The following is a 57671-nucleotide window of genomic DNA, read 5'->3' as shown; positions in this document are numbered from 1 at the left end:
CCTCAAACTAACAACACCTGATGAATTGTCACTGGCCTTTGTGGGGCAATTGCAGGCGGCACATATCGCTAAGTATAGTTTCAATAGTTTGGCGGTATTGCTTGGTGAAGAGGTGTCTCTTGATCTAACCAATGTCTATGAAAAAATTGTGCTGCATGGCTTGGGGGGGTATTGCTTTGAACATAATAAGTTGGCGTTTGAATTATTGAAAAGCCTTGGTTATTCCGTTCGTTTGGTGATGGCTCGAGTATTAAATGGACAAGAAGTGGATCGTCCTCGTACACATCGCGTTACGCTGGTTAATATTGATGGCAAGAGGTATCTCCTTGATGTCGGCTTTGGTGCGGACTGTCCTATTGCGCCCTTGTTGTTGCAATCAGATTTGGAACAAAAAATTGGTCATGATAATTATCGTATTGTGCTACGAGATGGTGAATATGATTTGCAGATTCAAAGATCGGATAATTTTTATACCTTGTATCGTTTTGATCTAGCCGAATACACAGATGCAGACTGCATGATGGGGAATTTTTTCTCGTCTAAGTACCCTAAAGCGGTGTTCGTAAACAATTTGGTGGCGAGTATTAAAGACGTCAATCAAACCTCAGGCATACGTAATCATGTGTTTTTTACCCGTCAACATGGCATCGAACAGGAAAATCTAATCGACTCCGCGCCAGCTTTACATTCCTTGTTGGCTGAAGTGTTTCATGTGCATGTGGAAATGGTCATTGCGGAGCATTTATTTGACCGATTTATTGCCCCCAATTTGGCAGAATTATCGAGCCCTAATACTGCTCAACAATCATAATCGAGACAAGGAAGTTTGTTATGAATCCTCTTATCACATTATTTGTGTGGGCTTTATTAATGGCGTCGTCTTTTGTGGTGTCTGGCAATATGGTGGACTACGCCAGCCCCATCGCCACGGCATTTTTTCGTTTCGTGCTGGCTTTGTTGCTGATGACGGGCATTTGGTTTATCAAAATACAGCTAACAAGATCGACCAGTAAAGGGCAACAGCTAGCCCAGCTTAAAGTGCTTTTTTCTGGGAAAAAGGTTTGGCAATACGCTTTGATTAGCGGTGCTTTAGTCGGCTTTTTTATCGGTTTGTTTGTCGCTTTAGAGTCTACTACGCCTTTGCATACGTCTGTGCTTTATACCTTAGTGCCGCTGATGGGGGTGTTGATTGCTAAATTTTGGTTAGGTGAGTCAGCGTCGTTACTCAAGGTGTTTGGTTTTGTGCTGGGTTCTTTGGGGGCTGTTTTGGTGTTATTGGCGACTCAAGGCAATGGGCCTTTTGTCTGGCATAAAGGGGATTATATCTTTCTTGGAGCCTCTGTTTTATTGGCCTTTCATGTGGTGTCAGTACAAAAATGGGGGCAATCCGTTGGGGCGTTTGAAGGGGCCTTTTTGATCATGCTGTTTGGCTCTCTGTGGTTGTTGCCTATCGCCTTGATGTGGGGAGACTTAACCAAAGTGGCTTGGGACAATTTTGGGTTTTGGTTGAACGGTTTGTATTTGACCGTGTTTACCACGCTTTTTACCTTTATGCTGCAACAAACCTTAGTGCGTTCTGTGGGCGCTAACCGTATTTTAGCGGCTTCCTATACCATTCCCGTTTGGGTCGCGCTGTATCTAGCGTTGTCGTCATGGCAGTGGTTATTGTTGTTCAATATGGGATTTGCATTAGGATTGGTATGCTTGCTGGTGGCTTTGTATTTGATCGATCAGCAGAATAGGTTTAGACCTGTTGTCGGTGGGTAAGCTTTCGTTAAACGCATTTAGTTAAAGGCATCTGGATACAGCATGGACAAGGCGCAATTAGAGATTGAATTTCAACACCACTTTGCAGAGCAGGGTTACGATATTGATTGGCAAAAACTGTCTTTGTCGATGAGTTTTCATGCTGTGGCGAAAGGTGATTTTTTGTTTCGCCAAGGAGAGTATGCTCAGCGCCTCTTCTTTCTTCACAAAGGCCTGGTTCGTTACGTGAATATTTCCTCAGAGGGCAAAGAGTTCACAAAGACCTTCGTTCGAGCGCCAAAAATCATCGGCTCCACTCGTGCCATGGTGGAAAACTCCGCTACCTTGTTTGGCATTCAGGCTTTACAGGATTGCGTGATTAGCTCTTACGATTGGCAAGATTTTTATGCTCAGATGCATCAGGACTTAGGTTTTTTGACCTATTACAGCCGTTTCATGGAGCAAATTTTTCTGACGAAAGACGCACGGGAAAGTGCGTTCGTTGAGCATTCTGCAGAACGTCGTTATTTGGACTTTTGTGTGGATTACCCCGATTTGAAAGATGCCATTCCACAGCAACAAATTGCTTCTTATTTAGGCATTACACCAGTGGCGTTGAGCCGCATTCGTCAAAAAATCAGGTTAAAGTCGAAAGGTTGATTCTCTGACATCATCAAATCAACCTTATGTTTATTGTGACGCTTGAAAGATGACTGAAGACAGACGTTATTCGGCTTCTTTGGCCATGATCTCTTCCAGCGCGCTTTTAAAGACTTCTGCTGGCTGTCCGCCTGAAATCGCATATTTATTATTGATGATGACGGTCGGAACGGAACTGATGCCATTTTGCTGCCAAAATGCTTCTTGTTCTCGAACCTCATCAGCATAATGCTGGCCTTCTAATATGGCTTTTGCTTCGGCTAAATCTAAATCCACACTGGCGGCTAGGTTGGCGAGCACCGAATAGTCACTGACGTCTTGGTTATGAGTAAAGTGAGCTTTGAACAAGGATGCCTTTAATTCAGCCTGCTTATCTTGAGTGGCCGCCCAATGCAGAAGACGATGCGCATCAAAGGAATTTCGCATACGGCTGTCATCGGTGAAGTTGAAGTCAAAGTCGACCTCCTTACCACGGGATTGAATCATGGCGCGGTTTTGATCGGATTCTTGCTCAGTGATGCCATATTTTTCGATGATGTGTTCACGAAAACCTTGCCCTTCCGCTGGCATGTTGGGGTTCAATTCAAAAGGCTGAAACGTTAAATCGACTGTGACAGAGTCATCTAATTGGTCAAGGGCTTTGTTTAAATTCCCCAGACCGACGACGCACCAAGGGCACATGATGTCTGAAACAAATTGAATAGTAAGAGAGGTGCTCATAATGTGATACCTAATAAAGAATGATTAGGAACTTGTTATGGGCATTCCAAACAAATTAAAGGTATTTAGCTGAAATAACCTGCAAGATGCGCAAATTTTGCATCTTGTTTGAATAAAAAACACAGCCCACATAAGCATGAGAGCTGTGTTTTCTTTGGCATTGTTGTTTAGGTCTTTTATACAATGCCAGCATCAATGATGAAGTTTTGTCCAGCACAGGCTCGGCTGTCATTGGACCCTAGAAAGAGTGCCATGGCGACAATGTCATCGGGCTGAATGCGGAACTTCAGTGATTGAATGTCAATAAACTGCTGATCGAGTTCCGGTGTAAGCCAAAGAGCTTTTTGACGTTCTGTCACAACGGCGCCAGGCACTATCGAGTTGACTCGAATGCCTTTGGGGCCTAACTCTCGTGCCATAGTTCGTGTCATTGAATGAATGGCCCCTTTTGATGTTGTGTAGCCCACCATGCCATCTCGACCTCGCATCCAACTGATGGAACCCATGTTGATGATGCTGCTGCCTTCTGACATGTATTTTGCTGCGGCTTGCATACCAAAAAAATGTGGGCGCATATTGATGTTTAAACAGTTATCCCAATAGTCGGGGGTCACCTCTTCCATTTTATGACGATCGTCTTTCCCTGCATTGTTAATTAACACGTCTAAACGACCACATTCACTTGCCGCATCCGCAATGGCCGTTTGCAGTGCGTCTATGTCACGTACGTCGACTTGTCGAAACCAAGGCGTCGCTTGGTATGTATCGGTCAACCTTTGGTTTAGTGCTTGCGAGGCCGACTCATCAATATCAATATAAGCTACTTGTGCGCCTTGGCGGACAAAGTGTTCGACTAAGCATTCGCCGATACCTGATCCACCGCCAGTAATAAAAACCACCTTACTTTTAAGGGAGGGGTATTGGTTTGTTAATGTTGCCATGTATTATTCTCCAAGCTCGACCAAGTTATTTGTTCAATCCAGCAATACACACATATTTTGTGTTGATGTAGTCGTCGATACCGTATTTGGAACCCTCGCGACCTAGCCCTGATTCTTTATAACCGCCAAACGGCGCGACTTCAGTGGCAATAACTCCAGCATTTACGCCAACTAATCCACTTTCCAGAGCTTCAGCGACGCGGAAGATACGACCAATGTCGCGTGAGTAGAAATAAGACGCTAAGCCATATTCGGTATCATTGGCCATGGCAATGACATCTTCTTCACTTTCAAATGAGAAAACTGGGGCAAGCGGGCCAAAGGTTTCTTCTTTTGCGAACAGCATGTCTTGTGTGGCGTTAGCAATGACGGTTGGTTGGTAAAAATTCTCGCCTAAATCGTGACGTTGACCGCCCGTGACCAGTTTGGCTCCTTTTGCCAAAGCGTCTTGTACATGTTCGTCGACTTTATCTACGGCTGCTTTATTAATTAGAGGACCTTGTTCGACACCGTCTTCGGTGCCTTTGCCTACTTTCATTGCGGCAACTTGTGCGGCAAATTTTTGTACGAATTCGTCATAGACACCGGCTTGAACATAGATGCGGTTGGCACAGACACAGGTTTGACCAGCATTGCGGTATTTAGACAGCATAGCGCCGGCCACGGCTTCATCAATGTCAGCATCATTAAAGACGACAAAAGGTGCGTTACCGCCTAATTCCAAGGACACCTTTTTCATGGTGTCAGCGCAGTCTTTCATTAGTAATTTGCCGATTGGCGTCGACCCGGTAAAGGTAAGCTTTCGTACCACAGACGAATCCGTCAATGTTTTTGCGATGTTGCGCGCAGGACCGGTAACGACGTTAATGACACCCGCAGGGATCCCTGCTTCTAACGCCAGCACGCCCATAGCTAATGCACTTAATGGGGTTTCTGAGGCTGGCTTAATGATCATGGTACAACCTGCTGCCAAAGCGGGTCCGGCTTTTCGTGTAATCATAGCGGCAGGAAAGTTCCAAGGCGTAATCGCAGCACACACACCGACGGGTTCTTTCATTACCAATACTCGGCGATCTGGCGCATAAGTCGGAATCATGTCACCGTAGATTCGCTTACCTTCTTCTGCAAACCATTCTATAAACGAAGCCGCATAGCCGATTTCACCACGGGACTCTGCAATGGGTTTGCCTTGTTCCGCTGTCATTAATTTAGCCAAATCTTCTTGGTTGGCCATTAATAGGTCATGCCAACGACGTAACAGTGCGGCGCGTTCTTTTGCGGTTTTTTGTTTCCAGATTTTTTGTGCCGCATTGGCGGCTTCAATGGCGGCTTGAGTTTCTGTCTCACCAACGCTGGCAATACGAGTGATGAGTTCTCCTGTGGCTGGATTAAAGACATCAAGAGTGTCTCCCGAGTTAGCATCAACCCACTCACCGTTAATTAAACATTTCGTTTGCAGTAGGGCTTTATTTTTCAATTCAAGCATTGTGTTACCTCGGTATTTGTCTGGATCGGAATATTATGTTTATTAGTCAGACTAAGGATAGTTCTTGACTTGTCTTATGTCTTATATAAGATTTATACCACAAGAACGAAGAAGCCGTAAACATCCGCCACCGGAAAGACGGCAAATGAATAAGAATAAAGATGATCAGCTAACAGGGCAGCAACATGGTTAAACGTATCGAAGACTTACGCAGTCAGCGTTGGTTTGCGCCGGATAATATGCGCGCATTTGCACACCGCCAGCGTACTCAGCAAACTGGCTATAAGCGCAGCGATTTTATGAATCGTCCTGTCATCGGCATTATTAATACTTGGAGTGATATTAGTACATGCCACACGCATTTGAGAGAACGTGCTCAGTTTGTCAAAGAAGGCATCATTCGAGCGGGCGGGTATCCTCTAGAATTGCCTGCCATGTCTCTTGGCGAAGTCATGGTGAAGCCAACGACCATGATGTACCGAAATTTTCTGGCAATGGAAACAGAAGAGTTATTACGCAGTCATCCTATTGATGGCGCCATCTTGATGGGCGGTTGTGATAAGACCACGCCAGGGTTGTTGATGGGCGCCATCAGTATGAACATCCCAGCCATTTATATTCCTGCTGGTGCCAGCTTAAATGGCAACTTTAAAGGGCAGAAAATCGGCACAGGGACGCATACCCGTAAGTATTGGGATGAAAAGCGTGCGGGTAATTTGAGCGATGAAGATTGGTTAGAATTAGAAGCCAAAATGACTCGCTCTGTCGGCACCTGTAATACCATGGGAACCGCTTCCTCTCTAACGTCCATGGCCGAAGTATTGGGCTTTTGTTTGCCAGGATCGGCCACCATTCCCGCGGCCGACTCGGCACATCAACGATTGTGTTCGCTTGCAGGTGAGCGCATCACCCAAATGGTATTTGAAGAGTTAACTCCGAAAAAATTGGCCACCAAAGAAGCGTTCGAAAACGCCATTATCACCTATGTCGCTTTGGGTGGCTCAACCAATGGCATTATTCATTTAATCGCGATGGCTGGTCGTGCTGGTATCGACTTGCCCATGTCGACCTTTGATGAATGGGCGCGGAAAGTTCCAGTGATCGCCAATTTAATGCCGGCGGGCGAATATTTAATGGAAGATCTTTTCTATGCTGGTGGTCTGCCTGCATTGCTCACTCGTCTTACCGATCATCTTCATCTTGATCAACACAATGTTAATGGTCGTACCTTGGGTGAAAATTTAGCGGGTGTTGAAATCTTTAATGAAGATGTGATTCGACCCTTAAACAACCCAGTTACCGCGCATGGCACCATTGGCGTGATTAAAGGTAACTTGTGTCCTGACGGCGCGGTTTGTAAACCTTCTGCGGCCTCACCTCATTTATTAAATCATCGTGGTAAAGCGTTAGTCTTTGAAAATCATGCACAGATGAATGCACAGATTGATGATCCTGATTTGGAGGTAGATGAAAATACCGTATTGGTCTTAAAAAATGCGGGGCCGATTGGTGGACCAGGTATGCCTGAATGGGGAGGGTTACCCATTCCGAAAAAACTGTTGCAAAAAGGCGTTCGTGACATGGTGCGTATCTCGGATGCGCGTATGAGTGGAACGCATTATGGCACGTGTATTTTGCACGTTGCGCCAGAGTCATATGTCGGTGGGCCATTGGCGTTTGTTCAAACCGGTGATTGGATCGCGTTAGACATGGAAAACCGTTCCTTGAATCTGGAAATCAGTGAAGAAGAAATGGCGTCAAGGAAGGCCGCTTGGGCACCGCCACCACCAAAATTTGCTCGAGGTTATGGGGCAATGTTCAGTACTCATGTAACTCAGGCCAATGAAGGGTGTGATTTTGATTTTTTACAAGGTGACGCTGTCATCGATGAACCGGAGATTTTTTAAATGAGTAACACAACAAATCCATTTAAGCAGCGTTTGCTAGACGGCCAGAAACTGATTGGTGGTTGGACATTGTCTGGAAGCCCAACCGTGGCCGAAGCAATGGCGTTTTTAAATTATGATTATTTGGTGGTGGATTTAGAGCACAGTCCCGCCAGTATTCATGATACTACGCCTATTTTGCGTGCTGTTGAGCAAACGCCAACGGCAGCGGTGATTCGTATGCCGAGCCATGATCCCATTGCCATTAAGCAAGTGCTAGATCAAGGTGGAATGACGCTGTATTTTCCCTTTGTTGAGTCTGTTGCAGAAGCCAAAGCGATTGTTCAAGCGAGTTTGTACCCACCATTGGGCAAGCGTGGTTTTGCCAAAATGCATCGTGCCGCACGTTACACCACCTTAGAAGATTACCCAACAGCAGCCAATGAACAAGTCTGTTTGATTCCTCAACTGGAAACGCCTGAAGCCTTGTTGTTGGCGGTGGAAATCGGTCAGTTAGAGGGCGTCAGTGCGGTCTTTATTGGCCCAGGTGATCTGTCTATGTCGATGGGGCTGCCGGGTCAGGTCAATCATCCTGATGTTAGAGCCAAGATCGTGGCATGTGTGCAAGCCTGTCGTCAGGCTGGCATTCCTGTTGGAACGGTAATGCCGACGCCAGAAGATGCAAAATGGGCATTAGAAACGGGTTTTAGCTTTGTCTCCATAGCGAATGATCTGGCCAATATGTTAGGTCAGTGTAAAGCTCATCTTGCGCAAATGAAATAACCATAAAAGGTATCTCTAATGCTTTTTTTAACAAGAATAATAACCTGGCTCGGACGGCTAAATTTAGCGGTGATTTGGGTCTTTAAATACCTTGCCATTACGGCGGTAGCGGTCATGACGAGTATTATTTTGATACAAGTCTTTTGTCGTTATGTGTTGAATGACTCATTACCTTGGTCAGAAGAATTGGCCCGCTATTTAATGGTGTGGATGACATTTTTAGCTTTGCCTGTGGTGTCCCGTGCCAAGCAGCATGCCGCGTTGGATATTATCCTTGGGAGCTTACCCAAAAAGCTGGGGCTGGTGTTAGAGCTGATTTTGTATGCCTTGGTCGGCATCGTGCTGTATTACGCTTTTAACAAAAGCTTAGATTTTGCCTTGAAAGGGACACGCATGTTAGCGACGGCGTTGCCCATCACCAAGGCTTGGTCTTATATGGCCATGCCAGTTGGGTTTGGGGTCATGATGTTGGTGTACCTAGAGCTTGTGTTGATCACCATATTACGTCTTGTTACCGGCGCAAATGATAAGTCATTTGAGCTGTCTGAAAGTCACGAGGAATAAGCATGGGCATTTCATTTTTTTGGATCTTGTTATCCGTAATGTTTTTGGGAATGCCAGTTGCATTCGCGCTGTTATTTGCGCCTGGCCTGAGTCTATTTTTAGAAGGCAAGGAGATGTTTTATCTGTTGCTGACTCAGCGTCTTTACAACGGCATTGATAGTTTCCCTTTGATGGCCATCCCCTTCTTTATGTTGGCGGGTGAAGTGATGAACCGTAGTGGTATCACTTTATCTCTTGTGCAAGTAAGCCAAGCTTTTATTGGTCACTTGCGAGGCGGTCTGGCGCAGATAAACATATTGTCTTCCATGTTGTTCGCTGGTTTAAGTGGTTCGGCGGTAGCGGACTGTTCAGCGCTTGGTAAAATGCTTATTCCTGCCATGGAAAAAAATGGCTATTCACGTCGTTTTGCGGCGGCGGTGACCGCGGCTTCTTCTGTCATTGGTCCCATTATTCCGCCCAGCGGTATTATGATTTTATACGCCTTTGTGATGAACGTTTCGGTTGGTGGGCTGTTTGCAGCCGGTCTGATTCCCGGAGTGCTAGTCGGCGGCAGTTTAATGTTAATGACTTGGTATTTGGCCCGTAAACGCGGTTACAAAGTGGCCTCTGAAAAAGCCACTTGGCCTGAACGAGGGACTGCGGTGAAGCAGGCTTTTTGGCCGTTAATGACCCCTGTTATTTTGTTAGGTGGTATCTTGTCAGGGGTTTTCACGCCAACAGAAGCCGCAGCCGTTGCTGCAGCCTATGCGTTATTGGTGAGCTTACTCTCTCGTACAATGAGTGTGTCGAACTTGCCAAGCCTATTTTATGCGACGGCGAAATCGTCGGCAGTGATCTTATTTTTGGTGGGCAGTGCCGTTGCGTTCTCAGCGGTGATTAGTTTGTCTGGTGCGCCACAAAAAGTCGCTGGGGTAATGGTCTCTTTGACAGAGAATCCATTATTGTTATTGCTGATTATTAACCTCTTGTTGTTGTTTGTTGGCATGTTTTTAGATGCTGGGCCAGCCATCTTGATATTAGGGCCTATCTTAGGACCAATTGTGACTCAGTTTGGTATTGACCCTTTGCACTTTGCCATTGTGATGTGCGTTAACTTGACCATTGGTCTCACGACGCCGCCTATGGGCTTGGTACTGTTCGTCGCGTCCAGTGTGAGTGGTGAAAAGGTGGAAACCATTAGTCGAGAAATGTTGCCTTATTTAGCGGTGCATATTCTAGTGATTTTGTTGATTACTTATATTCCAGCATTGACGATGACTTTGCCTCGTTTATTAGGTTTTGCTTCTTGATGGCCTTGTATCGAAAGTCATGGTTAGTGAGCCTTAGGAAGACGGGGATAAGGAGTCAGCATGGACACTGCTAGTCTGTTGTTGCTGCTGTTTATTGCTCTAGGCAGTTATATTCAAGCGACCACTGGGTTTGCTTTCGGCTTGATCGTGGTCAGTGGTGTCTCCGCGCTTGGGTTGGCTCCGATTGAAGTGACGGCTTTTGTCGTAAGTGCTTTGAGTTTGACCAATGCTGCGGTTGGCTTGTATGGCGGCCAGTGGCGCGAGATGAATTTTCGTGCCTTTGGTTGGATGATAGTGTCGTGTCTGCCAACAACGTTATTCGGTGTCTGGTTGTTGGGCTACTTAGGTGACAATGGGGTGAATCTACTGAAATTATGTTTGGGTGGATTTATTGTTGTCAGCAGCTTGGTCATGATGGCGCAGAGTCATCGACGGCGTGCTGCTTCGTCTTCTTTTGCGTTTGCTAGTAGTGGCGTATTAGCGGGCGTGATGGGAGGGATGTTTGCGACGTTCGGTCCGCCATTGACCTTTATGATGTACCGTCAGCCAGATTCGCTAGCGAAAATACGTGCGACCTTACTGTCGATTTTTTGTTGTACTGCGGCCATCAGGGTCATGTTTGTGAGTGCGTCACAGCCCATTGAAATACAGACTTGGTGGTTGTGCTTGATTGGCTTTCCTGTGGTGGTCGTGAGTAGCTTGATGGCTCGACGTTTTCCTTTGCCATTATCTAGTCGTGCTATGCGGTTATTCGCGTTCAGTCTATTGCTGTTTTCTGGTGGTAGTCTAATCTGGCAGGCTGTTTAAACGCCTGTTTTGACAAGATACAAGGGCAGCAATCGACATCCTATATGCTTGCTGCCTTATGTTTTTTAGCGTTGGTTAAGCTCAACTAAATAATGTATGTCTTGACTATTGGCTCGACTAATACGGTATTCGACCAAACGCCCATCTAATGATCGAGCTGTACGAGTGACTTCTAATAAAGGTTGCCCAGCCGGAACCTTGAGCACGGCTTGGTCATCTTTGTTCGCCAAGACGGCTTTTAAGCAATCGGTTGCTTTATGAACCGTGATGTTAAAGTGCTGTTGGTAGTAGTGATACAAAGAGTGTGGCAATTTGGCTTCTTTGTCTAAGTCGACAAAATACCGTGCTGGTAAGTAAATCAATTCACGAATACTGGCATTTCCTTTAATGGAACGTATGCGATGTATTTCGATCACCTGTTCTGTTTCTGGTAGTTCAAAAATGTGGCGAATCTCTTCGTTGGGGGTGATGAGTTGAGTGTCAATCAATTGAGCACTGGGCAGTTCACTGACATCGCCATCGTCGCTTTTAAAGTGGAAAAAGTGGAAGAGCATTTTTTGTAGCGTGTGTTCTGACACAAAGGTTCCTACCCCTTGTCGTCGATACAAAACGTTTTCTTCTGTTAAAGCATTGAGTGCTTTACGGACCGTTCCCTGACTGACCCCCAGTAAATCCGCGAGTTGAAATTCGCTTGGTAAGACTTCTCCGGGTTTCCAAACACCTTCGACAATTCGTTCTGTGATCAGCTGTTGGACCTGTTGATACAGGGGTTTAAAGGTAGGAGCGGGCTTTGATGAATTTAGGGTCATGTTTTGTCCTGTTATGAATCTGTGCTCTAGTTGCTAAATTTAGCAAAAAAAACGCAACTTTTCTTGTAATTGCTATCTTATATAAGATATAAAACATGTCATAACAAGATAATAGTTCATTTTTCTCTGTTTTGCCCTGCGGAAGGTACGAGCAAATCCACTGGTTTCAGTGTGTGGATAGGTTTTTTTATTCGCATCATCTCTAGTTGGGAACGTTAAAATGACGATTAGCTTGTTTCGCAAGTAACGTGATTCAAAAATAAAAAAGCGGAGCCTTCGAAATGAAAAAAAGCAATTTGTTAAAAAAGACCAGCGCAGCATTTATGCCCACTCTGATGGCAGCTGGACTTTCTATGGCGGCCCTGCCTGCATTGGCAGCGGATTATGAATTTAATATTGTTCACTTATCCAATACCAGTGATGAAGATTACGATGGCGCCGTCGTGTTAAAGGACTATGTTGAAGCTCAATCCAATGGTCGCATTCAAGTTAATATCTACTCTGGTGGTCAATTGTGCGGTAATGCAACCGAGTGTATTGAGGCCTTGCAAGCGAACCTAATTCAAGTGTTTAACACCACAACCGGTGGATTATCAAATGTCTTCCCTGAGATTCAGGCCATTGATATCCCGTACACTTTCCCGAGTGACCGTATCGCTGAATGCACACTTAACAGTGAAGAGCTGGTGGGACCGATCCGTAAAGAATTACTCGACCGTACAGGTTCTATGCGTCTGATGACCATAGGTAATACGGGTGGCTGGCGTAACTTTGCAACGACTGACACACAAATCAAATCGCCTGCTGATGTAGAAGGTTTGAAAATCCGTACCATTAACTCCCCAATTCAAATGGAGTTAGTGAAAGCCATGGGAGGAAGTCCAACGGCCGTGCCATGGGCGGAAGTGTACACATCCCTTGCAACGGGTTTGGTTGAAGGCTCGAAAAACGGTATTACGGACATCATGGGAATGAAATTTAATGAACACATTAAATACATGACCTTGGATGGCCATGCCTATATGGCTTCTATGTGGTGGATGAATAATGATTCGCTCAAAGCCATGCCTGCTGACTTACAGCACATTATGATGGATGGTTTTGATGCCCTGCGTTCGGTGACCACTGTGATGCCAAAGCGTCGTCAGATCGAAGCGTATAATGCCTTCAAAGCATCTGGTGGCACTATCTACGCGCCAACGGCTGAAGAGAAAAAGCAGTTCCAGCAAGCGGCTAAGCCTGTTCGTGAGTGGTTCATTAACGAATACGGTGCTAAGTGGGTGGATATCACGGAAAGCGCGGTAAAATCGTGTGAAGCTCAAATCGATAAAGCGTATATGGCGCAACAATAGTGTGTTACTTTAATTAACGTCGGTCTTTCGCTGATCGAGCTAAAAAAATGCCAGTGCTTGCACTGGCATTTTTTTGTTCTGTGGATTGTATGCTTAAGATGCGAACGTTTGCAGATGATGCATAAACCTTGTCATCAGTGGTGTTTGGCCTTTTTTTCGCCAGACGAAATGAATGTCTAGTACAGGAAGCGTGCCTTCAATGGCTCGGTAGGTCAGTCCTTCGCGCTGATCAAATTGAGTGGATTCTGGTACTAGGGCAACCCCAACCCCAGCTGCCACTAAAGTTCGTGTCGTCTGGGTTAATTTAGCAACTTGAACAATGTTGGGTTCAACGCCAGCCTGGTGAAGATGGTGCATCAATTGGTCGTAAAGAGAGGGATGAGCCTGTCGAACAAAAGCGATAAATGGCAGTTGGTGAAGATCAGATAATGGAACTTTTTCTTTTTGGGTTAAAGGGTGATCGTCAGGTAAGGCCAGCAAGTGTGTTTGCGTGTCATAACCTTGATGCTCTAAATCCGATATGTCCATGAGTGGATTAACGAACACCATGGCAATGTCGATCTTCTCTGTTCTCAAGGCATCGAGCGCCTGAGTCGTTGTCATTTCTTCTAAGTTCAAGGTGACACTTGGATTATCTCGTTTGAACTGAGCAATGCCCTTGGAAAAATGTGGGGTACCTGCGGCCCAAACAAATCCTAAAGATAAACTGCCAGCGCTGCCATTAGCGACCAATTTAATGTCGTCTTGAAGTTGTTGCCAACTCTGTAGTAACGCTCTGGCTTTAGGCAGAAATACTTCGCCTGCTGGAGTGAGCTGAACTTTTTGGCTACTGCGCTCGAATAAGGTCGCACCTAATTCATCCTCAATGCTTTTTATTTGTTGTGACAAGGGTGGTTGCGCTATGTGTAAACGAGCGGCGGCCCGGCCAAAGTGCAGTTCTTCCGCAACGGTAACGAAATACTGTAGTTTACGAAATCTCATAATATGTTTTTTATATCAAGCTTGCGACTAACATATATTAGACATAAACGAAGTATTTTCCTATCTTAGCCATACAAAATAATTCTAAGTTAGGTGAGAAACCATGAGCAGAGAAAAAATCGACGGACAACTATTTAGTTACACTGGCCCAGCTTTTCATTACATCAATGAAGAAGAGCGTCACTTTTTTGCTAAGGAACCTGCTCAGTTTCGTGTGAATCTGATTGGTTGCGGCATGATTGGCATGGAGCACATGCGTGTCGCGACTCGTGTTGGTCGTTCTGCGATTCATGGTGTGTTCGATCTAAACGAGCGTAGCGTTAAAGTAGCCAAAGAAGAGTTTGCGAAAATCACCGATGAAGATTTCAAAGTTTACGAAACGCTAGAAGCCGCTTGTAATGATCCAGAGGTGGATGGCATTTTAATTTGTACGCCTAACTTTACTCACCTTGATGTCCTAAAAGTCGCAATTAAGTCAGGCAAACACATCTTCATGGAAAAGCCGATGGCGACTAAGTTAGAAGATGCCTACGAAATCACCAAAATGGCAAAAGAATACGGCGCTGTTTTGCAAATCGGTTTGCAGTATCGTTATAAATCTATCTATTCCGAAGCGATTCATGAAGTGCTAGAGCGCAAAGCGGTTGGTGAAGTGAAGATGATTAACATCATGGAGCACCGTATTCCCTTCCTTGATAAAGTGAACCAGTGGAATAAATTCTCTAAATTCTCTGGCGGTACACTGGTGGAAAAATGCTGTCATTATTTTGATTTGATGAACTTGTTTGCTCAGTCTCGTCCAGTACGTGTGTATGCCAATGGTTCCCAGTCTACTAACTTCCGTGACTTCGAATTCAAAGGCGAAAAATCCGATATTCTGGACAGTGCTTTTGTCACCGTTGAGTATGAAAATGGCGTGCGTGCCGGTTTTAACTTGTGTATGTTCGCGCCCATGTTCCATGAAGAGTTATTAGTCTGTGGTGACGAAGGTCGTGTAAAAGCGGCTGAGATCGAAGACTTCAGTGAAAACGCGCGTTTGCGTACCGAAATGGAAGTCTTCTGCGGTCAAAATCGTCCGTCTAAAACATCACAGCCAAGTTACCCTAAATTGATTGAGGCATCTGGTCATAATGGCGCAACTTGGTTTGAGCATGTGGCTTTTGCAGATCAAATGGCGGGCAAGCTGACGACGAGTGCCACGGTCGAAGAGGGTTTTTGGTCTGTTGTTGTGGGTTGTGCGGCAGAGGAATCGGTTAAAACGGGTCAAATTGTTGAGGTGGCTGAGCTACTGAAAGCGAAAGGCATTGATATCTGAAACAATGAACGAATAAGAAAGGCGACGGATTAAGTCGCCTTTCTTATTTCTGATACGAATTAAATCACGCCCAATTCGACCAAGCGCTCATGCAAATAGCTCTTGGCGGTATAACGGTCTGACAAGACCACTTCTGGTTTTGGGTGCAAAAACAAAGGTAAGGAAATTCGCGACTTAGTTTTGTCCGCGCCTTCAGGGTTGACGACTCGATGTGATGTCGAAGGGAAGTAACCGCCAGAGGCTTCTTGTAACATATCACCAATGTTAATAATCAAGGTGCCAAAATCACAAGGCACATCCATCCAAGAGCCATCTTTGGCTTTGACTTGTAAGCCAGGTTCATTGGCGGATGGTAGAATGGTCAATAAGTTGATGTCCTCGTGTGCGCCAGCACGAATCGCCCCTAGCTCCTCATCACCTTTCAGTGGTGGATAATGCAATACACGCAATAAAGTTTGATCACTGTCTTCTACCATACTGGATAGGGACTGAGAGTAGTGTTGCGCGACCTCTACTGGTGTGTGTGCTTCAACCCAGCCAAGCAGTTCCGCTGCGAGTTCATTCGCTTCCGAATAATATTGCGCCAGTAATGCTTTTTGCTCAAGAGGGCATTGTCCCCAAGGGTAGTAATGGAAGTATTCTTTGATGTCTTTTTTGGAGTGACCTTTGGCTGTCTCGGAGACTTCTGCTGGGAAAAAACCGTCTTGAGTACCTTTATGGTAAAGGTAATTCTGTTTGTCTTCGCCGTCGAAAAAGTGCTGCCATTCTTGATAGATGGCACTGACCAACGATTGCTGAATAGGGTGGTTTTTTAACACGCCAAACCCTGTTTCGTGAAGGGATTTAACAAAGTCTTCTTGAGCTGTTTTGCTTGTATAGTCAATGGCTTGTAATGTCATTACAGTGTCCTTTTTACGCATAAAAGTGTGTCTTGGTCGATGTGATCTACGCCCTTTAAAGCGACGTAGATGGATGAAAACGAGCCAATATCGGTCTAGGAAGACCAACCACTATGGAAAAAGTAGCGTAAATCCACTGTTTCTGCCTGAAAATGCTGTGCCCAATGGGACAAACTCAGTGCTTTTGGACAGACAGCCGCCACGACAGACGTCGTTGTTAGGTGTCCAGCATTGAGTAAATTGAGTGGCATCTTTATGGCCCTATTCCGTAAAAGCGGATTTAATCATTGATGATTTAGCGAATCTTTAGTTTACTAACTGAATGGACAGTTTTGAAGTGATTCCGTAATAAATTGTGAGGATTGGCTAGGTAAATTCTCAGTTTGTCCTATACTGACATTGGCGGCTTTGTTGATTTGGTCGCCTTCTTTGCTCTTCTACATGTATATCTTCTGCCAGGCTGGCACCGTGTTTTTAATCCAGTAATTGCGTTTTTTATTTGATAAAGAGGGCTCTTGTTATGACTGTATTTGATTCTTTTAAAAACCATTTTCTAATTTCAATGCCACACCTCGATGACCCGCATTTCGAACATACTGTGATCTATCTTTGTGAACATACGCCAGCAGGTGCGATGGGAATGATTATTAACCGTCCATCTAATATTGATTTCAGTGAATTGGCTAATCACCTAAGCATGCCAATAGAGCGACCAGACCTGCTAACGGAAACCATTTATACCGGTGGACCGGTTGAAGCTGAGCGCGGTTTTATTCTGCATACTGCGGATAAACAATGGAGCAATACGCTTCCGGTCACCTCTGACGTCTCTTTGTCTGCGTCTTTACAGGCTTTAGAGGACATCGCTCAAGGTCAGGGCCCTAGTGCTTTCCGTATTACACTTGGTTGTGCAGGGTGGGACGATGGACAATTAGAAATGGAAATTGCGAACAATGATTGGCTGGTATGTGAGGCGGATTTAGACGTATTATTCCATACACCAAGTGAGCTACAGTTTACCGCCGCCACTCAAGTCTTGGGCATTGATATGGCGAGACTTTCACCGGACATAGGACATGGTTAATGACAGCAAGTGCGTCACCTGACAACGACACAACAAAACCCAATACGACGCAATCCGTATTGGGTTTTGATTTTGGTACCACTCGAATAGGCCTAGCAATTGGGCAGAGTATAACGGGTACGGCTCAGCCTTTAGAACCGATTAAGGCCAGAGACGGTATTCCTAATTGGGATGAAATTGAAAAAGTGTTTGCAGAATGGCAACCTAATGCCATCGTGGTCGGGCTACCGCTTGACATGGATGGGCAAGAAAATGAAATGTGTCTGCGAGCACGAAAATTCGCCAAACGATTACATGGACGATTTAACCTGCCATACCATATGATGGATGAGCGGTTGTCCTCTTATGAAGCAAAAGGGTTGGTTATCGCTCGTGGCGGTAATCGGAACTTTAAAGACAATTCAGTCGATGGGTTGGCGGCACAGATGATTTTGGAAACATGGTTTGCTGAGCAGTATTAAGATCAGCGTTGTCAGTAAACGATGTGTGATGACAGATTAGAGTTTCAAAACAGGTTAATAACAACATGACATTAGATTTAGAGCCTTCTTTGGCCTTAATGAAGCAGCAATTAGTCGATTACTGTCAGACTAAGCAAATTGAAGACGCGATTGTGGTCGGAATTCACACCGGTGGTGTGTGGGTGGCGGAGCAACTGATGTCTGCTGCGCCAACTAAGGATCCATTAGCGACTCTGGATATTACGTTTTATCGAGACGATTTTACCAAAGCGGGGTTAAACCCCAAGGTGAACCAGACTTCGTTGCCTGCGATTGAAGATCGTCACGTTATTTTGGTGGATGATGTATTGATGTCTGGTCGAACCATTCGCGCTGCGATGAACGAAATTTTTGATTTCGGTCGTCCTGCCAGTATTACCTTAGCCATTTTATACGATCTTGGTCAGCACGAGTTGCCAATCTCGGCTGACATCGTCGGAGAACATTTGACGCTTAATCCTGATCAAAGGGTTAAGTTAACTGGGCCGAAACCACTTGCGGTTTCTGTGATTGAGACGGATTAATCTGCTTTCAAGCCTTTATTTTTTGTTGAACAAGTACGACAATTACGCCTATGGATAAGTTTTATGAAAAAGTAATGAGTCGCACCGAGTTCCATCGAAAAATAGGTGGGCTTGTTACTTGATGTTCTTAATGCCCGGTCACAGTTAGCTGTACCGGGCATTTTCTTATTGACCTATTTTGTTTCAAAGAGAAAGGCGAATTACGCCTTTGTAGCTTGAGGAAAGCAAACCATGATGCGATCCGAACCACGGGCATTACAATTAAACGATGACGGCCAGTTAAAGCATTTTTTAACCTTGGACGGTCTGGATAAAACGATTCTGACAGAGATCTTGGATCGGGCCGATTCCTTCCTAACCATGGGAGAGCAATCAGTGAAGAAAGTCCCTCTTTTACGGGGGAGAACCGTGGTCAATCTGTTTTTTGAAAATTCCACACGTACCCGTACCACTTTCGAGCTGGCGGCCAAGCGCCTATCTGCTGATGTCATAAACCTCAACATTGAAACCTCTGCCACCTCCAAAGGGGAGTCGCTACTGGATACGTTGCAAAACTTGCAAGCCATGCAGAGTGACATGTTCGTGGTACGCCATTCGGACAGTGGCGCGGCACATTTTATTGCTGAACATTGCACGCCCAATGTGGCCATTATCAATGCAGGTGACGGTCGTCATGCTCATCCCACTCAAGCCATGCTCGACATGCTAACCATACGTCGTCACAAAGGGCAGTTTGAAGGCCTTAAAGTCGCCATCGTTGGCGACATTCTGCATTCTCGTGTGGCGCGTTCCCAGTTGCAGGCACTGACCACATTAGGGGTAGACGAAGTGCGCTTGGTCGGACCTAAAACATTAGTCCCGAGCTTTTTTTCTGAAATGGGCGCGAAAATCTGTCATGACTTAGAAGCCGGATTGAAAGACGTGGATGTCGTGGTCATGTTGAGACTGCAAAAAGAACGTATGAAAGGCGCTTTGCTGCCAAGTGAAAGTGAATTTTACCGTTTATATGGTTTGACGGAAGAATCCTTATCTTGGGCTAAGCCTGATGCCATCGTGATGCACCCAGGTCCGATTAACCGGGGCGTGGAAATTTCTTCAGAAGTGGCGGATGGTGAGCATTCTGTGATTTTAAATCAGGTGACGAATGGCATTGCCGTGCGTATGGCGGTGATGTCGATGGCAATGAGCGGCCAATTACAGAAAGCTGAAATGGATCAAGGCAGCGAGGGTGAGAAGTAGTATGAAATTACGAGTTCAAAATGGTCGTTTGATCGACCCGAGTCAAAACCTTGATGCCACCTTAGATCTGTTTATTGAAGATCAAAAAATTGTGGCAATAGGGGATGCGCCTGCAGGCTTTGAAGAAGCGGAAGTGGTGGATGCTACCGGCAAATGGGTACTACCGGGTTTAGTGGATTTGGCGGTGTCATTGCGTGAGCCTGGGCAAACGCAAAAAGGCAGCATCGCGAGCGAAGGTCGTGCTGCCGTCTCGGGTGGTGTGACGACCTTGGTGTGCCCTCCTGATACCAAGCCGATTGTTGACACGCCTGCCGTGGCGGCATTGATTCAAGATAAAGCGGATGAAGCTGGCATGGCCAATGTGTTTCCTATCGGAGCCTTAACTCAAGGTCTGGAAGGGGAGCAACTCAGTAACATGGTGGCGTTGACAGAGGCTGGCTGTGTGGCGGTATCGAATGGTCGTCACGAAATGAAAAATGCCAAAGTCTTGTCTCGAGCATTAGAGTACGCGGCGACGCACGATCTTTTAGTGGTGTTTCACCCAGAAGACAAAAGTCTGTCGGATGGCGGTTGCGCCAATGAAGGCTTGTACTCCACTATGCACGGATTAGCAGGCATACCAGATACAGCGGAAACCGTTGCTCTAATGCGAGACTTATTGTTGGTCGAAAAAACGGGCGTACGAGCGCATTTTGCCCGTCTATCTTGTGCCAAATCAGTCGAAATGGTAGCGGATGCGAAAGCTTCAGGGCTGGACGTTACGGCTGATGTGGCCTTGCATAACGTTCTGCTAAGTGACGATGTGTTAAATCAATTTGATGGGCGTTTCCATGTATTACCGCCATTGCGTGGTGAGGGGGATCGTCTAACCCTAATCGAAGGCATCAAACAAGGCGTGATTTCGGCCATATGTTCTGATCACCAGCCACATGAAAAAATGGCGAAAATAGCGCCTTTTGCTGCCACTGAACCGGGTATGGCAAACGTCGAGATTCTATTGCCGTTGGCCATGACATTATTAGACGAAGGCGATTTGGATTTCTCGACACTGCTTACCTGTCTAACGTCAGGTCCAGCGGCTTGTTTTGGTTTGGAAGCTGGCTCCTTGGCCGTTGGTAGTTTTGCCGACTTTATACTGTTTGACAGTACCTCGAGATGGCATTGGACATACGAAAACCGTAAAACAAAAGGCCATAACTCACCTTACTTCGAAGACGAGTTTATCGGACAAGTGATGGCAACTTACATATCAGGGCAGCGAATTTATCAGCTTTCGTAATGAATTTTCAGGATAAGTTGGGTTTTTACCCAACTTATCTATACAAATTCTTTACTTTTTGTCTTAGGTGGTTAATCTAGCTAAACAAGGATTTGCTACTGGTTGTAATGTTTTATGTCTATTGAATCTTCAAAATCACTGCTGGATGAGCAGCAAGCGTTGCGCTCTCGTGTGTCTTTTTTAGAAAAAGAGCGCGACTTTATTAAGAGCTTGTACAGTGATATGTCCCAGATGATGCAAATCATCTCGAAAGGAGCACCTTTAAGCTCCTTGCTTAACCGATTTCGTGAAAAAATAAAATCGCAGCTGTCGCAGTCTTATTGTTTGTTTTTGGTGTGTGACAAAGACTGTTTGCAGTGGCGGCTTCAGTATTCAGATCTGGTGAGCGAGAGTCTTTTGAATTCGAAAGGCATGTTGGTGGATATTCCTCAGGCGCTGATTTCATTTGCAGCCGCCCCTTCCTGTCAAAAACGTCATGACTCAGACATTCACAGTGCAGCGAACTGGCAGTCTTGGCAAGCTTTCCTAAATACCCATGATTTCTCTGATGTCTCTATGGTCAGTAACTCTGATGAGCAGGGGGCGATATACATCATGCTTGCTTTCCAAAAGCGTCATCAGCAGCTAGAAAGTGATCTGATGGAAACCGCATTGGAGGCATATTGCTCTTGGTTGGATGCGGTCTTTATTCGTGAAAAAGCGAATTATCAATTGTTGGAAGACAACCATAGAGACCCTGTTACTGGCTTGTTGCGTCGTTTTAGTTTTGAAAACAGTTTTGGCATAGTGCTGAAAGACTCTCGCCGTCATTTTCAGCGGGCTGCTATGTTTTCAATTCAATTGCTTTCTAAGAAGAAAGTCGATGACGAAGAGCTCAGAGTGTTGGCGGAATTGATCCGTGAAGCGGTGCGTGAGAATGATTTGATTGCACACTATGATGAACGTGAGTTGGTGATGGGAATTCGCATTCAGAATTTAGCCGATGCGGAAGTGGTTGCGAGCAAACTTTTAGAATCCATGAAGCATGAAAAGTACGCCAATAACAGTTTAATTGAATCAGGTATTTCTATTGGTATTGCTTTCTATCCTGAGCACTCTAGTTTAGAGGCTTTATATCAGGCGGCGCATTTTGCCGCTAATTCACTGAAAAACATGTCTGGCTATCAGATTGAATTTCATGGTGCCTTGTACGAAACCAGCAGTGAATTTTATTCTTTATAAGTGATTTTTCATTAGTGTTATCATGTGTCTCTACTCGGAGAGTGAATAAAGTGTTTTATTCGCTCTCTTGATTCAGATAGTAAGAGGCACAAGCATGACAATTGATACCACCCTCTCTCATGCCGATCAGGTCACCGAAAACCTTTCTCAGGTTAGGCGGCAAGTTGAGCAGTTGGCAATCGACGCCGGCCGCGAACAAGCCAGTGTGCGTGTATTGGCCGTGAGCAAAACCAAACCTCTCGCTGATATCCAGGTCGCCTACCAATCAGGGCAAAGGGCGTTTGGTGAAAACTATGTCCAAGAAGCCTTTGATAAATATCATGCGTTATCTGAACTCACGGACATAGAGTGGCATTTTATTGGGCCAATTCAGTCAAATAAGACCCGCCAAATCGCAGAAACCATGTACTGGGTACATTCTATTGATCGCGAAAAAATTGCGCGTCGCTTAAGTGAGCAAAGACCTAATAGTATGCCAAGTTTGCAGGTGTGTATTCAGGTCAATATCAGTGGTGAAGAAAGTAAATCGGGGATTTTATTAGAGCAGTTGCCAGCGATGGTCGAATTGGTTCAAAGTTTGCCGAATCTTCAGTTACGAGGCTTAATGGCGATTCCGGCCCCCCAGCAAAGTTTTGCTACTCAATGTCAGGTTTATCAACCTTTACAACAAGCGTTTCTTGAATTATCCGAATCCGATAGCATGATAGACACATTATCCATTGGTATGTCGGGGGATTTGCCCGCGGCAATCTCATCCGGAAGCACGATGGTTCGCGTGGGTACGGCGATTTTTGGCGCGCGGGATTATGCTCAGTAAGACCAGTGAGTCGATTTTTGATGAATGTTTACAACGATTAAATAGACAATTTTAGGATACAAAATGACACCAAGTATTGCCTTTATCGGCGTTGGAAATATGGCAAGATCCATTTTTAGTGGATTATTAGCGAGTGGTTATCCAGCAAACCGCATTATAGGAACGTCGCGTACAGCGGAAAAACGAGCCCACTACGCAGACGAATATGGCATCACCATGTTAGCCGATAACCAACAAGCTGTTCAGCAAGCGGATGTGGTGGTGCTATGTGTAAAGCCAGCTCAGATGCAATCTGTGATCGAGGCGTTTGCCGCACAGGTTCGACAAGATCAATTGTACATATCGGTGGCGGCAGGGGTGGAAATAGCCGCCTTGTCTCATTGGCTGAATAGTCCAGTTGCCGTGGTTCGAAGCATGCCGAATACGCCCTCGCAAATTGGCGCAGGTATGACGGGGTTAATCGCCAATGGCAAAACCACTCAGCTTCAAAAAGATTGGGTAACAGAATTGTTCGCCAGTATTGGTGACTCAGTCTGGGTGGACGATGAAATTCAGATGCATACGGTGACGGCGTTATCTGGTAGTGCGCCAGCTTACTTCTATCGTTTTGTGGAAGCCATGATGAAATCGGCTAAACAGCAAGGTCTAGACGAAGAGAGCAGTCGTAAACTGGCCAGTCATGCTATGTTAGGGGCGGCGCGTATGGTGGTGGAAATTGATGAACCTATCGCTCAGTTGAGGCAAAATATTACCTCGCCAAATGGCACCACAGAACAAGCGTTATTGTCGTTTGAAGCGTCTAATATTGATCAAGTAGTGGCCGATGCGATGACAGCCTGTATGGATCGTTCAAAGGTTATGGCAAAAGACTTTTCTGCCTAGACAACATTTAACTAAGGAAAATGGCAATGCAATCAAACCCATTTGTGATGCTAATACAAGTCATTGGTAACTTGTATTTATTCATTGTACTGCTGCGCATGGTGCTGCAGCTTACTCGAGCTGACTTTTATAACCCGATTAGTCAGGGCGTGGTAAAAGCGACCAGTCCATTTATCATTCCATTGCGTAAGATTATACCGTCGATAGGTCGACTCGACACAGCGTCTTTGGTGTTGGCGTTAATTGTGCAACTGCTGACTCTGTTGTTAATTAATTTTGTGCTCGGAGTTAACGCTCAGCCAATACAATACTTCTTTGCCACTGTCGTTGGGGTGTTGTATCACCTGCTAGACTTATACTTCTGGGCGATGTTGATTTCGGTGATTTTAAGTTGGGTTGCGCCAGGTGCCAATCACCCAGGGGCAATGTTGGTTGCTCAGATCACCGCTCCTTTGTATAGTGCTTGTCAGCGTGTTATTCCGCCGTTGGGGGGATTGGACTTATCACCTATCTTTATCTTCTTAGCCATTTCTTTTTCGAAGCAAGCGTTGGCTTTTTACGGTTTCGGATAGAAGTAAGTGATGCGGGGCATCACGCGGATAAATAGGCGGAGGAAGGTGTCGAATTGAGAAGATCGGCATATTCCTATATGATGCGACCCCTAAATGGGAGTGAAGATAGGCGACATATGATAAAAACGCCTTAGCTCCTGCTCCCTTGTTAATTTTTTGGATGAAAGCTATGAGTACGATTGCGGTTTATCCGGGGACATTTGATCCTATTACAAACGGCCATACGGATTTGGTTGATCGCGCGTCAAAACTATTCTCTAAAGTAATAGTTGCGGTGGCTGCGAGCCCTAAGAAACGTCCGGCCTTGTCCCATGAATTGCGTATTTCATTGGCCAAAAAGGTGCTTGGGCATTTACCAAATGTGGAAGTACTCGGTTTCGATAATCTATTAACTGAGTTTACTCGCTCAGTAAATGGTCAAGTCGTTATTCGTGGTTTGCGTGCGGTGTCGGATTTTGAATATGAATTCCAATTGGCGAACATGAACCGTGTGATTGCGCCGGATGTGGAAAGCATTTTCTTGACACCTTCAGAGAAGCACTCTTATATTTCTTCTACATTAGTTCGAGAAATTGCTTCACTAAATGGGGATTTCGGACAGTTTGTAAACCCTGAGGTGAAACGAGTACTTCAGGAACACTATCAAACGTTGTAAAACTGATTTGTTTGATTACGCTGTAGAATCTATGGCGATTTTGGAGAGAACGAATGTCTCTTATTATTACCGATGATTGTATAAACTGTGATGTATGCGAACCTGAATGTCCGAACGAGGCCATTTTTCAGGGGGAAGAAATATACGTCATTGAACCGTCAAAATGCACTGAGTGTGTTGGTCACTTTGATGAACCGCAGTGTCAACAAGTCTGCCCTGTTGACTGTATTCCATTGGATCCGAATCATAAGGAAACGGAAGAACAGTTAATGGAAAAATACCTGACATTAACAGGTCAACTTTAACGTCTTAGGTAGAAATTAACATCGATACAAATGGATTTATCTTCCTTGCGGGGGCGCTGCTTTTAGTCAGCATCCTCGCCAGCTCTGTTACCGTCCGCGTTGGTCTGCCTTTGCTTCTTGTGTTCCTTGGAATGGGAATGCTAGCAGGTGAAGAAGGGGTAGGCCGACTGGACTTTGACAACCCAAATCTTGCCTTTTTTGTTGGTAATCTTGCCTTAGCCATCATTCTTCTTGATGGTGGTATGCGTACCAAGATCAGTACTTTCCGAGTGGCTTTATGGCCTTCTTTGTCTTTAGCGACCCTAGGTGTGGTGATGACCACGGCTGCGGTGGGCTCCTTTGCGGCTTGGTTGTTGAATGTCGATTTAATTTATGGACTTTTACTGGGCGCCATTGTCGGTTCCACCGATGCGGCCGCGGTGTTTAATCTGTTGCGCAACAGTGGTGTCAGATTAAATGAGCGTGTTGGTGGGACATTAGAAATCGAATCGGGTGCAAACGACCCGATGGCGATTCTGCTGGTGGTGATGTTAACCGGCCTACTTCAGTCTTCTGAACACGTCAATGTGTGGGGCTTTCTTGGTCAGATCGGTTTACAGTTTGCGATTGGTGGCTTTTTTGGCTGGTTAGGTGGTCGCTGCGCATTACTGTTGCTGCAGCGAATTCCCTTAGTGGAAGGTTTATATGCCTTGCTGATCGTCTCCTGTGGACTGGCCATTTTTTCGGGCGTCAATATGCTGGGCGGCAGTGGCTTTTTAGCGGTTTATTTAGTGGGTGTGATACTGGGGAATGGAAAAATCAAACAACATGATTCCATTTCGCAGGCTATGGATGGTTTAGCTTGGCTAGCTCAAGCTGGTATGTTCTTGTTGCTAGGATTACTGGTTACCCCGTCGGATTTATTGGCTTATGGCTGGCAAGCGGTATTGATTGCACTTTTCCTCATTTTTATCGCTCGTCCTGTGGCGATCCTAATATGTCTACTGCCATTTGATTTTCGTTGGCCTGAACGTTTCTATATTAGTTGGGTAGGACTACGTGGTGCGGTGCCAATCGTATTGGCTTTGTATCCGGTTATTGCGGGCTTGAGTAATTCTAATTTGCTGTTCGAGATTACCTTTACGGTGGTTTTGATTTCTCTGCTCTTACAGGGCTCTACTGTGCCGTTGATGGCGCGCTGGCTGAAGGTCGTGGTGCCTCCGGTACCAGAACCAACCACGCGTTTTTCGTTAACGGAAAGTGATGCGTTTCACCCGTCATTAGAGCTGTATGAGTTTCTAGTTCAAGCGGACGGCATTCGTATCCCAGCGGCCATCATTCATAATGTGCCAAGTGTGAGCGTCGACACGCCTCAGTTGGTGGCATTAGTTCGTAATCAGCATCCGCTGGTGGTGACGGCTGAAACGGAATTAATGACTGGCGATCGCGTCTGGATGTTGCTGCATCCAAATGATGTGAATGATGTTGCCTTGGCCTTTGCTCAAAAAGGCACCGCGTCATTCCTCATGCAAAACTTTTTCGGAGAGTTTTCGGTTCATGGTGATGCGTCTTTATTAGTGTTGGCGCAAACCTATGGTGTCGACAGTCAAGACATCGACGATCAAGAAACCGCAGCGGACTTATTAAAGCGTCAGCTAGGTCGACAGGTTGTGGTGGGTGACCGAGTGAGATTCGGTAAGCTGCGCCTAACCATTCGACAAATGGATGGCGCAGACATTACCGTAGTGGGCATCAAGCTGCAAAGTTAGTCGTCAGCCGTCGCTCAGAGTGATGTGAGCGATTTAAGCAAACAAACGTCGAATTTGCTCAACCTCTGGTAACGTTTGATTGTCATTGACAAGAATGATCAGCCCTTTAGCGTCAATTAATTCTTTGGACTGAGGGTGAGTGACAATGTCGCCACCCTGCTTCACATAACCTAACGCTGTGCCAATGTCTTTTAGAATGAGCGTTGAGACCACATGGGCCCAGCTCACATCCGACAAACTGATATCTAGGCGAATGGTATGATCCCCTTGATGTCGAAATAAATCTTCCAATACTTGCTCAGTGCCTGGTGCGATCAAAGATCGTACTAGCATTTCTGGGTAGGCTCGAATCGGACGAATCACCGCATTCGCACCAGCCGTCTTGAAACGAGGACGATTACTGTCATTAATGGCTTCGGCCAGTAGAAAGGCAGACGAACCTATCTGCTTAATTCTATGTAAGGCATCAAAAATTAAGCTATCGCAATGATTGTTGCGGCTATCGGGTGATAGCACAATCACGTATTTGGCATTTTGTATGCCGGCGGAGAGTAACATGCCATCTTCCAACGCATCGCCAGTATGATGAACCACGCCTTGTAATCTAAGGTCGTTTGGTAAGCCATCCGGAAAAGCTGTGGTGAGAATTTGAATGGGCGTATCGGCTAATTCAGGTGTTTGATTAATTTGATTCACCAAGAGACCCAGATAGCGCTCTGCGTCATATTTGGGTGTGTTGATGATAAGAATATGATCTTGCATATGGTCCCACCTCATGCGGCCTTTAATGCGCATTTCTTTACGCATTAATCTGAGTTCAACATAGTCACTGGCAATTTGTGCTAGCAGGGTAATGCCCATTCCATAAATTAATACGATGGTGCAAAACTGCCCCCAGAAGCTAACGGCGGATAAATCCCCATAACCGGTTGTGCTGGCTGACGTCATGGTGAGCCAAAATGCTTGCCACCAGTCCAAATCTTCAAACAACACCATGGCGAGACTATGAAGTGCAATGACGCCTGCTAACAGCAGTAGGCGCTTTTTTAAGTCCGTGGTTTCGTGAAGGTGTACTTCTTTACGAAATTGGCGACGGCTATTTTTTCGTTTTAACAGGAGGCTAAGAGAATTCATTGGACTCCTAATTGTTCATTTCACTGGGCATAGCGTAGTCGAGTTGTCGCCAAGATTCGTAAACCATCACGGCTACGGTGTTGGAAAGATTTAAACTACGTGAATTAGCTTGCATGGGCAGACGTAAGCGTTGTGCTGGTGGTAAGGCTTCAATAAAGTCAGCAGGCAGACCTCGTGTTTCAGGGCCAAACACCAAAACATCATTTTCCACAAATTCCGCTTCACTGTGCGTATGACTGCCTTTTGTGGTCAGCGCATACACAGTGCCCGTCTCGTTTTGATCAAGAAACGCTTGAAAGTCAGGGTAGCGTTTTAAGCGTGTGAACTCATGGTAGTCCAAGCCTGCGCGACGTAGCTTTTTATCTTCTAACTCAAAACCCAAAGGTTCGATCAGATGAAGGTGGTAGCCTGTGTTGGCACAAAGGCGGATAACATTGCCGGTATTAGGTGGAATTTCAGGTTGGTAAAGTACAATGTGTAGCATGAATTTATCTCCTTGATATTCAGAGATAATACCAGACAATCGGCGAAAACTAAGTTTTTATGTTTTTTTCAAAAAAAAGTATTGACCATAAAAAAGGTTTCTCTATAATACGCCCCACTTGCCCAGATAGCTCAGTCGGTAGAGCAGAGGATTGAAAATCCTCGTGTCGGCGGTTCGATTCCGTCTCTGGGCACCATGATTAAGAAAGCCCGCTAGTTTACTAGCGGGCTTTTTTTATGTCTAAAATTTGCCTCAATAGGATCTGGGGCTTCGATATTGTGATGTTTTTCTTCGTAAGCTTCTACCAATGCCGCGAGTACCTCTATCTCATCACCTTCAGGTGTATTTGGTTGAGCGCCACGAAGGCTACGCATACGAAGTACGGCAGACGTTAGATCATCGTCATTTTTAATTGGCTTAATGTTCATAGTATTTCTCCTTAAAGTGAATCAATATCCACTTTGTCATATTGCTCATGAGTACCTACAAAAAGTATAAAACAGAGCGAATACGTGTAATCAATCTCTACCGCTAGGCGGTATTTATTTCCATGAATGTTAAAGATAGCTTTGCCATTTTTTAAAATACTGGCATTTTGGTACTGTGACTTAACATCGTGAGGCGTCTTTTTATTTCCTTATTCTTCCCATTATGGGAAATGTGCTTCTAGCTTCTAAGTGAGAGTTACTATAACGCCATACTTTTTATGAAGCGTAATACTTTTCGTAGACCTCATGTACCGAGTCTTTCCAGTTGCAACAGTTAAAAAATGGCGGACTTTGTGCGAAATGGCATTTCCACCATGCTCTTCATCAAGCACTTATGTCTTTGATGAGGGTTTTAGTGAGTTTGATGGTGGCAATGACTTGGCTGATGTCATCTGGGTCTCTTTGAATCTGGAAGCCTAGGTGTTTACAGAATTGGATCATGCGTTTGTTTTCCGCTAAGACAATGCCTTTCATGACGTTTAACCCTTTGTCATAGGCGACTAAGAACAGTTGTCGCATCAGGTAGGAGGCTAAGCCTAGACCTTGGAACTCGTCTCCTAAAACAACGGCGAATTCACAACTCTGATCGTCAAAGTTATCAATATAACGAGCGGTGCCAATCAGTAGGTCAGAGTCTTCTCGCTTAATAACCGCAAGCAGAGCCATTTCTCGGTCGTAATCTATGTGTGACATGGTCGCCAGCATGCGAGGTGTGAGTTCTTCGATGTTTGAGATAAAGCGGAAGTAGCGGGTTTCATGTGACATATTTCGCACAAAGTCCGCCATGATGCCTGAGTCTCTTGGAAGCACCGGACGAACTGTTGCTTGTTCGCCGTTTTTGAGTGACAACTCACTGACCCATTGCCTAGGGTAGGGTTGGATGGCCAGATGCTCATAACGCCGTAGGTGTTTGCTGTCTTTCAGACTGGCGCTGACATCGGCATACAGACTGCCGCTATCATGGAGACGAACATCCGCTAGATCTAAATGGTCAATTTCTGGCAGCTCGCAGACAAGAGTCGACAGGTTGCGTAATAAGCCTTCTAATTCATAAGAGGTTTCATTTGGTAAGGCTCGTTGGATGAGGTCTTTTGCCAGTAGGGTATTTAATGGTGGCAAGGCAACGGCCTCGGCTTGTTGGTGCTGTTGTGCTCCTTCCAACGCTAAGCCAATGGCCGGTCCAAATACTGGGTCTTGAAATACTCGGATGTGCAAAGGTGCTGCCAGCAGATGGTGGGCTTGTCGTCTGGAGGTTAGCCGAATATGAAAGAGTTCAAAGATGTCTTTTAGATCATCTAATCCCAGGCTTGGCGATGGACGTTTGTGGAGCTTGGTGAGTTGCCTACTGGCTTGATTGACGTCTATTTGAAAACGAAAAGCGTGGCTGTCGGCGGCTTGTTTTGCCAACAGTTGGTTGCGTTGAAACTGGACGAGAAACTGAAAGCCTTCGATCGCGGTTTCAGGGGTCCGAAAAGTCGGGATACCAGCTTCATTTATGCGCGTTCGCATTTTCGTCATGCCACCACCACCGAGCAAGCACACCATAACCAGTTTTTTCTGTTGTCGATGCAGTTGTGTGATTAGCGCATAAAGTGAATCGATGTCGATCAATGCGGTGGGGCTTAAAGTGAGCAATACCGCGCCACAGGCTTCATTGCTTAGAGCATCTGCGGCGAGATTGATAAACAGGTCGGTTGCACTGCTGGCCCAAACGGTGGTGACGGTGCCAATGCCACCGCGTCCTGCCATCGTCTGTTCTAGTTGTTGCTGCAGTGGCCCTTCAGGCGTCAATAAATCAATGCCTAATTCCATGGCGCGTTGGGCGGCCAGTTCCCCTGGGCCGGCACCGTTGCCAATGATGAGTAGTGAGCCTTCTTTGACCCGTCTTGCATTGGTCATCACCGAAGCGGCGGCAATTAAATCGTTCAGACGTCTGCCGCGAACGGCACCGGTGCGACTTAGGGCGGCATCCAGAACCCGTTGATCAGCGCCAATGGCATGTTCTGTGACCACCGCCACAGGCTTGCTTCGCCCGGTTGCTCGTAAACTACTAAGAAAGCGTGTCGGGCGTCCTATTTTTTGTAGATACATTAAAATGGCTTGGCTATCGAAATCTCGAGATAAATAATCTAAGACCTGCGATGGCATCACATCAACAGGCGATCCCATGGCGACGACTTGCGAAAAGCCAATGCCTTGCCAGCTTGCCCAGTCGACTAGAGCGCTGGCGACGGTGCCCGATTGCGACATAAGGGCAAGTTTGCCACTTAATGGTTGGGTTAACCCCAGCCATGCAAATACCCCTTGTTTAGGCCGACAAATGCCAAAGCTGTTCGGGCCGAGTAGGCGAACATTGTGTTCGCGAAGAGTCTCTGTGAGTTCGTCTGCTGAGGTGTCTGTCCACGACAGCATTAATAAGGAGTGAATATTGGCTTTGCCGCAGTCGGCAATGATGTCTTGCATGCTGGTTTGTGGAGAATGACCAACTAACACCGCCAGATCGACGGTCGCATTCAGTTCACTTAAAGCGTCATAATGAGGGAAGTCGTTGCCTTGGTTGGGTTTTACACCGACTAAATAGACGGGGCAGGATTTTGGCGCTTGGGCTATTGAATTTAGTAAGGCGAGCAAAAGCGCATTGTCAGGGTCGTCACCCGTCAGAATGACCATGGATTTAGGGGCAAGAAGGGGCTGTAGTGCGTGTTGAGTCACGGGGTTATCTCCTTGCCTTAATGTTCACTATTGTAGGGCGAAGCTTACTTCAAATAGAAGAGAGCGGGTCTAAGTTCAAAAAGCTCACGTTGACCTCGTTATCAATGTAGAGGATGAACAACCTAGGAATTGTTTTCGGCACCCGTAAGTATGTTCGAGCCTTCACTAAACAATAGCATACATAACGAAAGTAAGAATTGTAGACTATGGTAGGGTAGACGGCTTTGATGTGAATATGGCTTGATATAGAACAAGTTTATTTCACAACCATTCTCTTAAATTGGATCCACATGACAACGGCCTACATAACTCATTTTCAGTGTGATAAGCACAATATGGGCGCAGATCACCCCGAGTCTCCTCAGCGTTTGGGGGCCATTCAGAATCGTTTGATCAATGGTCAGTTGATGGATTTTTTACGCCATGTAGAAGCGCCAACAGCGACACGAGAGCAGTTAGTCGCGACTCATCAGCCAGATTATGTGGACAGCATTTTTGCTCGTGCACCTGAGGAAGGGCAGGTGGAGCTGGAAGCAGAGACGATTATGATGCCGCATACGTTAGAGGCGTCTTTGTATGCTGCGGGTGCGGTGGTGAAAGCAGTGGATATGGTGATGACGCAACAAGTCGATAATGCGTTTTGTGCTGTTCGGCCACCAGGTCATCATGCTGAGTTTGATAAAGCCATGGGCTTTTGTTTGTTTAATAACATTGCCGTGGGAGCGAGGTACGCGACGGCTCAATACGATTTAGAGCGAGTCGCCATTGTGGATTTTGATGTTCATCATGGCAATGGGACAGAGGACATCTTCAAGCAAGATCAACGAGTGTTATACGCTTCTAGCTACCAGCATCCTTTTTATCCTTACAGCGACCCTGGCGCGTCCCATGACAATATTTTGCACATGCCCCTTGAAGCTGGTTCTGGTAGTGCGGCTTTCCGGCAGGTCATCCTGGATCAGCTAATACCTGCACTGGATGACTTTAAACCTCAGTTGATTATGATCTCAGCAGGCTTTGATGCCCATAAAGAAGACCCAATGGGACAATTAAGATTGGACGAAACCGATTACACTTGGATCACCGATCAGCTCCGAGCAGCGGCTGAGCGCCATTGTAGTGGTCGCATCGTTTCTGTGTTGGAAGGCGGTTATAACATTGATGCTTTGGGGCGCGCTGCCTTTTGTCATATTCGCAGTTTGATGTCGCTGTGATGAGGCCTTAAGCAGACAACAATTGTTGGCCAAGAGAGTGGTCAAACTCTGACAAGCTGCGTAATTTGTGTGAGGCAATATTGAATTTTTCATCGTCAAATTCATGTGAATGAGGGATGGCGATGCTTTTGATGCCCGCGGCAAGAGACGCCTTTATGCCACCCACTGAGTCTTCAAATGAGAGGCAGTCTTGCGCTCTTACACCGAGTTTAGACAAGGTCAGCAAGTAAATATCGGGCTTGGGTTTGCCATGTTGAACGTCATCGGCTGAGCTGTAAGTCAAAAAGAAGTGGCCAATGTCTAGGCGTTCAAACACAAATGGAATAATACTTTTGGGGGAGTTGGTGGCTAACGCTATTTTCACGCCCTGTGACGTTAAGGTTTGCAATATGTCTCGTACGCCAGCCATTGCTTCACCTTGGTGTTGGACAAGGTAGCTAACCTGATTAATGACTCTTTGTTCTACTTCCTTGTGTGAAAGGCCTGTCCATGGGTATTTCTGATACCAGAATTCGGTGACTTCTCGCGTGGTCATGGCGGCGGTAAGATCGGTTTCCTGAGGCGTTATGGGAACGCCTAAGGCAGAGAACACAGCCTGTTCCGCCTGCTTCCAAAAGGGTTCAGAGTGAATTAACAGTCCGTCCATATCAAAAATAGCGGCTTGCATTGTGTCCTACCTTAGAGAGAAACCATTGTTAAGCTACCAGTATACGGGCTGTGGTGTTGCCTGACCATTGGCGAAAAAATAACCAGCTTTTGGTGTCACAAATACGGTTTGGCCTTTTTCAAAGCAATGTTTATCAAAGGCTTTGTGAGGTAAGTCCACTTCCCAGATGTGGTCACTGTGCCAATCAATTGGCGTCAGTTCCAATCTCACTTCAGCACCGATTAGGTTAATGGCGACCACTTTCAATGGTAAGAATGCCTGTTCTGTCGCGACGGAAGAGACATGGAATTCATGGGAACGCAGGTATATTTGCCCAGCTGTTTTGGGTGCCTCATCAGGCAGTTGCAGGCTGGCCACATTGTTTTGCCATTTGCCCTGACTAAACTGCGCATCAAAAACGTTAGCATTGCCTAAAAAATCAAACACAAAGCGGCTGTTTGGTGAGGCGTAAAGGTCGCCAGGTTGATCGATTTGTTCAATGTGGCCATTGCTCATTACCACCACACGATCTGACAGTTCTAAGGCTTCTTCTTGATCGTGGGTAACAAACACGCTGGTAAAGCCTAACTCATCATGTAAACCACGTAACCAGCGGCGTAGCTCTTTACGGACTTTCGCATCCAAGGCGCCAAAGGGTTCATCTAACAACAAAACCTCAGGCTGAGTGGCCAATGCTCTAGCCAGCGCTATGCGTTGCTTTTGACCACCCGATAATTGGGAAGGGAAGCGTTGTGCGAGATGGCCAAGTTGAACCATATCCAACAAATGCATGACGCGTTTGCGAATGGCGGCGGCATTAGGGCGTTTCGATTTAGGCAACACTTCTAAGCCAAAGGCCACATTATCGGCCACGGTCATATGACGGAACAGAGCATAATTTTGGAATACAAACCCCACCCGACGGTCACGAACATGCAGATTGGTGACATCGCGGTCACCAAACTGAATTCGACCTGAATCCGCTCCTTCTAGTCCTGCAATAATGCGTAAAAGAGTGGTTTTACCAGAACCAGATGGGCCCAGCAGACCAATCATTTCACCTTCATTAATGTCTAATGATAAAGGGGATAAGGCCTGAAATGAGCCAAAGTGTTTGGAGATGTTGTCAATCAGAATGCTCATTTTGCTACCTGCTTTTCTTGGTCTGATTCATTGCGCATAAGTTTTTCTTGGTGCCATTCAATGTAAGCTTTAAACAATAACGTGATCAAAGCGATCAAGGCTAATAGCGAGGCACTGGCAAACGCTGCAGCCGCTTGGTAATCCTCATATTGCAATTGCACATGCAGTGGTAAGGTGTTGGTTTCACCGCGAATATTGCCGGATACCACAGAGACGGCACCAAATTCTCCGACTGCGCGAGCATTGGTTAGAATGACGCCGTAAATGAGTGCCCATTTGATGTTCGGTAAGGTCACTCGACGAAAAAGTTGCCAGCCAGAAGCGCCTAAGATAACGGCTGCTTCTTCATCTTCTCGACCCTGTTGTTGCATCAGTGGGATGAGTTCTCGAGCAACAAATGGACAGGTAACGAAAACCGTGACCATGACAATGCCGGGCCAAGCAAACATCAATTGAATGTCTTGGTCGTACAGCCAAGAACCGATCCAGCCATTGTTGCCATATAACAATAGATACAGTAAGCCTGCCACCACAGGTGACACTGCGAAGGGGATGTCCATTAAGGTCATCAGCAGTTTACGCCCAGGAAACTCAAAGCGTGTCACCGACCAAGCTAACATAACGCCAAATACCAGATTGATTGGCACAGTAAGTAAGGCAACAAATAAGGTTAAACCTATGGCATGCAAGGTGTCGCCTTCAAGCAGACTGGCGAAATAGTGACCTACGCCTTCCACCAAGGCTTGTTGGAAGATGCTGATCAGCGGCACGACCAATAGTAATATGGTCAGCAGCAAGGTGATGCCGATCAGCGAGTACTTGATAAGAGGACGATCACCGACTCTTAATTGATGAGATTGCCCAGGGCGATTAGACATAGTACGACTCCCTATCGACCATGGAGGCGACGTAAATAACGTGCCTGCCAAACGTTAATGGCGAACAATAAAACCAAAGAAGCCATCAACACCACAGAGGCGATGGCGCTGGCCGCTGGAAAATCAAATTCCTGCAAGCTAACAAAGATCATCAAAGAGGTAATCTCGCTGACATACGGCATATTGCCTGCGATGAAAATCACCGCGCCAAATTCACCAAGGCTACGGGTAAAGGATAACGCAATCCCCGTCATGAGTGCTGGCCATAATGCCGGAAAAATGACGCGTCGAAACACCGCCCAATCTGATGCACCAAGGGTCATGCCTGCTTCTTCCTCTTCCGGTGAAAGCTCTTCTAAAACCGGCTGCACAGTACGAACAACAAACGGAATACTGGTAAAGGCCATGGCGAGAATGATGCCGACAGGGGTGTACGCGACTTTGATGCCAAGGCTTGCCAACAAATCGCCATACCAACCATTTTGTGAATACAGTGTGGCCAGAGTAATACCGGCGACGGCGGTTGGTAACGCAAAAGGTAAGTCTACCAGCGCGTCGAGAACACGACGTCCTGGGAATTCATAACGTACTAGTACCCACGCTAATAACAAGCCAAAAAGCCCGTTGAAAATGGACGCGAAAAATGCGGCCCACAGTGTGACTTTATAACTGGCAACCACTCGCTCGTTGGTGATGACATACCAATATTCATCCCATCCCATGTCGACGGATTGCATGATTAATCCGGTCATGGGGAGCAGCATGATCAAACTGATAAACAACAAAGAAGTACCCAGACTTAAACCTAAGCCAGGGAGGACTCGTTTGTGTTTCGGTCGGGCTTGCGCCACGCTTAAATGTGTTGCCATTAGGTTGCCTGTTTGCTTTGAAATGATCTATTTCGAACAGAAATAGCCAAATTAAAAGTGGTCACGAAGCGACGTTTAGAAAGTAGAAAAGCCGAACACGCGAGCGTATCCGGCTTAGCTTTCACTAATCAAAGATTAACGACGCTGAAGTTGATCCAGTTTACCGCCATTACGGAAAATGTCTTTAGTCGCTTTTGGCCATCCACCCGCGATTTCTTCTACGGTTAGCAAGGTCACTGCTGGGAATTTGTCCGCAAACTCCGCTTTTACCACGTCATTATGAATGCGGTAATTAAAGCCTGCTAATAAACGCTGTGATGCTTCACTGTACAAGTAGTTTAGGTATTCGTGAGAAACCGCTTCTGTGCCATGTTTCTTGGCATTTTTCGCGACAACCGCAACTGGGAATTCCGCCAAGATAGAGGTTTTCGGTACGACAACCTCATATTGATCTGCGCCATATTGGTTGCGGATGTTATTTACTTCGGATTCAAAGGTAATCAAAACATCCCCGATACCGCGCTCAACAAACGTGGTTGTGGCGCCACGACCACCTGTATCAAATACGGCAACGTTCTTCAGAAAAGTGCTTAGGAAGTCATCAATGTTACTTTCGTTGTCCTTGCCAAAATGGTTTTGTGCGTAACCATATGCAGCAAGGTAAGTGTAACGACCATTACCAGAGGTTTTTGGGTTTGGAAACACCAAGGCCACGTCATCACGTACTAGGTCACCCCAGCTTTGGATGTTTTTTGGATTACCTTTACGTACCAAAAATGCGGTAGTGGAGTAATAAGGAGAGCTGTTATTTGGGAATTCCGCTTTCCAGTTTTCAGGAATCATGCGTGCCTTATCATGCAGCACTTGTACATCGGTGACCTGATTAAAGGTCACGACATCCGCTTGAAGTCCATTCATGATGGCATTGGCTTGCTTAGAGGAACCCGCATGAGATTGTTTGATCTCAATTGTTTGCCCCGTTTTTTCTTGCCAATGCTTTTCAAAAGTCGGGTTGTAAGTCGCGAACAGCTCACGAGCAATGTCGTAAGAGGTGTTCAAGATGGTTTGGTCGGCTGCGGATGCTTGAACCGCGCCACTTAGTAGTAAACTGCTGACGATAGTTTTGAAAACGCCTGACTTAAATTGCATGTTAACCTCAGATTCTAATGCTAGTCATTCTTAATTGTTGGTAAGAATACTTAAAAGATTTAGTTATTACAATCGACACAAATAAACTTTTTTGGAATATAGATAGCCGGCTTTGATGTTAGGAAATCGGAGGCATTGAGATTTCCCTTGTTCATGCAAAAAAAGTGTAAGAGAGAGGTCTTTACACTACCAGATAAAGAGTTGGCGTAACTATTGAATAGCTCCTTATATCCCCGAAAACAATGGTTGATAGGTTGTATTGCTTTTTAAATGAACCACCAGGTTCATTTTGTGTGTCACGTTAATTTTCGCGTGTATTATTTTGGTGCGTTATTACTTTTTAGGGTGAGCATGACGGATTTTATTTGGTTGTTAGTCACTGCCGCATTTGTTTTTTTAATGCAGGCGGGTTTTTTATGTTTAGAAAGTGGTCGAATTCGCAGTAAAAATAGCATTAATGTGGCGGCCAAAAATATTTCCGATTTTATTTTATCCACCACGTTATTTTGGTGTTTTGGTTTTGGCATCATGTTTGGCGAATCGGTTTTTGGTGTGTTTGGTCGCAGTGAATTTGCATTTGATGAAGATCATACGCCATGGCAAATCAGTTTCTTTATCTTCCAAATGATGTTCTGTGGCACCGCCGCAACATTAACCTCTGGTGCCGTGGCAGAGCGCATGACCTTTATCGGGTATTTGGCCGTTACTGCCATCTTGAGTGCCTTAATTTACCCTATTGTTGGGCACTGGGCGTGGTCGGGCATCTATGATGCGAATGGGCCGCAAGGTTGGTTAGAACAATTAGGTTTTATCGACTTCGCAGGCTCAACCGTCGTTCATTCGGTTGGTGGCTGGGTGGCATTGGCTGCGATCATGGTGATTGGTCCAAGACTGGGTCGCTTTGAACAAGGCATTCGTCTACCGCCTGGTAATAATCTTCCCTTGTCTGCGTTAGGGGCGTTGCTGATCTGGTTTGGTTGGTTTGGTTTTAACGGTGGCAGCACGTTGGCACTGACCAACGAGGTGCCTATGATCATTTTGAACACCTTTATCTCAGCGGCTTGGGGCGGCTTAATTGCCGCTGGTTTAAATTATCTTCGTGACGGCTTTGTGGAAGTGGGGTTTGTACTGAATGGCACCATTGCAGGCTTAGTCGGCATTACCGCATCCTGTCATGTGGTCTCACCTGGGGACTCCATTTTGATTGGTGGCGTATCCGGTGTCATTGTCTATTACGGTAGCTTGTTGATGGAGAAATGGCGACTGGATGATGCGCTTGATGTGGTGCCGGCGCATTTATTTGCAGGTGTTTGGGGCACGCTTGGTGTGGCGATATTTGGTGACCAAGCACGGATTGATAATGGTTTAGGCTTCTGGCAGCAACTTGGTGTGCAATCGTTAGGTGTGTTGGTGATTGGTTTGTATTGTTTTTTGGTTGGTTACTCTTGTATCTGGCTACTAAATCGCGTGATGCCGTTAAGGGCCAGCAAAGAACAAGAGGAGCAAGGTTTGAATGTGGCAGAACACAGAGCCACAACAGAATTGTTGGATCTGCTGACCTCCATGCAATATCAGCAAAACAATGCTGACTTTTCCAAACCTGTACCAGAAGAGCCCTTTACCGAAGTCGGGCAAATTGCCCGTAAATACAATCAGGTCATTGATCGTGTGAGCAGTGAAATTGCTCAGCGTGATGATGCCTTAATGCGTTTCCAAGAAAGTGAAATGCGCAAGTCGGCGATTCTAAACTCGTCAATGGATTGCATTGTCACCATCAACCGCTTCGGTTCTGTGATCGAGTTTAATCCTGCGGCTGAGCGAACCTTTGGCTGTTTAAAAAAGCAGGTAGAAGGCAAGAGTTTCATTGGTCTGTTTGTTCTGGAAAAAGATCGTAAGAAAATCTTTGAGAGTTTGAATTCAGGTTTTGCGTCGTCCAGTGGCTTGATTTTAAACCGCCGCAATCCGTTTCGTTTACAGCGTAGCCCAAACCATGACTTCCCAGCAGAAATTGCCATTACTAAGGCAAATACTGATGCGGTTTCAGACAGTGAATTTACCTTGCATATTCGAGACATGACCAAGCATATGAAATTGCAGGAAAGATTAAAATTTTTGGCTTACAGTGACCCTTTGACTGGCCTTTATAATCGAACTTATTTGATGGATGCCTTGGTCAGTGCGCTGTTGTTTGCCACCAAGCAAAAAACGTCAGTGGGGTTGCTCTTTTTAGACTTAGACAACTTCAAAATCATCAATGATACATTGGGTCATAAAGCCGGTGATGAATTGCTATGCGAAGTGGCTAGGCGTTTATCTATGGTGTCGGGCGAGCAAGATGTCATCGCCCGATGGGGCGGTGATGAGTTTGTTTTTATGGTGACGGAGAATGTCACTGAAGCCATGTTACAGGAACGCGCCGAACACATTTTGCAAGCCATGCGAGCCCCCGTACACATTGAGGCACAAGACCTTACTATTCCAACCAGTATTGGAATTACTTTTTCGAACCAGAACAGTATTAATGCGGATCGACTCATTCAGCAAGCGGATATTGCCATGTATTATGCGAAGGATAAAGGACGAGATAATGCGCAGTTCTTTACGCCTGAAATGGCGAATGTGGTAACGAAAAAGTTTGGCTTCGACAAAGAAATTAATGACGCATTAGTATCCAGTCAGTTTGCTTTAGTGTTTCAACCAAAAGTAGATCGTGATGGACAACAGATACAGGGGTTGGAAGCGCTGATACGTTGGCATCATCCTGAAAAAGGCTTTATTTCCCCTGCTGAGTTTATACCGATAGCTGAAGAGTCGAGTTTGATTGTCAAAATCGATGAATGGGTGATTGATCATGCTCTTAAACAAATGAGTCAATGGCGAGCGCAAGAGTTAGACATGGTGCCAGTCGCGGTGAATTTGTCTGGCCGTCATTTGGTGTCGGACTCTTTGGTGCCGTATGTCGCTGATCGATTAGCAAAGTACCAGATTCCTGGCAATATGTTGGAGTTTGAAATCACCGAAGGGGTATTGTTACAGGATATTCAACGCTGTGTTGAGGTATTAAGGGAGTTAAAAGCCCTCAATATCAAGATTGCCATCGACGATTTTGGAACCGGCTATTCGTCTTTGAGCTATTTAAAACGTTTGCCTTTGGATACGTTGAAAATCGATCAATCGTTCGTAGAAGAATGCGATACGCACACAGAAGATGCCAAAATTTGCGAAACCATCATTCATTTGGCGCATAACCTAGAGTTGATGATTGTTGCCGAAGGCGTAGAAACAGCCTCACAAACAGATACGTTGGCATCCTTAGGTTGTGAAATATTTCAAGGTTATTATTTCTACAAACCTATGTCAGCGGATGCCATACCGTCGTTGCTTAATCAGCGTCTTGTGTTGAGTTAGGTGCTTGCCTTTCTCGGATGCTGGCCATTAATGCTTGGCCTTGGGTTTTCTCAAGGGCTTTGGTTCTATGATGCAACGCGGTTTTGGCAATCATGTTTGCGGCAACCGGCGCGGTAATGAGCAAAAATAAGGTGATCAAAAACTCTTGAATGGACAAAAAGCCTTTCGAGTAACTTTGGTAGATCATAGACGCGACTAATACACCAGTGATGCCCAAAGTCGAGGCTTTCGTCGGACTGTGTAAGCGCATGTAGATGTCCGGTAAGCGTGCTAAACCATAAGAGCCAACCAAGAGAAACAAACCGCCAATCAGCAGACACACACAAATGATAATTTCGAGATAAAGTGGCATATTCTTATCCTATTCAATAATGTCGCCGCGAAGTAAGTACTTACAAAGTGCTGCGGTACTAACGAATCCGAGCATGGCGATGAGCAAGGCGGCTTCAAAATACAAAGCCGTATTGGCGTAAATGCCGTACAAAAGAATCAACGCAATGGCATTAATGTACATGGTGTCGAGAGCCAGAATGCGATCAGACACAGTGGGCCCAACCATTAAACGCCATAGGTTTAAAATCAAGGCGACGCAGATACAAATGGCAACAATGACGATGGTATAAGTTAGCATCCAAATATCTCCTTGATTGGTTTTTCGTAACGTTGTTTGACGGTCTCAATCAATTCGCTTCCGTTGTCCAGATGTAACGCATGAATATACAGCCATTGCTTGTCTTCAGATACTTCAGCACTGACCGTACCAGGGGTTAATGACACAGTACTGGCCAGAATGGTAATACCAAGATCAGATTGAATGTTAATCGGAATGGCCACAAAGCCTGGTTTCAGTTTTTTGACTGGACCAATGATCCATAAGGCCACTTCGACGTTGGCTACCACTATGTCTTTCATCACCATTAGTACATAACAAATGGCTTTCCAAGGCTTCAGGATTTTTGGGTGCTCGTCACGCATACCATTGACCAGCATTGGTATGGTAATGGCGAAAAATAACGCTAACACTATGTGTCCGACACTCATTGAGTTATTCAGTAATAGCCATACGACAAACAGCAGAACCGTATGGAATGGCATAGGCAGAAATTTCATCGGCTCACCCCCGGGATTAAGTCGTAGGCTGACGATTGAATGTCATGCAAAGCCGTCGCGGCTTGCAAGGTGTATTCTGTGATTGCGCCACCGAAAACCACTAACACTGGTGCAGCAAGTAAGAGCAGTGCCACGGCGGCTATTTCGCTTTTTGACGCAGGTTCCGCATCATTTGATGTCGAGCCGCTATGTCGCCAGAACAAAGTCGTGCCCGCACGGGAGAAGGTCACCAAAGCGCCCAAACTGCCAATTAAGATTAATGGCCACACCCACATGGTTTGCACGGAGGATTGCGTTGCCTGCAAGATCATCACCTTGCCAACAAAGCCGGAGAATGGCGGCATGCCAACTAAGCTCAAAGCCACAATGGCGAATGCAAAGCCCATTAGCTTAGGTTGAGTAAACATACGAGATTTGACGAACCGGTCTTCCGCTTGGCCTCTTTGACGACTAATTAGGTCTGCCAATAAGAATAACGCGGCTGAGGCTAACGTACTGTGTACCATGTAATACAATGCGGCCGAAGTGGCTTCAACGGAATTGATCGCGGCACAGGCGAGTAAACTACCGCTGGATACAATCACCAGATTGGCGCTTAGGGTTCGAACACTTGGGCTGGCTAATACACCAATGCTACCAATGGTGATGGTGAGCAGCGCCAGTGGCCAGAGCCAAGGCGTGGCAATGTTTTCCAGTTCGCCGGCGTGTTCTCCGAAAATCACGGTATACACTCGGAAGATACTGTAAAGGCCGACTTTCGTCATAATGGCGAACAATGCCGCGACAGGAGCCGAGGCGCTGGCATAGGTTTTTGGTAGCCAGAAATGCATGGGTAACATGGCGGCCTTTAAACCAAAGACAACCAATAGGAACAAGGCGCCTGTTTTGGCGAGGGTGGCATTTTCCCCTTGTAACTGACCGACCTTGATGGCCATGTCGGCCATGTTTAAGGTGCCTAGCGTACCGTAGAGTATGCCTAAGCCAAATAAGAATAGGCTGGAGCCGACTAAGTTTAGGATCACATAATGCACGGTCGCTTGAGTTTTCTGCTTACCGCCTGCGTGAATTAATAAGGCATAGGAGGCGATCAGTAACACTTCAAAGAACACAAACAGGTTAAAAATATCACCAGTTAGAAAGGCACCGTTGATGCCCATTAATTGGAACATAAACAACGGATGAAAATAGGCGCCACCTTTGTCCTTTCCTGCTATGGCGTAAAGCATGACAGCAAAGCCAAGGAAAGAGGTGAGTAACACCAGTAAGCTGGATACTCGATCGGCCACCAACACAATGCCAAAAGGCGCTTGCCAGCTACCCAAAGCATAAAGTTCCGTGCCAGTGGTGTCGATTTGATACAGCAGTAACGCTGAAGAAATCAATAAAAACAAAGTGCCAATGACGGAACTGATTCGTTGCGAGTTAATGTCTCTCGAAATCGGAGGCAGCAACATAATCGCGCCAAACAACAGCGGGATTAAAATGGGAAAAATGCTCAAATGCTGCATTTATTTATTGCCTCCAGACGACTTATTTGACACTTCACTTGGTAGTTTGGGCAAGTTGCCATCCACATGGTCATTGCCCAAGTCTGCGCGGGCTCGCATGGCGAGGATAACCGCGAAGGCAGTCATTGCGAATCCAATGACAATGGCGGTTAGCACTAGGGCTTGTGGTAGCGGGTCACTGTATTGTTCCGACTCACCTAAAACGGCGGCGGCGTTTAATTTTAAGCGACCGCTGGCGAACAAGAATAAGTTCACGGCATAAGACAGTAGCGTCAAACCAATCACGACAGAAAAACTGCGACCACGTAAGGTTAAGAAGATGCCGCAAGCGGTGAGCAATCCGACACAAAATGCGTATAGACCTTCCATTAATCGTGCTCCTTTTGAATCGGACGTTCGCTGGTGGTCAGTTGGCCGAGGTTAGCGAGAATTAACATGGTCGCACCGACCACGGTTAGGTACACACCGAGATCAAAAATCATGGCGCTGGCCAGTTCGAATTTGCCAATCAATGGTAAATAGAAGTAATCAAACCAAGTGGATAAGAAAGTATGTCCGAACACCCAGCTACCAAGCCCACTTAAGGTGGCGATGCCAATGCCTGAACCAATCATGACCTGATAATCCAACTTGATTCGTGTTTTGATCCACTCTACACCGTGCGCCACGTACTGTTGAATAATGGCAACTGAGGTAATCAAACCAGCAATGAAACCACCGCCCGGTAGATTGTGACCGCGCAAGAATATATAGGCGGAAACCAACAGAGCCAATGGCAACAGACTTTGTGAAATGACCGCCAATAAGATGGGATGACGATCCGTTGACCAGGCCAAACCATTATCATCCGACGATGGCATAAACAGCTTCATACGAGCCACTAACTTATATATACCCAATGCCGCGATACCTAATACAGTGATTTCTCCTAAGGTATCAAACCCCCGGAAGTCCACTAGGATAACGTTTACTACATTGGTACCACCGCCACCGGTTTTACTGTTGGCCGTGAAGAAAGTAGAGATGGTGTCTAAAGGTCGAGTCATTAACGCATAACTGATGGTGCCAACGACGCCGCCAATTAGCGAGGCCAGTCCTAAATCTCGAACAACACGGCGTGGCGACGATTCCTTAGGAGTTTTTTGCGGTAAGAAGAAGAGCGCCAAAATCAATAGGATGACGGTAACGACCTCGACGGAAAGTTGCGTCAAAGCCAAATCAGGTGCTGAAAATTGAGCAAAGGCGAGAGAGACGATTAACCCAACCACGGATAAGGTTAACAACGCCACTAATCGTCTTCTGTGCCAAATGACCGTCGCCAAGGCGGAAATGGTCAGCAGCACCGCACAGGTAATGGACAACGCATCCACAGGGATTTCGGGACGTTGTCCTGCTGTGGTATTCAATTTCATTAAGGAGGATGCGGTCATCACCACCGCAAAGGCCAAGGTGAAGAAAATATAACGCTGTAAGGAACCGTTTTCAGTCACCGCAATAATGCTTTTGGCTTTATGGGTAATGTATTGCACGATGCTTTCAAAGACCAGTTTTGGATCACTGGCAGGAAATTGCGCCTGAAACTTAAATAAGTGAATGCGGTTATGGTACATGTAAAGACCGCCAACCAAGGCCACCACACTCATTAACAGCGGGAAGTTGAAGCCGTGCCAAATAGCAAGGCTGTACTCTGGAGCTGGGGTGTTTAAGGCCGCACTGGCGGCAGCGTAAAGTAGGTCACCGACCACTAAACTTGGAAAAATGCCGACCAGCAAACAAAGAGCCACTAATATTTCGACGGGCACACGCATGTAGCGCGGCGGCTCATGGGGTGTTTTGGGCAAATTAATGGGCTCACCGTTGAAAAACACGTCGTGAATAAAGCGCGTTGAATAAGCGACCGCAAATACGCCACCCAAGGTCGCGAGTACAGGGATAAACCACGACAAAGACCCTAACGAAGCTTGGTGTAAGGTCTCGGTGAAGAACATTTCTTTTGATAGGAAACCATTTAACAAGGGGACACCAGCCATTGAGGCGGATGCCACCATCGCCAGCGTGGCGGTATACGGCATGTATTTCCACAATCCATTTAGCTGGCGCATGTCTCGGGAGCCTGATTCATGATCAATGATACCCGCCGCCATAAATAAAGAGGCTTTAAAGGTTGCGTGGTTAATAATGTGGAAGATCGCGGCCACCGCGGCCAAGTCAGTTCCCATGCCTAACAACAGGGTAATGAGTCCTAAATGACTGATGGTGGAATTGGCCAATAAGCCTTTCAAATCATGCTGGAAGATGGCGATATAAGCGCCGACCAAGAAAGTGGCCAAGCCGGTCAAACTCACAATCAAGAACCATAGATTGGTATCTGCTAAGGCCGGATAGAATCGTGCCATTAGGAAGATGCCCGCTTTTACCATGGTGGCTGAGTGCAAATAAGCACTGACGGGTGTGGGGGCCGCCATGGCATTGGGTAACCAAAAATGGAAGGGGAATTGAGCTGATTTGGTAAAGGCACCGATTAAAATCAGTACCACAATAATAGGGTAATTGGCGCTGGCTTTAATGAAGTCGCCACTGTCCAGAATGTCTTGAAGATTAAAGCTGTCAACCGTGTTGCCCAAGATCAACAAGCCTGCCAGTAATGCTAAACCGCCAGCGCCAGTGACGGTTAATGCCATGCGGGCGCCTTTGCGGGCTTCGGTTTTATGTCCCCAGAAACTGATCAGCAAAAAGGAGCTGATGCTGGTTAATTCCCAGAAAAACCAAATTTGAATGAGGTTATTGGATAACACCACACCAAGCATGGCGAACATAAAGAGGATCAGATAAGCATAAAACTTGCCGATGGAGTCTTTTGCTGAAAGATAATAGCGAGCGTATAAGATGACGAGTAAGCCGATACCGAGAATCAAGATGGCAAACAGCAGTGCAAGTCCGTCCAATCGAAACGAAAGGTTTAGACCGATGGCGGGTATCCAAGGCAAAGCCTCTTGAAAGCGTTCGCCTTGAAAAATGTCGCCAGCATAAGACAGCACGAGTAATAAGGTTAAGGCTGGGAGTGCTGCCGTCAAAAAGGCACAAGCCGTTCGACTATAGCGAGCACTAAGAAGCGGAACCAGAGTCCCTAATAAAGGGAGAAACGGTAGCCAGATCAGTGAACTCAAAGGGATAACTCCTTCCAAATTAACGGTAAAACAGAGTCAATACAGAGTGTGAGCATGATGTTAATCCTACATTCAGCCTTATCAACGTGTTCTGTGATCATACTATGTTTGGTTCGTCCTTGCCCGACAAACCCTTACCTACAGAGATAACAGTGAAAATAGCACAGATTGCGATTAAGAATAAGTAGAATTGAGAGAGTGAATGGCAGAAAAAGTTCCGTCGATTGCCGTATTTTTCATTAACTTAGAGTGATTGCAGCGAATAAAGTGAGGCGTTGTTTTAAAGAGGTTGAGTCACCAGCTGTCATGAGTGGCTTCGTTATCAAAAAGCAACTCACAGGGCTTTCTCGGGGATAGTCCTGTTATGGCACGAGGAAACGTATTTTCATTAAGAAAGGTCTAACTAGGTTTGTCGTCATTAATAGAGTCATGGGTACGACAAACCTAGTTGGGTGGAGTGACTTTAAAAGAACTTCCAGATAATGCTGTGCTCAGAGCCTAGGCTCCAAATGAGCACCACCGCGGCCAATAAGGCTTCCAAAACCAGTACACCAATACCAAGAGTGGTACTCGATAGAATGAAGCCTTGTTTGTTACTGATGCCTAAGAAACTAGGCGTGCCTCGGTAAAGCAGATAACCGGTATAGATGATACCGACCACACAAGACAATAAACACAGCCAGATAATGGGATAGACCGCGACGAGGCCACTCAAGAATAAAGGTGTCGCGATGTAGCCAGCAAACACAATACATTCTTGACGTGGTGGACGATTCGCATGATTTCGTGCCATCCAGTGAATCACACTGCCAACGGCGGCAACAGCGACTAGGATCAGCGCATAAAACAGCAGACCAAGCCCTAAACCATCCAGCATAGAGACTTTTATGGATTCATTGCCTATGGTCCAGCCAAATTGTGTGGTGCCGATAAAAGTACTGACCACAGGTATGGCAGCCATCCAGAGCACATGGTGGTAAAACATGTGACTCACCGACTCGTGTTCTTCGTTAATCGCTCGCCACTCTTTATCCGGATGATGGATAAGACCCCAAACATGATTGATCATGGATTCCCCCTTGCTTTGAAACAAAGCTTAAGTGTGTTGGAAAAAGTCCTGATACAGCCACGCCCAAATTTTTGTGGCTTTCCATCAGTATAGTTGCATACGCAGGAAACGTCGGAAGGGTTAATAAAATTTTATTATAAAGAGGTGCGTTTTAATATCTTATGGCGTTATAGGCAGAGGTTCTTCATTGTTTTTTGGTCGAGCGAATGGTTGTGGCGTTTCTTTTTATTTGATGAATCTGACGCAGAAAAATCGTTTGTGATGAAGGTGTAGAGTATAGAAGGTTTGTTGTTTATTTGTCCTTCTACGTGGTAGTGTTTTTCGTGATTTTGTGGTTTTTTTGTTATTCGGTAGGGTGGTTTTTTAATTGATGCAATCTTTTCTTGAGGGCTTTTTCGAGTAAATTCTTGTTATACGGTTTCATCGTTTTCCACTGCTGGCATTCTTGTCGAGTTCGAGCGCAACCAATACACCAACCTTTCGGGCCAGAAAATACACAGACATCAATACATGGACTTTTTTGAGACTTCATTTTTTTACTTCCACACCACTAGGATTATTCTCTGTTGAACTTAAGATCCAAGCTCTTGTAACGCTTGCTCTATACTCGATTCAAGTTTGCTCAGTTGACTCAATTCATCATAAAGACGTTGCTCTAAATTCTTGAAATTGAGCGGCAAGGTTTTTTGCAGAATATGATGATCTTTGGCAATGATTTGATAGCCTTTCCAGCTTTTTATACGCTCTTCTTCAAGCTCTAAAAAGCGCTGCGTAAACTCACTTCTTGATGGACAGTCTTCTTCTGCATGCAAGCAAATTGGAAAGGATTTTTGTTTGATTTGAGGCGCTTCAATGTAGGTTTCGAAGTGAATTCCACCTTGATTATGATTATGCCAACTGGATTTATAAAGTTGTAAGTAAGGTCCGCGATTATAGATTTCCCAATCGTCTTCAAACCATTTCGATTGTTTAAGCTTTTTTTCAAGGTTACGGAAAATGCTTTTAATGTCTTTCATGGTGTTGTGGACCTTGTTTGGGTCTTTTGTCCTTAGGTGTTTCGCTGTTTGGCTTGGCTAATAGGGTAATGTCTATCTAGGGGGAATGTACATCGCCCTGATCTCGATGTGAAGATTTAGGCGATAATATTCGACGTGGCTACAGCTCATCAACGGTTCGAGGGAAAACAGACTGGAACCCTTCGGCATATTCTGTGTGGCGTCCGCCCGCTTGACCACCCGAGTTACGGCGAAAGTGGTTGCCTCTGTTTTCGGCGACATTAGTATAAAATTGCCAGAGATGTTCTTGACCCTGCATACATTCAATGGCGGCTTTTTTCTTCTGCCACACTTTAGTGATGTCTAAAAAAGTATCTGGTTTCCAGCCCATTTGCTCTGTTTGGTGAGGTTCAAATAAATACAATTGAGGGGCTCCGAGTACCTTTTGGCCAGGTTTATGTCCCCATGCTTGAGCCACCATGCGGGCTTCCAGCACAAAACGAGTGGTGTTCATGTGATCGGTATTGTAAGGATCCCACATGGAATGACTCATCATAAAGTCAGGCTGTACCGAGCGAATGGTATCAACAAGACGATCACGAGCTTCAGGGGTAAAATCTAACGGGTAATCGCCCATGTCAAAAAATTGTATATCATGTACCCCCAGTGCACTGGCCGCGGCTTCTGCTTCTTGTTGGCGTGCTTGTTTTACGTTCTCTATATTCATGCCGTCTTGTTTCCACAGCTTGGCACTTTCGCCTCGTTCACCGTAGGATAGGCAAACCACGGTTACCTCATATCCTTTCTCGGCATGAAGGGCAATGGCACCACCCGCACGCCAAACAAAATCTGCGGCGTGAGCGCTGATGATAAGGGCTGTTTTGTTGTTCATTGTTTGTGATCCTTTTTCATTATTGGGTAATCGTGTCGATAGAGTGTTGTCGTTAGGCTGGTTGCCAAATTGGGAAAGGGTCTTGCAAGGCTGTCCAGTATTCTTTGCCTAGTAGTACTTCGTCTTGGCTTAAAAGGCAGGCATCCAATGCTTTGATCATGCCTTGTTGATCCAAGTCTTGCCCAATAAAAACCAGTTCTTGACGCATATCGCCAAAGGGTTCTACCCAGAGTTTCTTAATGGAAGCCAAGTAGTCTGAATCGGTAGGCCAGTTCTCCTTTGGTATAGCGCGCCAAAACACCCCTGCAAAACCATGCCGAGCAATACTCCCCGCTTGGCTCCATTGGCCAGCGAGAGTTGGTCGCGATGCAAGCCAGAAATACCCTTTCGAGCGGATTAATTTACCGAACTGATTAATTGAGTGTATGAATTGATGAAACTTCTGCGGGTGAAAAGGACGGCGTGCCTGATAACTGAAACTACTGATACCATACTCTTGCGTTTCTGGAATGTGCTCCCCGCGCATTTCTTTTAGCCAACCTGGTGCTTGCTGAGCCCGCTGGAAATCAAATAATTTGGTGTTGAGCACCTTATCGATGTTCACCTTGCCATGAGTAATGGGGATGATCTGCGCGTGAGTGTTAAGTGTTTTCAGGATCGCTGTTAAATGTGCAATGTCGGTTGTGCTAACCAAATCTGTTTTGCTGATTAGAATGACGTCTGCAAACTCCACTTGATCTACCAATAAATCGGAGACACTGCGTTCATCCTCTTCTCCTAATGATTCCTCTGTGTCCTGTAAGTATTTGGTGTCGTTGTAGTCTTTCAGAAAATTGACCGCATCGACCACAGTGACCATGGTGTCTAGAGTAGCGACATCGGATAGAGATACTCCCTTTTCATCTGTAAAGGTGAAGGTTTCAGCGACCGGTAAGGGTTCAGATATCCCCGTTGATTCAATCACTAGATAATCAAATTTCTCTGCTTCTGCCAGCCTAGCGACTTCCTCTAATAGATCTTCTCGCAAGGTGCAACAAATACAGCCGTTGCTCATTTCGACCAGCTTTTCTTCATTGTGATTGAGGGAGACCTCATTCTGTATGATTTCAGAATCAATGTTGATTTCACTCATGTCATTAACGATCACCGCCACTTTTTTGCCTTGGCGATTGTTCAGAATGTGGCTCAGGACGGTAGTTTTACCGGCACCAAGAAAGCCTGAAAGTACTGTGACGGGTAATGGATTCATCGGCAGGTCTCATTTTTATGATTTATTTATGTTATAACATAGCAATTTGTAGTCTGGCAATTCTCCTGTCTGATGGCTTCTTTCAGCATTAGGTCGCGCGCTTCCTTCTGCACTCCCTTCTTTTGATACTACTGCTCTCAGCTCCGATGCATCGCTCATAAAGATTTTTAAGCGTTGGATTTGGAGAATGATTTTTGAATTGTTTCTGCACAGAAAAGAAGAGTTAGCGAAATAAAACGACATTCACTGTAATAAATCATTTTATGCCAACGACTAATTCTCAATATCGACACATGACGGCCAGGGCAAAACATTGTTAGAAGCGCTTCAATCCATGCTTGATGATCGAACGACATCCGTAACTTGGCTGTTTATAGGCATCATTTTGCTTTCTTATGTATTGGAAGACTTGGCTATCGTGACCGCGGCGATTCTGGCGTCACAAGGCAACCTGCCAATCAGCTGGGCGCTATTGGCGATTTTTATTGGCATTGCGACGGGGGATTTAGCCTTGTATGGGTTGGGGCGAAGTGGTCGGCGTTTTCGTTGTGTGCGGCTGAAATTATTGAAGATGCCTTATTTTCCTATGGCCAAACAGCGCTTTGAAACGCACTTGTTCTTGAACCTTTTTATTATCCGGTTTGTACCAGGGTTGAGAACTGTCGGCTTTACCTTGTCTGGTTTTCTGGCGTTGCCAGTTGGCCTGTTTTTTGGCGCAGTGGTTACCGCGACAGCGCTTTGGAGTAGTTTGGTGTTTGGCATTATTTACACCTTTGGCCAGCAAACTTGGTTGGTCGCGACACAATACCAATGGCTGCTAATTCCAGTGGCTTTGCTCGGTTTGTTAAGTGTGAACCGATTGATTAAAAAGACATATTTGAAAGGTTGTTGATAAGTAATATGACGAAATGTTCATTGATCCCTGCACATAAAGTGAATGGCGGTATGCCGACATTGGAAGAAGACTCGAAGCGAACGATTTCGCCCTATGAGTTTTTACCCACTTGGTTTTTTTACACGCCAGTGGTGTTGCAGAGTATTTTTCAGGGGATCTACTATCGTGACTTTCGATTGCCTTTGGTCGCCAATCCAAGCATCAAATTAAGCGGTATGGTCGGAGAGTCAAAGCATGACATTATGAATTTGGCGGGCAGTCTGGCGTCGAGATGGATTGCCACTTATTGCGTAAGAGAGAAAAACCAATCGCCAATAGAGCAGCAATTAAGTGCCGCGTTAGCCGAGTTGAAACAGCATAATATTCCTTTCCCTTTGGTGGCAAAACCGGATTTGGGGTGTCGAGGGGTTGGCGTCAAACTGTTGCAATCCGCAGAGCAATTGGCCGATTACATTCGATCTTTCCCCCTAGATGCACGCTTTGTTCTGCAAGAAAAAGCCCCTTATAAAGCCGAGGCCGGTGTGTTTTATGTGCGCCAGCCAGGGCAGCAAAAAGGTGAGATTTTCTCCATCACATTGAAGTATTCCCCTTCGGTTGTAGGGGATGGTCAACAGACGTTGGCCAATCTGATTGAACGTCATCCTCGAGCCGGAAAACTGCGGCATTTATATCTACCGCGCCATCAAAATATTCTTGATTGGGTGCCTGAAGCAGGCGAAGAGTTTCAATTAGCTTTTGCGGGCAGTCACAGTCGAGGGGCCATTTTTCGTGATGGTAACCAATACATTACGGAAGCCTTAACACGTAAGTTGGATTTGTTACTGAAAGACGTAAAGGGCTACTACTACGGTCGTTTAGACATCAAATTCGACAACCTTCATGATTTTATGCAAGGTGAAAAATTCACCATCTTAGAACTCAATGGGGCAAGCAGTGAGGCTGCTCATATCTGGGATAGAAATGCGTCCCTGCCAAGTATTTTTAGTGTGTTACTTAAACAGTATCGCTTGTTGTATTCGATTGGGGCAAAACAAAAGAAGCGCGGCCATCAGCCTCCCTCTTTGCGTCACTTACTGGCCGCTTGGCGAGAAGAGAAGCAACTCACTAAAGAATACCCAACGACAGACTGAGCTTTTATGAGGTCATTTAAACGCACTGGAAAGAGAGCCGATATGATTCCAATACTGAACAGTGAACGCCATCAGCAAACCGGTTTTAATAGCGAATTGGCGGTCATTCAAGGGTGTATTGATTCCCTAAAGCAAGGTGAAGCGTTTTTGACTTCATTGACCAGCGAGCAATATTTAGCGTCTGCGGAACCTTATGTTACCAGCAGTATTGGAGAACACTTCCGGCATCTCTTGGATGTGTATCAAGGGGTTTACCTAGGCGTCTACTCGAAAGAGGTTGGAGCCAGCTTGGCTACTCATCCGGCAAGGGTGATTGATTACAATCAACGTCGTCGTGGGCACCGAGTCGAAACTTGCCGCCTGCAGGCTTTGGCTGAAATCGAAGAGTTATTAACTTGGCTTGAGAGTTTGACGGTGGACGATGTGAAAGCGCCTGTACAAGTTATCTCGGAAGTGTCTGTTAGTCAAACGCAATCCGCCGAAATGTGTTCCACCTTGGAAAGAGAGCTGACCTTTATCGCGCTTCATGCAAACCATCATTTTGCTATGACCAAGGTCACCATGACATTACTGGGTAGTCATGTGGCAGCGGATTTTGGTTTTGCCCCAGCGACGCTGACTTACATGGGGAGGTCATAGCAATGTGTTCTGTTAGCTGGTGTATTAATGATCATGGTTATCAGATTTACTTTAATCGTGATGAACAGAAAACACGTCCTGTGGCGCTACCACCTAAAAGACTGCAATTCTCTGGTGTCAATGTCTTGATGCCAATTGACCCGGTTGGGCAAGGCAGTTGGATTAGTACCAACGATGCTGGCTTGAGCCTGTGTTTACTAAACAACTATCAAGGCAAGATGCCAGCAACCCCCTTGATAAGCCGAGGCTTATTGCTCAGCCGATTGGCCAAACATACTTGCCTTAATGACGTTGAGCAGGCGTTGCGCAATATTAGGCTTAACAAGTTTGCGCCCTTTATTTTGTTGGCTTTTGATCTCAGCCTTTGCGAACAACAAGCCCCCGCGCGAGCCTTTCATTGGGATGGTGACGCATTACGCATTGATGTCATGATGTCGCCAGTGTTTTCTTCTGCTGTGGCATTAGGACCGGTTACTGAATACCGCAATGCGGCGTATCAAGCGATGGTAGCGGCTGATACGAGTCATGCCGCACGCATAGCGTTTCACTGTCATCACCATGAAAAGCAGGGGCATAAGTCGATCTGTTTGCATCGTGAAGATGCGCAAACCGTTAGCTTTACCCATGTGTCGGTTACCCCAACAGAGCAATACATGAGTTATGTCGCAGGTTCGCCCTGCGATCAAGTCACACCAAGTAGTTTAGCGAACAACGGCCTCACTCTATCGAAACAAATGACGATGTCTGAGGCTTCCTGAGGAGCACGCAATGAAAAAACTGATCGCAATTTTTAGCCTTTTAATCTGTCCGTGGGCGTGGGCTGAAGCGCCTATTTCAACTGGCTATTTTAGTAATAAAGCCCTCAGTGGTTATGACACGGTGGCGTATTTCACGGAGCAAAAGGCCATTGAAGGCCATGCCAAATTCAAAACCGAATATCAGGGCGCAGATTGGTATTTCGTCTCGCAACAGCATTTGGAAATGTTCTTAGCTGAGCCTGAAAAATACGCGCCACAATACGGTGGTTATTGCGCTTGGGCGGTTTCTGCTAACAACAGCTTCGCTTCTTCTGATCCTGAGCAGTGGGCCATTGTCGATGGCAAGTTATATCTCAACTATAACAAATCTGTAAAACAAAAATGGGATGCTGATCGTCGTTTGCACATCAATCAGGCGGATCAGAATTGGCCTGAAATGATGCCGCAGTAAGCCAGCAAAGAGAGAAGAAGATGATAGATAGTCCATTTCGTTTGCCCAGAGTAACGCCATTTGGTCTTGGTGAAAGGTGTGTTGAGTGGTTGACGGGGTTGAGTAAGCTGGATGCTTTATATCAGCAGCGTACACCAACACAGTCCAGCTTTGAGTTTATGAATTACACTCTCAAAGCCTTGGATATTGATTATCAATTGGCATCCGGTTCCTTACAAAATATTCCCAAACAAGGCCCCGTTGTGATTGTTGCGAATCACCCGTTAGGCGCGATTGAAGGCGTCATTGTGGCGGATTTGCTGGCTGGGGTGCGTCAAGATGTCAAAGTGTTGGCAAATGAAATGCTTAAGCGTTTGCCTGAAATTCGCGACCTCTTTATTGGTGTGAATGTGTTTGGTGGTAGTAAAGCCGCCAAAACCAACAGTGTGGCCATTCGCGAGGCTAATCAACATTTGGCTGAAGGCGGCGTGCTGGTGATCTTCCCGGCAGGAGAAGTGTCTAGTTATGCTAAAGGCAGCAAGGTGTTGGCCGATGTGGCGTGGCGTCATTCGGTGGCGAAATTTATCAATCGTAGCCAAGCGGCTGTGGTGCCAATTTTTATTGATGGACAAAATAGCCCCATGTTTTATCGCGCGGGGCGAATTCATCCATTCTTGAGAACCGCCATGTTAGCAAAAGAATTGCTTAATAAGCGGGCTCAGCGTATTCGTTTGTCAATTGGACAAGCCATTGATTATGCTGAATTAAAAGGTTTTAGTGACGAAAAAGATTTAGTCCATTACCTGCGACTGAACACCTATTTATTGTCGTCTGATACCCAGCAACAAAACTTGCCTAAAGTCATTGCGCCACTGGCGACCGAGTGCTTATTAAAAGACATAACAGCATTACCCTCTGAGGCTTTGTTATTCGAGCAAGGGGATTTTGCTGTGTATTGTACTGGTCGCGCTCAACTGCCCAATGTCATGCAGGAAATTGGACGCATTAGAGAGCAAAACTTTCGTGCGGTTGGTGAGGGCAGTGGATTAGCGTGTGATCTGGATGAATATGATGATTACTATCAGCAATTGTTTGTGTGGCACAAAGTAGATCAAAAAATTGTGGGAGCGTATCGTTTAGGCTTTGTGGATCAGTTGCTCAAGGAAAAAGGGCTACAAGGCTTGTACTCGCGCAGCTTATTCCAATATGACCAAGCTTTCTTGGCCAGCATGGGAAAAAGCATTGAAGTAGGGCGTTCTGTGGTGGCTGAAGCGTATCAAAAGAATCTCAACTCTTTATTGATGTTGTGGAAAGGGATCGCCGCTTTAGTTGCACGTCACCCACAATACACGCATTTGTTTGGGCCGGTCAGTATTAGTAATGATTACAGCGATAGCGCACGACAGCTTATGATGCAGACCTTGTCTTTACATCATTATGACCAACAAAGAGCGAAACTGGTCAAAGCGTCCACACCGTTGGCACAGAATACGACCGACTTTTGGCAACCGAATCTTTTGTCGGCTTTAGCCAGTGTTGAGTTGTTATCTAAGATACTGGCGCGCATGGAGCAAGGTAAAGGTTTGCCAGTGTTGCTTAGGCAATACCTTAAAATGAATGGTAAATTGATCTGCTTTAATCTGGATCACGATTTTAACGATGCGTTGGATGGCCTGATTATGGTGGATTTGACTAAGGTGCCACTCAAAACCTTAGGGAAATACATGGGGCGAACACAGGCAGAAGAGTACCTTAATCAACATGCTGGTGCTGAATCTGACTTACCTCAGTGAGGTGCCATGTATTTTCACCTATTCGTCGTAACGAAAAATGCGCTTGAGCAACAACGTCCGTAGCTTTGTCACGAAGGGGAGCTTCGTGGCTGAGAGGGCCGAGGCTAAACAGGCACAGCGATTTCCAAATCAGCCAGCAAGGCTTTGGTTATGTGATAGCGTGTGATGATGCCTATAATGCGCCCTTCTTGTACCACTGGGTACACCTTAGGTTTGGGTTCCGCCATCATCTTGGCGATTTCCATAATGTGATCATTAGGGCTGACACTAAGCACATTAGTCTGCATCACTGAGCTGACGTCTTTTGGCTTTTCACTGTAATACGCGCTTTGCATCAGCGCGGGTAAAATATCTTGCTCTGACACAAAACCTATCAAATGCCCTCGCTTATCAGCCACCGGTGCGCCCGGTAAACGGCGTTGCGTCAAACCTTTTACACAATCAATGATGCTGGTGTCAGGGTAAACGTAATACGCGTCACGCGACATAATGTCTCTCACAAAGAGGGTACCTGTTTTCATACTTATTTCTCCCAGCCAATGCTTACTTTTAGTGTAGAGCGAGACGCGCCAAATTGCGTAACTGGCGTGAGACTTTTATGGTCAGTATGAGAGTTTGAAGTATTAGGAGTGGGTGTGCTTTGCGTGATGGTGGGTTGGGTAAATAGTGGAAAGGCTATGAGTTTTCGTTACACACCAAATAAAAAAGCCACCCGAAGGTTAATGCTGTTCACTTAAGGGTTGAATTTAATTGAATAGCCTCAGAAAATCCGATTAAGCTTTCTTAATCGGATTTTTTTTGTGTCTATTCAACAGTTACTTCTCAGCATCGATGAGCTCCACTCATT

58 protein-coding genes, 1 tRNA gene and 1 pseudogene (1 of these 60 running past the window's edge) are annotated in these 57671 nt (G+C 45.8%); 31 read left to right on the top strand and 29 right to left on the bottom strand.

All coding sequences use genetic code 11. The features are described from left to right. The 3 genes in view from OA79_RS08710 to OA79_RS08700 are tightly spaced (at most 42 nt apart) and all read left to right on the top strand, a layout consistent with a single transcriptional unit that may run on beyond the window. Nucleotides 1–811 carry the 3' portion of an arylamine N-acetyltransferase family protein gene (locus OA79_RS08710; protein ID WP_063332844.1) on the top strand. The gene continues 29 nt to the left of window position 1, outside the view, so the window shows 811 of its 840 coding nt (coding positions 30–840); its start codon lies beyond the left edge, outside the window; its stop codon occupies nt 809–811. A 20-nt stretch (nt 812–831) separates the two neighbouring features. Continuing rightward, on the top strand, nt 832–1767 hold the full coding sequence (locus OA79_RS08705; RefSeq protein ID WP_063332843.1) for a DMT family transporter: 936 nt from the start codon (nt 832–834) through the stop codon (nt 1765–1767). 42 nt (nt 1768–1809) lie between these two features. Continuing rightward, a complete protein-coding gene (locus OA79_RS08700; protein WP_063332842.1) occupies nt 1810–2406 on the top strand; it encodes a Crp/Fnr family transcriptional regulator in 597 nt (198 codons plus the stop codon). Between the two features lie 66 nt (nt 2407–2472). Here OA79_RS08700 and OA79_RS08695 read toward each other — a convergent pair whose 3' ends face one another. The 3 genes from OA79_RS08695 to OA79_RS08685 all read right to left on the bottom strand — a co-directional run bounded on the left by OA79_RS08695 (nt 2473) and on the right by OA79_RS08685 (nt 5553). Beyond that, nucleotides 2473–3126 carry a DsbA family oxidoreductase gene (locus OA79_RS08695; RefSeq protein WP_063332841.1) on the bottom strand — a complete coding sequence of 218 codons (654 nt, stop codon included), beginning with the start codon at nt 3124–3126 and terminating at the stop codon, nt 2473–2475. Between the two features lie 176 nt (nt 3127–3302). Further along, on the bottom strand, nt 3303–4067 hold the full coding sequence (locus tag OA79_RS08690) for an SDR family NAD(P)-dependent oxidoreductase (RefSeq protein ID WP_063332840.1): 765 nt from the start codon (nt 4065–4067) through the stop codon (nt 3303–3305). Between the two features lie 25 nt (nt 4068–4092). Beyond that, complete coding sequence (locus tag OA79_RS08685; RefSeq protein WP_063332839.1) at nt 4093–5553, bottom strand: NAD-dependent succinate-semialdehyde dehydrogenase; 1461 nt, start codon at nt 5551–5553, stop codon at nt 4093–4095. 185 nt (nt 5554–5738) lie between these two features. On the opposite strand from OA79_RS08685, the gene araD reads away from it, so the two are divergent. The 5 genes from araD to OA79_RS08660 are packed head-to-tail and all read left to right on the top strand — an operon-like array spanning nt 5739 to nt 10882. Next, complete coding sequence (araD, locus tag OA79_RS08680) at nt 5739–7460, top strand: L-arabinonate dehydratase (RefSeq protein ID WP_063332838.1); 1722 nt, start codon at nt 5739–5741, stop codon at nt 7458–7460. Beyond that, a complete protein-coding gene (locus OA79_RS08675) occupies nt 7461–8222 on the top strand; it encodes an HpcH/HpaI aldolase family protein (RefSeq protein ID WP_063332837.1) in 762 nt (253 codons plus the stop codon). 18 nt (nt 8223–8240) lie between these two features. Continuing rightward, nucleotides 8241–8786 (top strand): TRAP transporter small permease, encoded by a 546-nt coding sequence (locus OA79_RS08670; RefSeq protein ID WP_063332836.1) that lies wholly within the window; start codon nt 8241–8243, stop codon nt 8784–8786. A 2-nt stretch (nt 8787–8788) separates the two neighbouring features. Then, complete coding sequence (locus tag OA79_RS08665; protein ID WP_063332835.1) at nt 8789–10075, top strand: TRAP transporter large permease; 1287 nt, start codon at nt 8789–8791, stop codon at nt 10073–10075. A gap of 60 nt (nt 10076–10135) precedes the next feature. After that, nucleotides 10136–10882, top strand: a complete 747-nt coding sequence (locus OA79_RS08660) for a sulfite exporter TauE/SafE family protein (protein WP_063332834.1) — start codon at nt 10136–10138, stop codon at nt 10880–10882. 65 nt (nt 10883–10947) lie between these two features. Here the strand turns inward: OA79_RS08660 and OA79_RS08655 are convergent, their stop codons facing one another. Beyond that, on the bottom strand, nt 10948–11691 hold the full coding sequence (locus tag OA79_RS08655; protein WP_063332833.1) for a GntR family transcriptional regulator: 744 nt from the start codon (nt 11689–11691) through the stop codon (nt 10948–10950). A 281-nt stretch (nt 11692–11972) separates the two neighbouring features. On the opposite strand from OA79_RS08655, the gene OA79_RS08650 reads away from it, so the two are divergent. Beyond that, nucleotides 11973–13043 (top strand): TRAP transporter substrate-binding protein, encoded by a 1071-nt coding sequence (locus tag OA79_RS08650; protein ID WP_063332832.1) that lies wholly within the window; start codon nt 11973–11975, stop codon nt 13041–13043. Between the two features lie 93 nt (nt 13044–13136). On the opposite strand, the gene OA79_RS08645 is transcribed toward OA79_RS08650, so the two are convergent. After that, a complete protein-coding gene (locus OA79_RS08645; RefSeq protein ID WP_063332831.1) occupies nt 13137–14024 on the bottom strand; it encodes a LysR substrate-binding domain-containing protein in 888 nt (295 codons plus the stop codon). A 103-nt stretch (nt 14025–14127) separates the two neighbouring features. Between OA79_RS08645 and OA79_RS08640 the strand changes: the two genes are divergently transcribed. Further along, the gene (locus OA79_RS08640; RefSeq protein ID WP_063332830.1) at nt 14128–15339 is read left to right on the top strand and encodes a Gfo/Idh/MocA family protein; all 1212 of its coding nucleotides are present in this window, start codon (nt 14128–14130) and stop codon (nt 15337–15339) included. Nucleotides 15340–15398: 59 nt separating this feature from the next. Here OA79_RS08640 and OA79_RS08635 read toward each other — a convergent pair whose 3' ends face one another. Beyond that, nucleotides 15399–16238: a 2OG-Fe(II) oxygenase family protein gene (locus tag OA79_RS08635; protein WP_063332829.1), complete on the bottom strand. Its 840-nt coding sequence runs from the start codon at nt 16236–16238 to the stop codon at nt 15399–15401. A 95-nt stretch (nt 16239–16333) separates the two neighbouring features. Then, on the bottom strand, nt 16334–16489 hold the full coding sequence (locus OA79_RS18210; protein ID WP_156486239.1) for a hypothetical protein: 156 nt from the start codon (nt 16487–16489) through the stop codon (nt 16334–16336). Nucleotides 16490–16758: 269 nt separating this feature from the next. On the opposite strand from OA79_RS18210, the gene OA79_RS08630 reads away from it, so the two are divergent. From OA79_RS08630 to OA79_RS08575, 12 genes are all read left to right on the top strand, one after another. Then, the gene (locus OA79_RS08630) at nt 16759–17322 is read left to right on the top strand and encodes a YqgE/AlgH family protein (protein ID WP_063332828.1); all 564 of its coding nucleotides are present in this window, start codon (nt 16759–16761) and stop codon (nt 17320–17322) included. Beyond that, nucleotides 17322–17783, top strand: coding sequence for a Holliday junction resolvase RuvX (gene ruvX / locus OA79_RS08625; protein WP_063332827.1), 462 nt, complete (start codon nt 17322–17324; stop codon nt 17781–17783). Before OA79_RS08630 ends, ruvX begins: the two co-directional genes overlap by 1 nt. A gap of 65 nt (nt 17784–17848) precedes the next feature. Continuing rightward, on the top strand, nt 17849–18346 hold the full coding sequence (gene pyrR, locus OA79_RS08620; RefSeq protein ID WP_063332826.1) for a bifunctional pyr operon transcriptional regulator/uracil phosphoribosyltransferase PyrR: 498 nt from the start codon (nt 17849–17851) through the stop codon (nt 18344–18346). Nucleotides 18347–18577: 231 nt separating this feature from the next. After that, the gene (locus tag OA79_RS08615) at nt 18578–19585 is read left to right on the top strand and encodes an aspartate carbamoyltransferase catalytic subunit (RefSeq protein ID WP_063332825.1); all 1008 of its coding nucleotides are present in this window, start codon (nt 18578–18580) and stop codon (nt 19583–19585) included. Between the two features lies 1 nt (nt 19586). Continuing rightward, nucleotides 19587–20864, top strand: coding sequence for a dihydroorotase (locus tag OA79_RS08610; RefSeq protein ID WP_063332824.1), 1278 nt, complete (start codon nt 19587–19589; stop codon nt 20862–20864). A gap of 114 nt (nt 20865–20978) precedes the next feature. After that, entirely contained in the window at nt 20979–22085 is a 1107-nt protein-coding gene (locus OA79_RS08605) for a GGDEF domain-containing protein (protein WP_063332823.1), read from the top strand. Nucleotides 22086–22179: 94 nt separating this feature from the next. After that, nucleotides 22180–22902: a YggS family pyridoxal phosphate-dependent enzyme gene (locus OA79_RS08600; RefSeq protein WP_063332822.1), complete on the top strand. Its 723-nt coding sequence runs from the start codon at nt 22180–22182 to the stop codon at nt 22900–22902. 63 nt (nt 22903–22965) lie between these two features. Further along, nucleotides 22966–23784, top strand: coding sequence for a pyrroline-5-carboxylate reductase (proC, locus tag OA79_RS08595; protein ID WP_063332821.1), 819 nt, complete (start codon nt 22966–22968; stop codon nt 23782–23784). A 26-nt stretch (nt 23785–23810) separates the two neighbouring features. Continuing rightward, nucleotides 23811–24356, top strand: coding sequence for a YggT family protein (locus OA79_RS08590; protein WP_082825428.1), 546 nt, complete (start codon nt 23811–23813; stop codon nt 24354–24356). Between the two features lie 169 nt (nt 24357–24525). Beyond that, nucleotides 24526–25011, top strand: coding sequence for a pantetheine-phosphate adenylyltransferase (gene coaD, locus OA79_RS08585; RefSeq protein ID WP_013797555.1), 486 nt, complete (start codon nt 24526–24528; stop codon nt 25009–25011). Between the two features lie 53 nt (nt 25012–25064). Next, complete coding sequence (locus tag OA79_RS08580) at nt 25065–25316, top strand: YfhL family 4Fe-4S dicluster ferredoxin (protein ID WP_013797554.1); 252 nt, start codon at nt 25065–25067, stop codon at nt 25314–25316. A gap of 14 nt (nt 25317–25330) precedes the next feature. Further along, entirely contained in the window at nt 25331–27064 is a 1734-nt protein-coding gene (locus tag OA79_RS08575; protein ID WP_197465381.1) for a potassium/proton antiporter, read from the top strand. Nucleotides 27065–27097: 33 nt separating this feature from the next. On the opposite strand, the gene OA79_RS08570 is transcribed toward OA79_RS08575, so the two are convergent. Next, nucleotides 27098–28198, bottom strand: coding sequence for a potassium channel protein (locus tag OA79_RS08570; protein ID WP_063332818.1), 1101 nt, complete (start codon nt 28196–28198; stop codon nt 27098–27100). A gap of 7 nt (nt 28199–28205) precedes the next feature. Next, on the bottom strand, nt 28206–28682 hold the full coding sequence (gene trmL / locus OA79_RS08565; RefSeq protein WP_063332817.1) for a tRNA (uridine(34)/cytosine(34)/5-carboxymethylaminomethyluridine(34)-2'-O)-methyltransferase TrmL: 477 nt from the start codon (nt 28680–28682) through the stop codon (nt 28206–28208). A 120-nt stretch (nt 28683–28802) separates the two neighbouring features. Here trmL and OA79_RS08560 point away from each other — a divergent pair. Then, a tRNA-Phe gene (locus OA79_RS08560) sits at nt 28803–28878 on the top strand. Between the two features lie 16 nt (nt 28879–28894). On the opposite strand, the gene OA79_RS08555 is transcribed toward OA79_RS08560, so the two are convergent. From OA79_RS08555 to OA79_RS08550, 3 genes and pseudogenes are all read right to left on the bottom strand, one after another. Further along, nucleotides 28895–29110 (bottom strand): hypothetical protein, encoded by a 216-nt coding sequence (locus OA79_RS08555; protein ID WP_063332816.1) that lies wholly within the window; start codon nt 29108–29110, stop codon nt 28895–28897. Nucleotides 29111–29121: 11 nt separating this feature from the next. After that, a pseudogene (locus tag OA79_RS18605) lies at nt 29122–29298 on the bottom strand (type II toxin-antitoxin system HigB family toxin); the annotation flags it as partial. Nucleotides 29299–29494: 196 nt separating this feature from the next. Next, nucleotides 29495–31882 (bottom strand): bifunctional acetate--CoA ligase family protein/GNAT family N-acetyltransferase, encoded by a 2388-nt coding sequence (locus OA79_RS08550; protein WP_063332815.1) that lies wholly within the window; start codon nt 31880–31882, stop codon nt 29495–29497. A gap of 290 nt (nt 31883–32172) precedes the next feature. Between OA79_RS08550 and OA79_RS08545 the strand changes: the two genes are divergently transcribed. Next, on the top strand, nt 32173–33096 hold the full coding sequence (locus tag OA79_RS08545; protein ID WP_063332814.1) for a histone deacetylase family protein: 924 nt from the start codon (nt 32173–32175) through the stop codon (nt 33094–33096). Between the two features lie 7 nt (nt 33097–33103). On the opposite strand, the gene hxpB is transcribed toward OA79_RS08545, so the two are convergent. The 5 genes from hxpB to cysP all read right to left on the bottom strand — a co-directional run bounded on the left by hxpB (nt 33104) and on the right by cysP (nt 37781). After that, nucleotides 33104–33763, bottom strand: a complete 660-nt coding sequence (gene hxpB / locus OA79_RS08540) for a hexitol phosphatase HxpB (RefSeq protein ID WP_063332813.1) — start codon at nt 33761–33763, stop codon at nt 33104–33106. A gap of 33 nt (nt 33764–33796) precedes the next feature. Continuing rightward, the gene (locus OA79_RS08535; protein WP_063332812.1) at nt 33797–34885 is read right to left on the bottom strand and encodes a sulfate/molybdate ABC transporter ATP-binding protein; all 1089 of its coding nucleotides are present in this window, start codon (nt 34883–34885) and stop codon (nt 33797–33799) included. Continuing rightward, on the bottom strand, nt 34882–35763 hold the full coding sequence (gene cysW / locus OA79_RS08530) for a sulfate ABC transporter permease subunit CysW (RefSeq protein WP_063332811.1): 882 nt from the start codon (nt 35761–35763) through the stop codon (nt 34882–34884). The genes OA79_RS08535 and cysW overlap by 4 nt, the downstream gene beginning before the upstream one ends. Before the next feature lie 11 nt (nt 35764–35774). Beyond that, the gene (gene cysT, locus OA79_RS08525; RefSeq protein WP_063332810.1) at nt 35775–36632 is read right to left on the bottom strand and encodes a sulfate/thiosulfate ABC transporter permease CysT; all 858 of its coding nucleotides are present in this window, start codon (nt 36630–36632) and stop codon (nt 35775–35777) included. Between the two features lie 135 nt (nt 36633–36767). Beyond that, nucleotides 36768–37781, bottom strand: coding sequence for a thiosulfate ABC transporter substrate-binding protein CysP (gene cysP, locus OA79_RS08520; protein ID WP_063332809.1), 1014 nt, complete (start codon nt 37779–37781; stop codon nt 36768–36770). A 351-nt stretch (nt 37782–38132) separates the two neighbouring features. Here cysP and amt point away from each other — a divergent pair, with 351 nt between their 5' ends. Continuing rightward, nucleotides 38133–41189, top strand: coding sequence for an ammonium transporter (gene amt, locus OA79_RS08515; RefSeq protein WP_063332808.1), 3057 nt, complete (start codon nt 38133–38135; stop codon nt 41187–41189). Here the strand turns inward: amt and OA79_RS08510 are convergent. The 11 genes from OA79_RS08510 to zigA all read right to left on the bottom strand — a co-directional run bounded on the left by OA79_RS08510 (nt 41164) and on the right by zigA (nt 51179). Further along, complete coding sequence (locus OA79_RS08510) at nt 41164–41541, bottom strand: Na+/H+ antiporter subunit G (protein ID WP_063332807.1); 378 nt, start codon at nt 41539–41541, stop codon at nt 41164–41166. The two genes, amt and OA79_RS08510, sit on opposite strands and share 26 nt — an antisense overlap. 9 nt (nt 41542–41550) lie before the next feature. Next, nucleotides 41551–41820, bottom strand: coding sequence for a K+/H+ antiporter subunit F (locus OA79_RS08505; RefSeq protein WP_063332806.1), 270 nt, complete (start codon nt 41818–41820; stop codon nt 41551–41553). Continuing rightward, entirely contained in the window at nt 41814–42299 is a 486-nt protein-coding gene (locus tag OA79_RS08500; protein WP_063332805.1) for a Na+/H+ antiporter subunit E, read from the bottom strand. Before OA79_RS08500 ends, OA79_RS08505 begins: the two co-directional genes overlap by 7 nt. Further along, nucleotides 42296–43807 (bottom strand): monovalent cation/H+ antiporter subunit D, encoded by a 1512-nt coding sequence (locus tag OA79_RS08495; RefSeq protein WP_063332804.1) that lies wholly within the window; start codon nt 43805–43807, stop codon nt 42296–42298. The genes OA79_RS08500 and OA79_RS08495 overlap by 4 nt, the downstream gene beginning before the upstream one ends. Beyond that, entirely contained in the window at nt 43808–44176 is a 369-nt protein-coding gene (locus OA79_RS08490) for a Na+/H+ antiporter subunit C (RefSeq protein WP_063332803.1), read from the bottom strand. It lies immediately after the preceding gene. Further along, nucleotides 44176–46974, bottom strand: coding sequence for a monovalent cation/H+ antiporter subunit A (locus OA79_RS08485; RefSeq protein WP_063332802.1), 2799 nt, complete (start codon nt 46972–46974; stop codon nt 44176–44178). The genes OA79_RS08490 and OA79_RS08485 overlap by 1 nt, the downstream gene beginning before the upstream one ends. Before the next feature lie 463 nt (nt 46975–47437). Beyond that, nucleotides 47438–48043: a Yip1 family protein gene (locus OA79_RS08480; RefSeq protein WP_082825427.1), complete on the bottom strand. Its 606-nt coding sequence runs from the start codon at nt 48041–48043 to the stop codon at nt 47438–47440. Nucleotides 48044–48386: 343 nt separating this feature from the next. Next, nucleotides 48387–48575, bottom strand: coding sequence for a DUF1289 domain-containing protein (locus OA79_RS18060; protein WP_082825426.1), 189 nt, complete (start codon nt 48573–48575; stop codon nt 48387–48389). A 40-nt stretch (nt 48576–48615) separates the two neighbouring features. Beyond that, nucleotides 48616–49059, bottom strand: coding sequence for a hypothetical protein (locus OA79_RS08475; RefSeq protein WP_063332801.1), 444 nt, complete (start codon nt 49057–49059; stop codon nt 48616–48618). Between the two features lie 139 nt (nt 49060–49198). Next, nucleotides 49199–49930 (bottom strand): PIG-L deacetylase family protein, encoded by a 732-nt coding sequence (locus OA79_RS08470; protein WP_063332800.1) that lies wholly within the window; start codon nt 49928–49930, stop codon nt 49199–49201. Between the two features lie 52 nt (nt 49931–49982). Then, complete coding sequence (gene zigA / locus OA79_RS08465; protein WP_063332799.1) at nt 49983–51179, bottom strand: zinc metallochaperone GTPase ZigA; 1197 nt, start codon at nt 51177–51179, stop codon at nt 49983–49985. Between the two features lie 313 nt (nt 51180–51492). Here zigA and OA79_RS08460 point away from each other — a divergent pair, with 313 nt between their 5' ends. The 6 genes from OA79_RS08460 to OA79_RS08435 are packed head-to-tail and all read left to right on the top strand — an operon-like array spanning nt 51493 to nt 56824. Continuing rightward, nucleotides 51493–52071, top strand: a complete 579-nt coding sequence (locus OA79_RS08460) for a DedA family protein (RefSeq protein ID WP_197465375.1) — start codon at nt 51493–51495, stop codon at nt 52069–52071. A gap of 8 nt (nt 52072–52079) precedes the next feature. Beyond that, the gene (locus OA79_RS08455) at nt 52080–53204 is read left to right on the top strand and encodes a hypothetical protein (RefSeq protein ID WP_063332798.1); all 1125 of its coding nucleotides are present in this window, start codon (nt 52080–52082) and stop codon (nt 53202–53204) included. Between the two features lie 42 nt (nt 53205–53246). Further along, nucleotides 53247–53843 carry a DinB family protein gene (locus OA79_RS08450; RefSeq protein WP_063332797.1) on the top strand — a complete coding sequence of 199 codons (597 nt, stop codon included), beginning with the start codon at nt 53247–53249 and terminating at the stop codon, nt 53841–53843. Between the two features lie 2 nt (nt 53844–53845). Beyond that, nucleotides 53846–54601 (top strand): NRDE family protein, encoded by a 756-nt coding sequence (locus OA79_RS08445; protein WP_063332796.1) that lies wholly within the window; start codon nt 53846–53848, stop codon nt 54599–54601. 10 nt (nt 54602–54611) lie between these two features. Continuing rightward, nucleotides 54612–55052 (top strand): YHS domain-containing (seleno)protein, encoded by a 441-nt coding sequence (locus tag OA79_RS08440; RefSeq protein WP_063332795.1) that lies wholly within the window; start codon nt 54612–54614, stop codon nt 55050–55052. Between the two features lie 20 nt (nt 55053–55072). Then, complete coding sequence (locus OA79_RS08435) at nt 55073–56824, top strand: lysophospholipid acyltransferase family protein (RefSeq protein WP_063332794.1); 1752 nt, start codon at nt 55073–55075, stop codon at nt 56822–56824. A 104-nt stretch (nt 56825–56928) separates the two neighbouring features. Here OA79_RS08435 and OA79_RS08430 read toward each other — a convergent pair whose 3' ends face one another. Then, nucleotides 56929–57345, bottom strand: coding sequence for a CBS domain-containing protein (locus tag OA79_RS08430; protein ID WP_063332793.1), 417 nt, complete (start codon nt 57343–57345; stop codon nt 56929–56931). Between the last annotated feature and the right edge of the window lie 326 nt (nt 57346–57671).

Source organism: Marinomonas sp. TW1, assembly GCF_001625355.1.
Taxonomy (GTDB): Bacteria; Pseudomonadota; Gammaproteobacteria; order Pseudomonadales; family Marinomonadaceae; genus Marinomonas.
The sequence above is the reverse complement of the archived record's forward strand: the minus strand, read 5'-3'. Positions and strand labels throughout refer to the sequence as shown.

Bases quoted from the DNA above. Each gene is read 5' to 3' on its own strand.
- OA79_RS08705 (WP_063332843.1), top strand. From the start codon at position 832: ATGAATCCTCTTATCACATTATTTGTGTGGGCTTTATTAATGGCGTCG.
- OA79_RS08700 (WP_063332842.1), top strand. From the start codon at position 1,810: ATGGACAAGGCGCAATTAGAGATTGAATTTCAACACCACTTTGCAGAG.
- OA79_RS08695 (WP_063332841.1), bottom strand. From the start codon at position 3,126: ATGAGCACCTCTCTTACTATTCAATTTGTTTCAGACATCATGTGCCCT.
- OA79_RS08690 (WP_063332840.1), bottom strand. From the start codon at position 4,067: ATGGCAACATTAACAAACCAATACCCCTCCCTTAAAAGTAAGGTGGTT.
- OA79_RS08685 (WP_063332839.1), bottom strand. From the start codon at position 5,553: ATGCTTGAATTGAAAAATAAAGCCCTACTGCAAACGAAATGTTTAATT.
- araD (WP_063332838.1), top strand. From the start codon at position 5,739: ATGGTTAAACGTATCGAAGACTTACGCAGTCAGCGTTGGTTTGCGCCG.
- OA79_RS08675 (WP_063332837.1), top strand. From the start codon at position 7,461: ATGAGTAACACAACAAATCCATTTAAGCAGCGTTTGCTAGACGGCCAG.
- OA79_RS08670 (WP_063332836.1), top strand. From the start codon at position 8,241: ATGCTTTTTTTAACAAGAATAATAACCTGGCTCGGACGGCTAAATTTA.
- OA79_RS08665 (WP_063332835.1), top strand. From the start codon at position 8,789: ATGGGCATTTCATTTTTTTGGATCTTGTTATCCGTAATGTTTTTGGGA.
- OA79_RS08660 (WP_063332834.1), top strand. From the start codon at position 10,136: ATGGACACTGCTAGTCTGTTGTTGCTGCTGTTTATTGCTCTAGGCAGT.
- OA79_RS08655 (WP_063332833.1), bottom strand. From the start codon at position 11,691: ATGACCCTAAATTCATCAAAGCCCGCTCCTACCTTTAAACCCCTGTAT.
- OA79_RS08650 (WP_063332832.1), top strand. From the start codon at position 11,973: ATGAAAAAAAGCAATTTGTTAAAAAAGACCAGCGCAGCATTTATGCCC.
- OA79_RS08645 (WP_063332831.1), bottom strand. From the start codon at position 14,024: ATGAGATTTCGTAAACTACAGTATTTCGTTACCGTTGCGGAAGAACTG.
- OA79_RS08640 (WP_063332830.1), top strand. From the start codon at position 14,128: ATGAGCAGAGAAAAAATCGACGGACAACTATTTAGTTACACTGGCCCA.
- OA79_RS08635 (WP_063332829.1), bottom strand. From the start codon at position 16,238: ATGACATTACAAGCCATTGACTATACAAGCAAAACAGCTCAAGAAGAC.
- OA79_RS18210 (WP_156486239.1), bottom strand. From the start codon at position 16,489: ATGCCACTCAATTTACTCAATGCTGGACACCTAACAACGACGTCTGTC.
- OA79_RS08630 (WP_063332828.1), top strand. From the start codon at position 16,759: ATGACTGTATTTGATTCTTTTAAAAACCATTTTCTAATTTCAATGCCA.
- ruvX (WP_063332827.1), top strand. From the start codon at position 17,322: ATGACAGCAAGTGCGTCACCTGACAACGACACAACAAAACCCAATACG.
- pyrR (WP_063332826.1), top strand. From the start codon at position 17,849: ATGACATTAGATTTAGAGCCTTCTTTGGCCTTAATGAAGCAGCAATTA.
- OA79_RS08615 (WP_063332825.1), top strand. From the start codon at position 18,578: ATGATGCGATCCGAACCACGGGCATTACAATTAAACGATGACGGCCAG.
- OA79_RS08610 (WP_063332824.1), top strand. From the start codon at position 19,587: ATGAAATTACGAGTTCAAAATGGTCGTTTGATCGACCCGAGTCAAAAC.
- OA79_RS08605 (WP_063332823.1), top strand. From the start codon at position 20,979: ATGTCTATTGAATCTTCAAAATCACTGCTGGATGAGCAGCAAGCGTTG.
- OA79_RS08600 (WP_063332822.1), top strand. From the start codon at position 22,180: ATGACAATTGATACCACCCTCTCTCATGCCGATCAGGTCACCGAAAAC.
- proC (WP_063332821.1), top strand. From the start codon at position 22,966: ATGACACCAAGTATTGCCTTTATCGGCGTTGGAAATATGGCAAGATCC.
- OA79_RS08590 (WP_082825428.1), top strand. From the start codon at position 23,811: ATGCAATCAAACCCATTTGTGATGCTAATACAAGTCATTGGTAACTTG.
- coaD (WP_013797555.1), top strand. From the start codon at position 24,526: ATGAGTACGATTGCGGTTTATCCGGGGACATTTGATCCTATTACAAAC.
- OA79_RS08580 (WP_013797554.1), top strand. From the start codon at position 25,065: ATGTCTCTTATTATTACCGATGATTGTATAAACTGTGATGTATGCGAA.
- OA79_RS08570 (WP_063332818.1), bottom strand. From the start codon at position 28,198: ATGAATTCTCTTAGCCTCCTGTTAAAACGAAAAAATAGCCGTCGCCAA.
- trmL (WP_063332817.1), bottom strand. From the start codon at position 28,682: ATGCTACACATTGTACTTTACCAACCTGAAATTCCACCTAATACCGGC.
- OA79_RS08555 (WP_063332816.1), bottom strand. From the start codon at position 29,110: ATGAACATTAAGCCAATTAAAAATGACGATGATCTAACGTCTGCCGTA.
- OA79_RS08545 (WP_063332814.1), top strand. From the start codon at position 32,173: ATGACAACGGCCTACATAACTCATTTTCAGTGTGATAAGCACAATATG.
- hxpB (WP_063332813.1), bottom strand. From the start codon at position 33,763: ATGCAAGCCGCTATTTTTGATATGGACGGACTGTTAATTCACTCTGAA.
- OA79_RS08535 (WP_063332812.1), bottom strand. From the start codon at position 34,885: ATGAGCATTCTGATTGACAACATCTCCAAACACTTTGGCTCATTTCAG.
- cysW (WP_063332811.1), bottom strand. From the start codon at position 35,763: ATGTCTAATCGCCCTGGGCAATCTCATCAATTAAGAGTCGGTGATCGT.
- cysT (WP_063332810.1), bottom strand. From the start codon at position 36,632: ATGGCAACACATTTAAGCGTGGCGCAAGCCCGACCGAAACACAAACGA.
- cysP (WP_063332809.1), bottom strand. From the start codon at position 37,781: ATGCAATTTAAGTCAGGCGTTTTCAAAACTATCGTCAGCAGTTTACTA.
- amt (WP_063332808.1), top strand. From the start codon at position 38,133: ATGACGGATTTTATTTGGTTGTTAGTCACTGCCGCATTTGTTTTTTTA.
- OA79_RS08510 (WP_063332807.1), bottom strand. From the start codon at position 41,541: ATGCCACTTTATCTCGAAATTATCATTTGTGTGTGTCTGCTGATTGGC.
- OA79_RS08505 (WP_063332806.1), bottom strand. From the start codon at position 41,820: ATGCTAACTTATACCATCGTCATTGTTGCCATTTGTATCTGCGTCGCC.
- OA79_RS08500 (WP_063332805.1), bottom strand. From the start codon at position 42,299: ATGAAATTTCTGCCTATGCCATTCCATACGGTTCTGCTGTTTGTCGTA.
- OA79_RS08495 (WP_063332804.1), bottom strand. From the start codon at position 43,807: ATGCAGCATTTGAGCATTTTTCCCATTTTAATCCCGCTGTTGTTTGGC.
- OA79_RS08490 (WP_063332803.1), bottom strand. From the start codon at position 44,176: ATGGAAGGTCTATACGCATTTTGTGTCGGATTGCTCACCGCTTGCGGC.
- OA79_RS08480 (WP_082825427.1), bottom strand. From the start codon at position 48,043: ATGATCAATCATGTTTGGGGTCTTATCCATCATCCGGATAAAGAGTGG.
- OA79_RS18060 (WP_082825426.1), bottom strand. From the start codon at position 48,575: ATGAAGTCTCAAAAAAGTCCATGTATTGATGTCTGTGTATTTTCTGGC.
- OA79_RS08475 (WP_063332801.1), bottom strand. From the start codon at position 49,059: ATGAAAGACATTAAAAGCATTTTCCGTAACCTTGAAAAAAAGCTTAAA.
- OA79_RS08470 (WP_063332800.1), bottom strand. From the start codon at position 49,930: ATGAACAACAAAACAGCCCTTATCATCAGCGCTCACGCCGCAGATTTT.
- zigA (WP_063332799.1), bottom strand. From the start codon at position 51,179: ATGAATCCATTACCCGTCACAGTACTTTCAGGCTTTCTTGGTGCCGGT.
- OA79_RS08455 (WP_063332798.1), top strand. From the start codon at position 52,080: ATGACGAAATGTTCATTGATCCCTGCACATAAAGTGAATGGCGGTATG.
- OA79_RS08450 (WP_063332797.1), top strand. From the start codon at position 53,247: ATGATTCCAATACTGAACAGTGAACGCCATCAGCAAACCGGTTTTAAT.
- OA79_RS08445 (WP_063332796.1), top strand. From the start codon at position 53,846: ATGTGTTCTGTTAGCTGGTGTATTAATGATCATGGTTATCAGATTTAC.
- OA79_RS08440 (WP_063332795.1), top strand. From the start codon at position 54,612: ATGAAAAAACTGATCGCAATTTTTAGCCTTTTAATCTGTCCGTGGGCG.
- OA79_RS08435 (WP_063332794.1), top strand. From the start codon at position 55,073: ATGATAGATAGTCCATTTCGTTTGCCCAGAGTAACGCCATTTGGTCTT.
- OA79_RS08430 (WP_063332793.1), bottom strand. From the start codon at position 57,345: ATGAAAACAGGTACCCTCTTTGTGAGAGACATTATGTCGCGTGACGCG.